Below are 57434 nucleotides of genomic sequence, written 5' to 3' on the forward strand. Positions count from 1 at the left end.
CGTTGTAGACCAATCCAACGGACCCGGTCGGGCCTCTCAGTTCCGATGATTGCCTTCCATGCGTGATCCGGCCATCGACCCCGACGGAGCGACATCGTCTCGCATAACGACGATGCTCATGCAGCCCTTCGTGTTTATTGGCCGTCGGAGGGCCGAGCTGAGCTCGCACGTCTACTTGAGCTGCGCATGTAGCGAGACATGGTCGAGTTCGCCTTCCCACCAGGACACAAATACCGCGGCAACACCGTTCCCGATGATGTTGGTAAGCGCGCGCACCTCGCTCATGAACTTGTCGATCGAGAATACGATCGCAATGCCCGGAACAAGCTCAGGACTGACCACCGTCAACGTTGCCGCCAAGGTGACGAAGCCGGCACCGGTAACACCGCTTGCGCCCTTCGAGGTGAGCATCGCCACAACCAGTATCGTGAGCTGCTGGCCGAAGTTGAGATCGACCCCGAGCGCCTGTGCGATGAACAAGGTCGCCAACGTCATGTAAATGTTGGTCCCATCCAAATTGAAAGAGTATCCGGTCGACACCACTAGCCCCACGACCGGCTTGGAACAGCCCAGCCGTTCGAGCTTTTCCATCAGCTGCGGCAGCGCGCTTTCGGACGACGACGTTCCGAGCACGATCAGCAACTCATCCTTGATATAAACGATGAACTTTAAGATAGAAAAGCCGACCAAGCGCGCGATCAGGCCAAGCACAATGCTCACGAAGAGCCCGGCTGTCACATAGAACAGCGCAACCAATCCGATGAGTTTACCCAGCGCGGAGGGTCCGAATTCGCCGATAGTGTAGGCCATCGCGCCGAACGCCCCGATCGGCGCGGCCTTCATCACGATCCTGATGACACCAAACACCGCGTGTGCGGCATCGTCGACCAGACCGCGCATCCGCTCACCCGGCTCACCAAGCGCCATCAGCGAGAACCCGAATAGGATGGCAAACAGCAGCACCTGTAGCACGTCGCCTCGCGCAAGGGCGCCAACCACGCTATCAGGAATGATATTGAGAAAGAAATCGACCGCCTTCTGCCCTTCCGCCGTCTTGACGTAGTTGGCTACCGCCGCGGCATCAGCCCTGGGAGCGAGCCCATGACCGGCGTGAACGAGATTGCCCATCACGAGACCCAGGACGAGCGCGAAGGTTGATACGATCTCGAAGTAAAGCAGCGCCTTGACGCCGACTCGACCGACCTTCCGTGCATCCTGAACATGCGAAATTCCGGAGACAACAGTGCAGAAGATGATCGGCGCGATCACCATCTTGATCAGCTTGATGAACCCATCACCAAGCGCTTTGACCCAGCTACTCGTCCCCACAGCGGGCCATAGCCAGCCAACGAGAATGCCAATCAGGATCGCTATGAGTACCTGGACGTAAAGCACTTTGTACCAGGGCCCAGATTTCCGGAACAGGGCGGCGGCTTTGGCAGAGCGACGCTGACGCTGATTGTACATCATGCTCGACCCGGCGCCGTGCTCGCAAAGAGGCTCATTGAAGATACAGCTTCGCTCAGTGTTCCTTCACCGGCGGGCGCAGGGGAATGTGACGGCTCCGAACAGCACAGTCCAGAGCCACGGACTGGCGCCTCTCCCGAATCGGCTTGCCGTCCAAGCGGAACGAAGTTCTGAACCGCTTCCGACAGCAGCGATAGAAAGTTGAGAAAGCTTCCTTGAGAGCTGGAAAGCATCAGCATCACCACCCATTTCTCTTTTTAGTTGTTCGAAGATGCCATCCGGCATCTTCTAGGACGTCAATCTTAGCAGCCGCCGACTATCTTCACTTCAGCAGGCACTCTCGCCGCTATCGCGTCGGAGCGCGACCAACCTTGAGGAAACATTCGCCATAAAGAACTTATGGTGGTGCGGCCTCGCCTGCGTTCACCGGCTCGCGGCTCCTGTCCTCACTTCATGTGAATGCCCGGACATTCCCAAGAGGCTTCGATTTCGACCGCAAAACCACGAGGCCGAAAAGACATGCCAAGCAGCATTGCTCACGCTGCCTCCCTTGGCGATCTCGGTTCCGGTTTTTCGAGAGCCGTGTCTTGCGGGGCTGAACAGCACTCCTCGTAAGAGAGCTTTTCACTCCTGTAGCTCGCCAAAGCCTGGAGAGAGCACTGCACGACGTCCCGTTTCGCTAGATCCGGGACAGGCGCTGCATCCAGCCACCTCAGCGCCACCTCGACCAATTCGATCGCGCGGTCCCTCTTACCGGTCTCGTAATAGTACTGAGCGACCGCCCCGTACGACAGGAACTTCGCGCCGTCGCTGCCTCGGGGCGGATTCGCCGCCAGGATGTGTTCGGAGAGCTCCTTGCCCATGGCAAAGCGCTCCGCATGCGGAAAATCGGAGTAGTCTTTCGCGGGGTCGAACAGTTGGCGGATCGCGACGCTCATCCAAACCACGGACTTCTTCTCGATCGCGTCGCGAACTAATTGGCGCAACACCGGCAGGCCAGCCCCCAGGTCGCGTATCTTGTGAAGCAACAATTCCACGTGAAGCCCACGGAAGGTGACCTCGTCCGGCATCGCCGCGAGGGCCTCCTCGATAGCTGAAAGGGCTGTCGGCCAATCCTTTCTCTTCATGGCGGGCTCAAGTCTGGCAAAGATCGGCTCCACCAGAGCTCTCTTCTGCGATAGTTCACGCTTTCTGCGTCGGCCCGTGCTTGTCCTTTCCGCATCCAGCGCTTTGGCTTCGTCGCTCATTGCCCAGGATCCGTTCAGAACTTTGGGCAAGGCATGATCGAGCTGCGTCGGATGACCAATAAAGGCGATGTGGCCGTCACGGTCAACGACGAATGACGTGGGAATCCCGACAGAAAAGCTTGGATCCAGCCAAAGCTTGTTCATTTCGCCGGCGTAGTCGAATGCGATCGCGTAGTTCAGATTTGACAAGCTTTTTGTCAACCAGGCGTCCAAGCTGGCTCGCGCTTCATTTTCCGTCGAAGCTTGTTCGTGAGCCGCGATGCCCACCACCTCAACTCCGTTGTTCCTGTATTTGTCTTGCAGGACCACCAGATTTGGCATCGAGGCGATACATGGTCCGCACCACGTCGCCCAAAATTCGAGGATATATACTTTCCCACGCTCGAACTTTCTAACGGGCTGGCCGCGTAGCCAGTTCTCCACCTTGATCGAGGGGGCCCGCGAACCGACGCTCAGCAGGTTCGCCGCACCGACTTGACTTGCGCTCTCAGTCAGACTGGTCATTGCTCAAATTCGCTTTACCTGGCTCTGCGGAGAAAATAGCAAGTTGCATGCCAGCCAGCGCTCATTGAAATTACGCATTTTTCTATCACTCCTGTCGAGCTTGCGACGCATGTCGCATATCCGACCAGCTGCTTGGAGCTTCTCAGGCAATCAGTCGGTCGGAGGTTCTTGACGCGCCTGTTGACCGACGAGGCGGGAAGTCAGGCAGCGCAAGGTCGAGTTCACCACTCCACGTCCTGATCGGCTTCCAGGATGACCATTTCGGCGCTCGGGATACGACGTGAACTGACCTGCTTTGGCCCGTCGACTTGCGCTTGAGTGCGATCTGAAATTTCCAATGTAACTTTTTGAGCCAAGGGGGATTGAGGAATAGTGTCCTTCCTTTGCCGGCTATTGCTCGAGAATTCACCCCGTCCCGTACTGGACGAGGAAAGCCCACCCAAAATGCAGAACTTGAGCACCTGCACATTCCGATCGATGGCCGCGTAAACAAAAGCATCCATAGGCGGCCCGATCCAGGAAACGCTCAAGAGCCGCCTGGGCGACGACGCTCTCGCGCATCCTCGGGCGGTCAGCAAAATGCTGTCTGAAACTTGAACCGCTATCTTTCTGGTCCGCGGAGCTTCGCTTGGGCTCAGCTGCGCGTCCACCTCAGCTTCATTCCGACTTGAGCTCGCGTTTTTTGCGGCGCTCGGCGCCAATCTGCATACTCCAGCTTGCTTCTCTCTGCGAAAGCATGATGGAGCTGCTGGCGTCGATCGCGCCGCGATTTCTCAACCACTTTGCATTCGACACGCTTCCAACGATCACGGCAACACACTGCAGCCCGTCGATAAAGGGGGGGCCTTCGAACAGCCTCGGTACCAATGCGGTGGAAAAAGCCTGCACATAGGAGAACTATAGTGGACAGGCTAAAGCGCATGACTGAACTCGTCGCTGAAAAAACATCGATAGATAACGAGGTTAAAACGCTGAAGGAGTAGATCACTCACGAGACTGCGGCACTCAAGAACCCCGCGCGACGCGCAAGAAGAAAGGGAGCGAGCTCCAACTGGTGAGCCAATGAGTAAGGTCACCCTTGAAGGATCGGACAAAAGAGAACTGCCATAAGCGACCTTCTCTGGTGTCCCGAATGCCGTCACTCTCGCATTAGCGAAGAACACTCCTGGCCCTTCGTTCAGCGCTGCGAAAGATGCGGAACCGAGTTGGAGGACGATGCGCCGCCTCTCGAAATCGATTTCAGAGAAGTCGATTTCGGCTACAATGTCGAAGAAGAAGAGGACGACGGAGAAGCCGAGCGGGACGAAGCTGAGGGCGACGAAGCCGGCGCGCAGTAAGAGGAGGAGCCGCGCGAATGCGGCTCTCTTTTTGGTCTTACTTGAGTTACGCCACGGATTTAACGTCTAAGAATATGCAGCATTCCCAGGCGATCACCGGTCATGCTCATTCGTACCGGCGCTGCCCTGTTTCGGTGGCCTCGTTCGAAGCCAAGCAACGTCGGGCCCATTCGATTTGTGCGTCGGTAGCGCCGTGATTACGAGCGTACATCTCGGCCACGGTGCCGAATATTTGCGCGACGTAGTATCTGACCTCGCTGCATGATACCGCGATGCGGGTCTGTAGTGACGCGAAGCGAAGGCTTCGGAGCCCAGGGGCATCAGCAGCAACGCAACAATAGCCCCCGCGCGTACAATCATTCCCCCGCCCCCTGTCTGCTTCCCACGGAGAGCAGGTCTGAGTCGCGCACACGACGCAAATTAAGAATCGCGCACTGGTCAAAGCGCCGGGAAACTGTTGCGCCAATGCTTCGGTGTTGCAGATAATGGCTGCAGATGCAGGTGTTTTGAAGCGGCCTGGACGCGGCTTCGCATCAATGTCGACGCGGGGACGCGCGATCGTTGCATTGAAAGGTAGCTATCACCGCCGAAGAACTCTCCTTCTCCGCGCGGCCTTCGGGATACGCCGACCAAACCTTCTCGCGTTAGCGGCTTGCAGGCGACGCCTAAGCGTCTGCAGTTGCCCGAATAGTGCGATGAGCTCCTCGACCCGTTCACGCAGAATAGCCGAATACTTGTAAACCTGACCTCGATTACTCATTACTGCCTCGAACAATGACCAACAATATGCACGCCGCAACGGGAAGAGTATGCAATCGGAGGTAGGACCACACAAGCCCCAAAAGACGGTAGCGTGAACTTGGAAGGCCCCAGACACCGGTTGTCGCTGCGCGTTGCTTTCGCTTTGTGTTTCGGGTCAGCTCCGTTCGAAGGTTCAGTCGATTGACAAGGCTGCGGCGGCGATGCTGCAATACAAGAACGGGCACACGCGCCGGCACCGGTGTGGCGGTTACTTCCCTACTGATGGGTCTGGTGCTCGCTCAAGAGGCGTGCGAGGCTTGCCCAGCCCCATGGTCCCGGAGGGAGCCTCGCCACCAGCTGTGGTGCTCCCAACCCGCTCAAAGGTCGTGACGAATGCCGCGAACGCCGCGACTATCACGGCAATTGCGAACAACAGGATCACAGGGTCGGGATTCGCTCAGTACTCATGAGCAACTCCACTCAGGCGGCCCGGCAGCTGAGCAGCGCCCCAAATAAGCCGCGCACTGCGGCGTATCAGCTTTCGGTCGAGAGCTTCGGGCCCAGCGCTCTCTAAATTATCACGTGCGCTTACAAACCGCGCAGTTTATTGTAGATTCAAAATATTTGTTGGTCAAACCGGGGCGTTGCTTCAGATGGTCGGGGCAAATGCTTCCTCCGCACCGGATTGACGACAACGCGACTGCAGCGTGCCGTGAAGTCATCGCTGTTACCCCGGCGCGGAACATTCGGCGTATTTAGCGCGTAGGGCTTGCGCTCGCGCTTTGGTTGCGATCTGATGCCCGCTTTCTAGATATGGCATTTTGCGCCGGAGGATTTCATGTCAGTAGCGGCCGACGCGGCAGAAGCAATCATGCGGGTGATTCGTCGAGAGCTCGCAGACGTTCAAAACCACATCGAGATAGGGAGACTGAGGAAGCGCAAGCGCGCTCGATGACGCCATTCGCAAGTTGAAGCGGATAGCGAATGAGTTGGGATGAGGGTATGGATCGAAATCAACGTCGCCTAGCGAAGAAGCAAGCGCCAAAAGCCGTCGCGCGGGATCGACCCATCCGCGCTCAACGAGTTTATTGTCGCGGAGTTGGCGCGACAGATTCATGGCCATCTCGGTCGCGCCAAGCAGAGCTTCAGCGTCGATGAAACGCTGGAGTATTTGTTCTCGAAGACCGATTTGACGGTGAAGGGTATGGCCGACATTCCTATCGCTTGCGGTCGCGGATGCTCCCACTGCTGCAACATTTGGGTGAGCGCCACAGCACCTCAAGTCCTTTTTCTTGCAAAGCGTCTATCGTCGCAGGCCGGCGCTCGCGTGCGGGAGGCGCATGAAATCACCAAGTCGTTCTCGCACGAGCAACGACCCTACAATCCTCACCCGTGTCCTCTCCTCGAAGCTGATGAGTGCTCCGTCTACCAGGGCCGACCCCTGTTTTGCAGGCTGCCTTCGTCTGCCGACGCAGAGATTTGTCGGCGCTCGTACACCAACGTCACCGACGAGAACATTCCCACCCCGATGATGTACATCGTCGGGCGCGATGCTTACTCAACTGCACTTTCTGTCGCGTCAAAGGGAGCAGGCCTTTCGCACATCTGCTGCGAGCTCAACAGCGCACTGCACTTCGCGTTAAACGCTAGACGCAGAGAGAGCTTGGCTATCCGGGGAGGACATCTTTGCGGCAGCACTCATTCAAGAGGACGCCGTCCCCTTCGAAGAATCGCCCGGCCACACCATGCTTTATAAGATGGTCTTCAAATAGCGGATGACGAAGAGAAACGCGCCTTGCACATGCGGCTCTGGAACAAATTTACGCATGGTGGGCGCCAGGGGGCAGACGAGCGAAATGAAGTCCTCCGCCGCCGGCGCGAGGCAGAGATGCGGGATAGGCAGGCTCAACAAGGGCTCGGCAAAGCGGGATGCAGGCCGCGAGGAACGTAGCCTCGTGTTCCGGAAGTTCGTTGGCGAAATGGACAGCCCATACCAGCTTGCAGATCGCGTCGAGATGGTCCGGCGATTCGCAGCGAGCAATGTCGGCATACGGCTTCACCGCCGCCGCGGTCTGCAGCGTCGCGCCGGGCGCGATCTCCTCCGCAACAGTCACTGCGGCACCGCCCGGCGAAAGGCGAGTTCCGCAACGGCTGCCGCAGTCGCTGGCGGCAAATGGAAGTCCGCCCTCAGGCGACGCGCCTGCAACGCTTGTAGGGCCTGCGCGGGGCTGCTATTTGTGTCGATGCTGAAGTTGAATTTGCGATTGGGGGCTGCCTTTGCCGAGGCGGCCTTCGCATTTCAGGAGGCGGCATGCGGCGCCTCCATTCCAGCTTCAGCGAAGCTACGCGTGTCGAACGGACCGAGGGCCCATCGCTCACCCCGATCTGGAACATTCCGTCGTCGCGCTGGACGATCAGCGCTCGGTTTTGCGAGCACTGCGTAAGGTATTGATGGGATTGGGGCGAATTGGCGCTGGTTTTGCAGCTAACACTTTGAATGTCCTTGAGAACATCGAGCTTCCAAGCTGAGTACTGGCTTATGGCTGTCCATAAGGACTGCTACGCGCCAATTGGACTAATCCAACAAGGCGGCCCTCGCCGGAGGGAGACTCGGCCTCGATGAAATCGGGATAGCGGTTGGCCGCGATGATCTGGACGTCGAGCTTAGGGTAGAGCTTGCGAAATGCCGGCAGCATCGGCGCCATGTAGATCATCGCAAACGACAGCGAACTCGTAACGCGCAGCATGCGCTTGGGCGACAGCGTGCGGTCCCTGACGCCATCCTTCAGGAGCGGACTGCAACGCTGCAACAGATCCTGCCCTGCCTCGGTCAGCCATTGCCGGCGCATGTTGCGCTCAATCAGCCGCACCGCGAGCCGCTCCTCCAGTCCGCTCAGGTGTCGGCTCGCGGCCGCGTTCGACATCCGCCGAATGTCCGCAGCCCTTGGACAGGCTGCCGAGCTCGGCGGTCTTGGCGAATATCTCTAGCTGGAGCAGCCGATCCAGTTTTGGCACATATCGGAAAAGAGACCTACGAATTTGGTTGCCGCTTTCCGCAAGGCAAATTATTCGACGCCGAACTCAGACGTGACTCGAGCCAATGGCCCGCCAATAACTGCCGCCCGTTATTTTGATGGGCGCACCAGACTCGAACCTGGGACCCGCTGATTGAGAAACCACATCCGCCCTACAATCAATCAGTTTTCGCCTCCGTGCGTTTTAATTTTGGCGTTGAACGCGCACACATCTGCCAGGTTGTGGCCCACAACTCCGCAAACAGCCGAAGAGCGATTCTTAATATGGATACATCCAATAAGTCGTCTTCGAATCGTCGGGCATCGAGCGCAGGGTCGGGGTCCGCTGCGGGGGTTTAAGATGCGTCGAAGACGAGATGATCCGGCCTATGTCATCGAGAACCGCGCGGCTGGTTGAGTACGTACTGTGATTTAGAGCAAACATTTCGCTTCCCACAGCAGAAACATCGACCGTTTCGATACCGGGCACGAGAGTTGGCCCGCTCTTGGTTACGAACCCCATTCGCGACGTGGATTGCGCTTTCTCCATGGAGGCGAGCAACGCGAGATCCGTCGAGGACGCGTATAGCGTCACCGCGCCCGCCGCTGCCTTGATTTGGCTCGCGCGCTGAAGATAAATGTCGCGATCCACGTCCGGGGCCGCAAAAATCAATTCAGTAATCCCGAGCGCCGTCTGGCTCAGCGCGGCTTGCTGCAAGGCGCCCAAAACCACCTCGCTGCCCAGACTATGCGCAATCACGATAATCCGTGAGACTTTGCCCGCCGATTTAATGAGCTGGAGGAGATCGAACAAGCCATCCGGAGCGTACAAAGCACTCTCCCGATCGTAGTCATAATCCTTCACTCCGCCCTTGGACGGCCAGGAGTACATCATGACACGGCCTTTGTAGTTCGCGTCGAAAGCAATTTGAGCCGCCTTGAAGGCTGCGTCGGAAAAGGCAACGTTGTAGCCGTGCACAAAGAGCATCAGGCTGTCGGCCGGATTTGCGATAGCGGAAGCAAACTCCTCACGGGAAAGACGATCGAGCTTCTGGATTCGGAAATGCTTTCCGTCGTCCTCTGCCTCCTTGCGTATCCCGAACCAGCTTGTCTTCGGCGTTTCGACTTCTCCCATCTTGTGAACGATGGGAATGCTAACCGTCACGCAGCCAAATGTGTTGGTGGCCGCACGACTATAGGAGATCTGGGTCAATTCCAGAGCGGACCCACCGGTCACCCCGCGATTGGTGGCGAAGTAGACGGGTACCAACCCCTTAATCACAGATCTATTGACCACCACCGCGGCTCCGGTGCTGCGTTTGTCGGGAGGCGCCTCCTCGCTCGCCTCACCGGTTGTCCGTCGCCACGGCCGATAGGCATGATAGTGCCGGACATGGTGGTAGTACCCGGGGCCATAGCGATAGCTGTATTTCTTGAACGCGCTCTCATGTTTCTTGGGCGCCTTCTGTATATGCCGGTTGGCCTGCTGCGAGGCCGGACCCTGGTGGGCGCAACCGGTCGCGAGCGCGCAAAACAAGACAATGAGCACTGTTCGAAGCTGCTGGAAGGCCTGGCCGAGCCGATGCAACCGGTTCGAACCTCGAATTGGCAAGACGAGCATGACCATCGATCAGCTACCTACTTTGCAAGGGTTTGGGAAACGTTGACCGTAGCGCCCAGCCATCCGCGATACCTGTCGACAGCAGGTCCGCTGGTAAGCTTGTAGGTGAAGCGAACCTCCGCCCCGCCGCCGTTGATCGCGCAACCGATATTGCTGGCACCATTGGCGGTCTCAACGTGCCACGTGCACCCTGTGATGCGGTAGCCGGGCTCAGCAGGGAAAGTCTCGGCATAGTCCGCCGAATGCTCCGCAAATACGACCGGGTGATCGTCCTTGGTTTTGTCCACCGTATACGCCCGCTCGATCAGCTTCGGGTCGACGAGCTGCGACACCGGGACGTTCACGATGAGGCGGCGGTCTTCGGGCAGAAGCGTATGGATCGCTCCGGAGAGGATTTCGGGGATCTTCACGCCGGCATTGGCCTGGGTCTGCACATGCGCGGAATTTAGTTTGGTCCAGTTCTCAAATGAGATCGTTGTCTCGACCCACTTGGTCCAGCAAACAGACGGCTGCGGAATAGCGGCGATCATGCTGTACAGGGGGCTTGCAGTAATCACAGTGGCGGGAATGATGAAGTTGACGCCAAAAACATCCGCCTCGTTCCACTTGACGATGCCGCCAACTGCGATCCCCAGCAGGGCGCCGAACTCGTTGAATGCGGGGCCGCCGCTGTTGCCGACGTTCATGACCGTGTTCGTTTGCCAGCGACCGTTCGGGTTAGTCTGGTTGCTTATCAGACCGCTCGATATGCTCAGATCCAGATCGAGCGGATAACCGAGCAGATAAAGTTGAGTCCCCATCGGGGCTTGCTGGTTGTCATCGATCACGGGCATTGGACACCGAGAGGCGCCTCCGCTGTTTCCGGCGGGCTGCGACAGCTCGAGAAGAGCCAAGTCTCTGGCATCGTCGCGATGAACCGCAGTGACCTTGATGGGGTTCGCATTGCGCGACCCGAGACGGGCATTGACTTCGAAGCTCTTATAGTTCTCCTCGCGTCCGATCACATGGCTGTTGGTCAGCACGAGGTTGTCGCCGATGAGCAGCCCGGAGCCGCCGCCGACTTCCTGCTTGTCGTTGTACATCACGCCAACGAACTGGACGTGAACCGTCCTGACGTTGTAACGCGCAGCAATTTGCACTGCCGCGCGATCCGCCTGCGCGGGAGCACTCATGGATACCAAAAGACCGAGTGTCAGGACGGATAGAATGTCCTGACAGCGGCGATATCGAGAGTGCTGAGCTGTCCGTTTCCGTTCCATGCTGGATTACAATAGTTCATTATGGAATTGGGGTCGTACTTGGTGACTTTATAATCGCCGACCGAGCCAGAAGCTTTCTCGTTGCGGCACTGCTCCGGCGCATCGTCGCGGTTCTGTTCATGCGTGAAACCAAGAGCATGTCCGAACTCGTGGACTGCAACCGCACGAATGCAGAACTCGCGTCTATGTCGACAACCTTTGCTCCAATGATCGAAACTGAAATTGAGAGTCATGCCCGATGGCTTGCCGTCGAGATACTTGCCGATGACGTCGGTATGGGCGCCTTCATCAGCGACCCGCACGTGCACACCTGGCGCGCCGCCCGTACAGGACGGCCAAGTCTTCGCAAACCACACGCCACCTTGCGCCGCAGTCTCCCACGTTTCCGCAACCGCTTTTCGAACAATATCGGCATACTTTTGATCCTTCGCCTGCAGGTTTTCCCAGCAGACCGGTATCTCTTTGATGTCCCATTTCGAGCCGCGGATGACCGTGCCGTACAGTTCCATTTCGGAGACTCCCGAAGGAAGCGCAGGTTGAGCGTTCGCCCCCCAGCAGAACAAGAGGACGAGCAACAGAACGAGTCTGGGCAGCCACAGGCGAAACATTTTCCTACTGCGTCGGTGTTGGGGTCGGCGGGAACACAGGCACTGGCGCCACAATGAAACCATTTGTCCGAGGCCCAGCGCCCGTACGGCGCCCGGTGGACCCGGCTCCTCCCGGAAATTCCTGCGACTTTTCTCCTCCCGGCGAGGGTGCCGTGTAAATTGGATTGTCCTTTGATCCAAGCGGCGGCGTTTTGTCCGCATAGCCGGCGGACCCGGATTTGGCTCCGTTAGCAAGGACGGCATTCGGACCGTTGATGTAGATTCCGAGATTACTGAACTGCTGAGCGGAGGCCGACGCCTGGACTGCAGCAGGCGTCCAGCGCGACGAAGTGAGAGAGTATTTTGCCTCGACGCCGCCAGTAACCTGGACTGAAAACGTGTAAGTCATTTGCGCCGGCTCCGCGCTCTCCGAAGGCATGGCCGGCGTGAGATTGTTGGCGGCTATGAGGATCGCGTTGTCCCGTAACCAAGCTGCGAGCGGCTTGGATGCATCGACAAAGATGCGCTTGTAGGCGGCGCGGTCCGGATACTTATGCTCGGCGAGGGCCTCGAGGTCGATCAGGTCCGCAGGCGCTCCTCGATAGCAGCCACGCTCATACCTTGCTGGATCCGCCGGCGCCGGCGCCGTATCGGACGCTAGCTGGGCGTTCTGCTTCATCAGAAATGACCAGATCAGGTCATAGGTATCCTGGGCTGAAGCAGTGGGGCCCATATGGGTCACCTCATTACTGCTCACGCTCAGAATCCTTTTGTAGTCGAATGCTGTACCGGATCCGAGCCCGCCGGTATCGGTCACCTTCAACTCCAGAAAGAATGTGCCGTACAGGAAGGGGTCGATGTCGAAATGAGCGTACCTATCGAACGCCTCTTCAGGCCGCCTCTTGTAGATCTTCAGGTATTCCTGTCGCCTCTCGCGTTCGAGCTGGTAGAAAGTCACGACCTCACACCTGATCGACTTGAGAAAGTACGGCAGCTCACCCGCCGTGATCACACCTGTCTGCGGGTCATGAATATGATACAGACTGGTGCACCCGCCCACGGCAAGGCAGACGCCAATGCCAGCCGCGGCTCGGCTGAATATCCCCATATGAACGCCCCCGTCCGCGTGCCTGAGCACCCGCGGATCTCCCGTGCACATTGAAAAACAGTCCGCATGGGTTCGTCAATAGCATGGTGACAACAATGCAGCTTTTCGTTGTCCCTACTCGGTTTTGCGCAGATTTTCACTGCGGCCGTACGCTTCTGCGAAAGCGAGTCACTTGTGGCGGCTCGGCACCGGCCGACAAGTGTGAGCAACTGGTCGGGCCGATTGCAAAATGGTCGGAGCACGCCTATCGATGGAATATATTGCTGGTGGTGATTGGGACGAAAATTTTGCCTGGGCGCGTGGACAGCCGAGCCGAAACGTCAGTTTTTGATGCCTGGAAGAAGGAGGCGCGGGAGCTTGCCGCGCGGCAGGAGCTAGTCACGAAGGCCAGTAGGGATGATCTCAGAAAAGCTCTGATCGAGCTCGATACGCTGTTTCGGAATGCTCCGGGAAGCGTGCACAAGGCCTACCGAAATCTTACAGAAAAGCGAATCGAGGACGCACGAGAGAGCTTCACCGGCGCAATAGGAGATGGCCATCTCTCGTGGTCGCTGTCCGATGAGACGCCTGAACTCGCGGCCGTAAGAATGGGCGGCCTCATACGAGAACTCGATCGTGCGCTTGCTGATCGGCGGTCTCATTGGCCAATCGCGCCGAGTGAGTGGCACGTCGAGCAGCTTAGATGTTGGTTCATTCCGCGGCAGGGCGTGAGCGCACTGCGTCCGGCTCGAAGGCTGCAGGCCTACTCGAAACGAGGCCTGCTCTTTCATCGGATCTTGCCCTCAGTGATACAGGGCTATCCTGTCCAGGTCGTGGATACTCGCACATTGCATAGTACCGCACCGGATGTGAGCGAATGGAAGATGGGCGCTTGCCTGTTCAAGCCACTAGAGCTCGAGCCAGAGTTCTGTTCAACAGAGGGCGATAAGCGCTTCATCATCTCGGGCATTGAGGCGCCGTTAGCTGAGGACACGATTTCTCAGCAGATCAGTCAGGCTCTGAAGGAGAACTGCATCGCGGTTGTGTGGCCCGGGTTAACCGTCTCGCCGGAATTGCGCGAGAAGATCCTCAAGCTCGTTCGAGATCGCGACATTACGGACGAGCTGGAAGCTCCCGAAATTCTGATTCCAGGGACCTGGCACGAGACAACCGACCGTGGGATCGTCAACCGAGCCCGCATCTACAACGGCTATGGAGAGGAGCGCCTGATCTACGACAAGATCGCCCCGTACGCGGACGATGGTTGGGGAACGGAAAACATCGCTGCGGGTGACCGCGTATGTGTCCTGGCAACCGAAGGCGCTTTGATTGGGGTCGCCATTTGCCTGGATTTCTGTGACGTCTGCCAGACACCCTTCAGCGAACTCAATGTGGACGTGATGCTTGTCCCCTCGATGGGAAACGACCGCACGATGCACGGCCACCAGATCACTGCGGCTCAGGTTGAGGTGCGGTTCGGCACCCGTAGCTTCGTGGTGCAGCATCCGACCCAAAGACGGGCGAAGCGACGGCGAGCGAGGCACGGCGTGTCATTTCGGACCTCCTCAAAGAGGGCTCCGAAAGAAGCTTGGAGCGCCTCTATGCAACACTCGGGGCGTGGGTTTGGAACGCCCTTGAAAGCCGTCGGCGCGACCCTGAGCTGCGGGAATGGTTCGATATCTTGCGTCGGATGAGCGCAACGCTCGGACCAAGGAATGCTGCCTATGCGGAGCGCTTCAGAGCGCTCTACGACCTTCTGCAGATGTCGATCAATGCCTCGAAGCTCGCGCGTCCGGACGAGGTCATGCATCGTCAGCACGTCGTCGCAATACTTGCATTACTCCGCGACACACCGTCGGGCCAGATGGAAAAGGCAGCGATCGCAAAGAGGTTGTCTCTGAGAGATGCAAATCTCAGCCGCATCCTCCACCTCATGACGAATGCGCGTTTCGTGGAGCGAACAACACAGGGCAAATTCGCTCATTTCGCGCTGACGCGTGACGGCTTGCTTGCGTTAGAAAAGCGCGAAGCGAAGGAGCGTGGCGGGTCAACCCATCTCGTTCGAGACAAATTTCCGGTAGCCGCCCACCCGCTCCACCTAGCAGCAGATGCAGACACGGTTGTTCGCACCTTTATTGATTTGGCAATGCAGGGCTCATCGCACGCCACAGCTGGGACGCTGAACGCGAGCGCTGTCGGCGTCCGGCGAGCGATGGAGGACTATCTGCTCCATTTCCATGGGCCGGCACCCGCCGCGCCCGGATATATGAAGGCGAGGACGAAAAGCTCCTATCAAGCTCTTACCGTCGCTGTCGTACAGGCAAAAAAGGCCGAAGCGCACGGCTCCTACACGATAGAACCGATGACTAGTGCCAAAGCCGTCTCATTCCCCGTGGGGATCCTGCATCTGCAGGGAGAGGACACCGAACATGTCGAATGAAGATCTTAGTGCTTCGAAGCCGGATGAGGTGCAAAGCGATCCCGACGCTGTCATGTTGTATGGAAGCGCCCTGGTCGACCGGCTTACATATATCTCGGCGACATTCAGCTCGCTGGTCATGAGTATGGGCAGAGCTGCGCGTGACAATCGCGATGTCCTAGTCCCGCTCGTTGAGGTGAAGTTCGAGGGGCCGACCGGCCAGGACGACACTGTATCCAACACCTTTTTTTCGGGGCCTAGTGCCGCTCGAAGATATAGCTTTCGTTCTCGAGGATATGTCGAGCGATCTCACGACTGTTTGCCATCACTTAAGCGCGGTGGGTGCCGGCCCGGTGAAACCTGACCTCAAGCGACTGAGCGAGACGAAGAGGCTTTTAAGCGAAGCCAAGGATAACCTCGAAAAGTGTCTGGCCGATTTGGAAAGAATCGGCTGACGCTCGCGAAAGCGAGGGCTCGAGGTGGTCGGCTGCCAGCCAGGCACCAGGCAAAACCACCTACTTCTTCGAATGGCAACGAGAGTGGTGGCACGTCGGCGACCTAAACTTTATACAAGAGGACGCCGCTTTCCTGATCATACCTGAGGAGTCTCATGGTGCGGCTCGGATCTTCTTTTGATGACGCCGAGAGGGAATATATCGGACCCAACTACAAGTGCCCGTTCATCGATCCGTATTGGGATCCTCAAAACTTGAAAACTACACTCAAGGCGCCATAGCAAACTATAAGGAGAACACTTCTTCAACGTCCAAGAGCCTGTAAATCCCCGTTCGCCCTTGGGGAACCAAGTCGATCGTGTTGTTCAACTTGGCGCGAAGCCTTGGCACGAAGACGTCCAGTCGAACGTGCTTATCACCTTTCTCTCTACGCAGCACCTCGATGTTGAAGACTTCGCTATCGATAGCATGACCCTGCACCGCACAGAGATGGCGCAGGAAAATGTGTTCGGTTATCGAAAGCCGCTTGGAGATCCCCAAACGATCGGTAATCTGACGATCACCAATCGTGAACATCCAATTCCCGATCCGAAACCTCCGGCCGGAATGCGATTGCTTGGAACGCCTCTCGGTATGCGTTCTTCGCCAGACCGACATTGCCCGGGGTGCGATTGCCATGAAGCCGTAGGATTTTTCGACGTAATCATCTGCTCCATACTCGATGAGAGGTGGCGCCTCCTCGTCAATCGGCAGATTAGAACATACGATGATGCCAGCATTCGTATTGTTGATTACAGCTTTCACGAAAGCTTTGCCCGTTTCCTTGTCGGTCGGCTTTCCCCAGTATTCCGAGATATCAAGGTCAAGGAAATACAAGTCGATATCATCTTTCTCGAGATATTGGCGAGCGCTTGCTACGTCGTTGACCCACTCTATCTTGCAATCAAGCTGCCCAATTTTCGTCAGGGGATTTTTTAACGCCGTTCCAATGCGATCTGCATCAGCCTTATCGTCATCGACGATTAGGATGCGGGGGGCGCGCATCACATCGGCCGGACCGGAAGGACTCTTGTCTGCGAGATCGGTAGGCTTTTTGGTCGAAGCCATCACTCGGTCAGCCGCCCCTGCATCAGCATCGACAACAGAAAGCACGGCATGATCGCGATCTCCGGCTTGTGCCCAGCGTGAAGCAAAACCGTGGACAGCGTGATTACCGTCAAGAAGGCGATCAATATCTTCCAAGATGGCTCGTCCGCAGTCATAGCGACCTCCACAATTGGGGCACATAGCCCACATACCCTACATAACGCACACTTTCTTACCTGAGATTGGTAAACGAAACACTAAGCTGCCGGCGCATCGAGGACATGACCAAGCGGCAAGCGTGCGGCTATCGAAGTCGGTTGAGGACGTCGTTGTATGCGACACCGAGCGAGAAGCGCATCAAGGTCGGCAGGACGCTCGGAGTCGAAGCGAAATTGCGCGTGCCACTCGAGTTTTGTCCGATGAACACCGCAATGGGGTTGTCGGTGAACTGATCCCTCGTGAAAGACGATGAGCGAACCGCGCCCGAGAAAACTGCTCATGGCGATACCCTAGATATAGGTGAAGTCGCCCGTGCCCTACTAGCGCCGCCGACTTGCTCCAGCGGTTTAGAAAGTCGGAAGCCATTAGGGCGGAACATTCGTGCGCAAGGCCAGCGCGGCCCCACTCCTGTTCTGGACCCATCATCGAGAAGACGCCTCGCAAGTCCGACCGTAGCCCCGGCGCCCGGATATTTATCCAGCCGCCCTCCCGAGCATACGAAGAGCATGACGACGCCGCTCCCTCGTATAGCGTTTCCAACTGTTGAAATTCACGACTTGGTGCTTGAAGCGGTGGTAAAGAATTCGCACTCGTGACTGCGGCAAAGTGCATTCCCAGTCGGCACTTCGCGCGGCCGATCCCGATGCACGTCGATGATGATGACATGGCCGTTGGGGCGGCGGCAACGGCCTCACATTTCATAGGAAGGCTGCCATTCAACTCATTTCGAGAGAGCTTGAATCGTACATAGCGTCATATTGTACGCTTTCGATCGCAGTTGCGCCTCCGTTGTGCCATTGCGAAGACAGTTATCGCGGATGTGTCGGCTTATGGACAATACCGCCAATGGCATGAGTGATGCTTGTTGGAACAAGCGAAAGGTTAGATCGACGCCGTCGATGCATGTGCACTCGGCAGCCACCGGATCCTGCTGGACTGGGGGCGCTAGGGTGAGTGAGCCGTCGGCGCTGTCTTCATCTATCGCGGCCGCGGCTGGCGACCGTGAAGTGTCACGATGATGAGCGACGAACGAGGATGATGCATGAGCGAACCGACATGAGGGATGCAACGCGAGGGTGCCCCCTCAAGATCTCTTTGTTCCCAATGGCGGAGCGCGGATGTGGATAATATACAATCGATGACTGCACAGGAGCTGCGCTCTGCAATTAGTGGCGGCAGGGTCTTGGAGGTAACCACGACAACGGGCTGTGTCGTCGGATGTTCTTATTGCCCGCAGGACAAGTTCGCCGAACGGCAAAGAGCTATATCCGACGTGAAGCATCTTTCTTTGCAAGATTTCAAGCGATGCCTGGCGCGCGTACCAGCAACTGTGGACATCAGCTTTTCCGGGTATTCGGAGCCTTGGCTCAATCCGGCTTGCACCGAAATGGTTGAGCATGCCTACGCGTGTGGCCATGGAATCCGGATTTTCACAACTCTCGTAGGAATGAATGGGCGGGATCTAAGACGCTTGCGTGCGTTGCAGTTCCGCGGTTTCCTGGTGCACGTTTTTGACGACGGCACGCATATGGACAGTGGTCTCGTCAGACGCAACTATGTCGATTTGATGCGCCAACTTGTTGATGCCGGCATTTCGTCACTGCTCTTCATAGTCATGGGCGAGGTGCATCCTGAGCTACTCGACATAATACCTGACGAAGCGCTCGTTCGCTCGCGTCCCCCGCGCAGCAGGCCTGGGAGCGGCGAGCTTAGGATGGTTGAAGCACGACAGCCAATCCTTGGAGCGTTGAGATGTCCAGACGAACGGCAATATCGGAATGTTCTTCTGCCAAACGGCGACGTTACCTTCTGCTGCATGGATTTTGAGCGACGCCACGTTCTGGGCAACCTTCTCCGCGACAGACACAAGGATCTCTTCGAAGGGGCGGCTTTTTGCAAGATTACCAGTCGCATGAACGGCGCGGACGGTTTTCTACTTTGTCGATCGTGTGAATTCGCCGAGCCACTGAGGTCGGAATGCTCATCCTTGAGAGCAGTTGACCCTGACTGATCGAAACGAATCGGGAGCCCAGGCGAGGACGGCCTTGCCGCTCATCATCACATCAGCCGCGGGGACGACCCCGCCATGAACGGAGGGTTGCCATGGCCTGGAGCATTTTGTTGGTCGCGGGCCTCCTGGAAGTCGCCTGGGCAATCGGACTCAAATACACTCAGGGCTTTACCAAGCTTGTTCCGTCCGTGCTCACGCTCGCGGCCATGGCTGGCAGCGTGATCTTGCTCGGCCTTGCTCTGAAGACGCTGCCCATTGGAACTGCCTATGCGGTCTGGACCGGCATCGGTGCGGTCGGCACCGCGGCGCTCGGCATCATCCTGTTCGGGGAGCCGGCCGCCGCGTTTCGCTTTGCCAGCATCGGACTGATCGTGGCCGGCATTGTCGGGCTGAAGCTCGTGTCCTGACGAAAACATCGAAGCATTGACCAACAGCAGGTCAGCGCCGCAACGATCGCAGAGACTGGCCGCCGTGTTTGTCGACCTGGGCGCGTTCCAGCGCACCGCCGAGGGGCGCGGCGCCGAGAAGGGAGCAGTGATGATGGCCGAAGAAAGTCGCCGTGAACCGGATGCCGATGCAGGCCCTCTGGGCCGAGACCTGTTGACCGCGAGCCTCAGTGTCGCAACGCGAACGCCCATGGTGAGCACGATACGCCCGTCGACAATCGGCGTGCCCACGGCCATGGCGTCTGGCACGATGTAACACCCGGAGCGGCACGAACAATTCGCCTCCGAACTCGCGAATACGAATAGAACAGTAATGGATCCCAGCTATGCCGCTGATGCTCCGGGCGCCGGCCACGAAAGATCGCTTGCCCGAGTCATACGATGTCTGCCCTACGGAGCTGCAGGGGAGAAGATGCATCACAGAACGTTATGATCGGCAGAGCGTCTTCATTTGCTCCGAACTGCTTCCAACCATCCCGCCCAAGAGTACGAGACCATCCTACTCGTTGAGCATGGTTGGGCGGCAGTGGTGAGCTTGACTCACTCCCGATCGAGCCAGCTCGCCCGCGACTGTCACCTCACGCGGAGCAACCGCGTATTCTGGTGTAGGGGTAGCCATCAAGGATGTGCGTTCGCGTCGTCAGAACAGCTGGCTGGTCGACCACCCAACCGAATGCACGCTCGATATAACCAAGGTACGGCAAAGCTGCCCGCCCATAAGCCCAGCCCGGCACGATCGGCCGCGCGTTGCGCAGCATAGTATCGTCCCCTGGAGTATTGCTTCCAATCGAGCACGAGACCGTTGCGCACCAACCATTCTCCAACATCGGTGCCACCAGCTGAACAGGTCGCTATCGTCCGTCCACACTCATCCTCCAGGACTGGCACGCAACTGACTTCGCGATCTTCAACGAAGCTTTCAAGATCGCGCGCGGCCCTGAGGCCACATTGATATGGATTGCCCTTGATATCTCGGCACATTTGGGTCTCATCCGGCGCGTCAATACCCCAGAGTCGAACGCGTGTTCTGTTGATTTCAAGGGTGTCGGTGCTGATGACCTTTGCCGGCCCCGTCAGCCCGCCGGCCAGGACGATGCTGAACAGTGCGAGCATGGTCAACACCACGATCAAGCCCGGCATGGCGATTTTCTTTGTCCGACCGCAACCATTCCCGACGAGCGCAGCAGAGCGCTGCCAAGTGGCCAAAGGCGCTCGATCGCAGCAGTGCTAATGTTCCGTAGGTAAGCTCGCTCGACAGATGATTCCTCCTGAATCAGCAGCGCACCCCTCCCCTCACCTCCAACCTCGCCCGCGATGCTGTGCGACCCGGCTGCTGCGCTGAGCGAATCGGCCCCGTGCTCCACGTCATTGCGGCAGTCCGCCTCGGCTGCATCGCGCACCGGCAGGACGAACTCCGTCGTGCGCGTCCGCTGATTAGCGACGAAGCAGGCGCAGACGGCCGGCCGCAAGTCGGCGTGATAAGATTTCCCGGTGGCCTTGTCCGAAATGAGCATAAGCTCGGCCGCCTTTCTGGCACCGATAGCAGCAAGCACGCGCCGTCCGCGGTCGCTGCTCACGGCAACTGTAAGGGAAAGCGTATGCATCGCTTGAGCAAAACGGGCGCTCCGACGGCCATCGTTGTTATCAACGGCAACATGCCTTCTACAGGCGGTTGGCGACAACTCCGCCCGCAGTCACGCCGCCCAACTTGTTTCGCGAGCGCCAGCACAGCCATCTCAACCTCTAGCTGGACCGGGGCCACAAGTGCGTAGGAAACCCCGAACCATGCGATGTTATAGAGATTGGCGGTGCCGAAGCCCGCGCCGTAGAGGGCCCAAAACGTGACGCAGACAACGATACCACACTGATACGCCGTCGAGAGGGCAAGCGCCTTGCTGTACTGCAGATCGCGATGCGCGGTGTTGGACGGGATGAGCCGACTGGCGAGCGCCTGCATTGCAAACAACGGCACCAGAAGCGTCGTGGCGTTCATACCAAATTGCGGCAGGTGGGCCGGAACAAAGAGTATGTTTTCCAGCAACAGGCCGAGCGCAAGACCAAACGCAGCCGCCGCCGCGCCGAACAACAGAAACAGCATCGAGCCGGGGACGAAGCGCACCTCGGAGACGCCAACCGCAAAGTGCGGCAGGATCTCGAAGAACATGAACACAAGCGTCGCGGCGATGGCTTGCAGGGCAAATGACAGAGCGCCCCGCTCGCGCATAGTCTCGACCAGAAGCTTGGCGGCGACGCAGCACGTCGCAAGGCCTATCGCGTAGCTCAACACAAGCTTGGCGCCTGTTACTATTCCCGGTTCGATATGCATGGTCCAGGTCCCTCTTGCCTTTTTACTCAGGCCTTGTGTGGTAGACCGCTCGAAACCGCATTTCAGTTTCCGCACCTGGGTCGACCGCTAACGTCCTGCTTCCGCCATGTCGGACCGGGTGTGCACTCAGCCTCCGCTCGGTCTGCGAGATTTCGATAGCAACAGCTATGCCATCCCCGCCACCGCCCTTAAGCCTCTGATTGCGCGTCGAAACGTTCCGCCCCCGCAAGGCTCGCCGTGTGAGCTAGCTGACATACTCTGGATGAAATTGAACACACATGGGTGCCTCGCCTTTGCTCAACCTGTGCCGTTTCGAACAATCATTCTACCTCCCCTCTTGAATCGGAAATCCTGCGGCCGCCGGCGCGAAGACACCCTTTGCACGCGAACTAGCCGAGCGCGGCCGACCGCGCGGGGACCCAAGGGCATTCTCCAGCTGATCGGCGATGCGCTCCTGGTCCAGCAGCGTGTGGCGGGCCGCGCAGCCATTGCGGAGAAGCCCGACGCACTCTGGGGCAAGCCGGCGCTGGAGCGGCTCTATTCGCGCCTGAAAGACGAAGACGAATTGAAGGAGCGGCTTGAGATGCTCCAGCGCAAACTGCGGGCCATCTCCGGAACGGCCAACGCGCCGACGGGCATCATCGAGACACGGCGCTCGCTGCGTTTGGAGGGTTATAGTCGTGCTGATCGCGATGGAAGTTGCGATCGGATGCGGTCAGACTATTGCAGCAGCTAAGTGAAGTGCGGCTGGAAGTGCAAAGTTGTGTGGTGCATGCGCCCAGTCCGCCTGACGAACGCGGAACCGGCGGTCGCGCGAAGACTCAGAACGCGCTATTTTCGTGATGCGCTCGTGCTTTTCTAGTCTACAAGGCGCGGAATGGCATGTTGTCGGGTCGGTGGCTACGGCCGAGCGAAGGCCTGCTTCCAACATTCCGTCAGTAGGTGATAGGCAGCGAGTGGTGGCGGCGGCGGGCGGATCACCGCCACCTTCCAGGGAGGACGAAACTGGCCAGAACCGCCGGGTAGATGGAATGATTGGGACACCGGTTGAACGTGCCCGGGTTAACCCCGATTCCACGCGTGATCTCGCTGGATCGCGAGAACGACGCAGCCGCCGTGGCAGGGTCCTCACCCGAAGTGTTAACCGAACTTGAATAGGACACCGTAACCGCCGCGTGGGTAACTCCACTCGATATCACCACTTTCTTCGCAGATCACCCTGCAGGTGCCGCACTCGATACACCCGTCGACTGTCACCTCAACATGACCTTTATCGCTGAGCTCGTAGCACCGTGCAGGGCAGGCCTTCAACATCGACAAGAGCCGCGAGGATGGCGTGGTGTGCGGACGCACCTTGATATGGGCACGGCCGGAATCGACAAGATAACGGTTGTAGAATAGTTTATCCTCGACACGTTGGGATGGCTCGCTCGGCATTGTTTCTGGCTCCGTCGTTCGTCGTTGTCTTAGGTTTGGATCACCGCCAGGCCCGGGCAATGCGCAGGGCATCGCTAAACAGCCCACTCCAAGACCGCGCCTTGATGAACGAGCTCAGCATCAGCTTCTCTTTCTCGAGCTTTGGTGTGCCGTCGACGCGCACGTAATCCTGCATCGCCTTGGAGAAGAGCTGCGGATATGTGAGAAAGAAGTTCTGCGAGTGGGTATGCATGAGTGCCGGCATATCCTTGTACTTCTTCAGGTCCTTGATCACGAAAGAATCAGTTAGCATTTTCTTGTAAAGCGAAAGATTTTTGGCCGTCATCGGATCTTTTCGCGATCTGATAAGGCAGATCGCTTCCGCCGCAATACGGCCCGACGTCATCGCCAAATTAGACCCCTCGCGATGGATGGCGTTGTTAAGCTGGGCGGCATCTCCGACGACCACCCAGCCCTCCCCGCAAAGCTGCGGGATCGCCCTGTATCCTCCTTCGGGTATCAAGTGCGCAGAATATTCCTTGACCTCCGAACCCTCGATGAGCGGCGCGACGGATGGGTGACGCTTGAAACCCTCGAGCAGGCCGTAAGGCGTCTCACCGGTACGCTGGAAGTCGGCAACAAGACAGCCAATACCGAGCGAGATGCATTCCTTATTGGAATAGATGAAGCCCATACCCGTCATGCCGCGGGAGATGGTTCCGGCCGCTTCGATGACGAGCCCCTCGTCGCCTTTGAGATTGAAGCGAGCGTCGATTGTCTCGCGCGACAAAAAATGCATCTCCTTAACCGCGAGTGCGACCTTGTCCGGTTTCGGCCGCCCTCTTAAGCCCGCACCCGTCCCGAGCACTCCGTTCACCCCCTCGGCCAACACGACAACATCTGCATGGATTGCACCCCCATCGCGGTCTGTGCGCACTCCGACGACCCTGCCATGGGAATCCTGGAGGAGCTCGGTCACCGTGGTCTCGCACAGCACCGTAGCGCCGGCCTCGCGGACCTTCTGGGAGAACCATTTATCGAACTGGGCACGGATGATGGTGTAGCGGTTCGGCTTCTCCTCGTTGAAATCATCGGATCGATAGTGAATCCCGGTGTGCGAACGCTCGTCCACGATCCAGAAGCGTTGCTCGACTAGATGCCGCTCAAGCGGCGCATCTTCTCGGAAATTCGGGATCAGCTTCTCCAGCATATCCGCATAAAGGATGGCCCCTTGCACGTTCTTCGACCCGGAATACTCGCCGCGTTCCAGCTGCAGCACTTTTAGACCCCGCTCGGCCATTGTAAGCGCCGCCGCGTTCCCGCCCATGCCAGCACCGACGACGATGGCGTCGAATCTTTCCTGAATCATAACAAGCTCCCCTAGCCAGCGATGCGGTCGTGCGAGTGCGGCGATAGCTGCGCGCGGAATGCAGAGGTCAATGCCGGCAACAGTCGAATGGCGTCGGTGACGATGCCGATATGGGCAAAGTCGAAGATCGGAGCGTTCTTGTCAGTGTTGATGGCAACGATGAGGTCGCCGCCCTCCACGCCGACGCGATGCTGGATAGCGCCGGAAATGCCGGCCGCGATATAGAGCTTTGGCCGGATGGTTTTCCCGGTCTGGCCGATTTGTCGGTCCGAGCTGGCCCAGCCCTTCTGGACCAGCGGCCGCGAGCAGCCATATTCGGCGCCAAGCACGTCCGCGAGCTGGTGTACCAGTTGGAAATTTTCAGGCGATCCCAGACCGAGCCCTCCAGCGACGACCACGTCGGCATAGGCAAGGTTGGACTTTGCAGAATCGCGGTCTGGCAGGAAGGACAGGACCTTTGTGACGATATCTTCTTCTACAAGCCCGAGCGGATGCGAGATGACGCGCGAGACGGCGCCTGTCACGCGCTCGGGCATCGGCATCACGCGCGGACGGACGGTTGCCATCTGTGGACGATAGTTGAGTGTGTAGATCGTGCACAACAGTGAGCCGCCAAACGTCGGGCGGGTCGCCGCAAGCGAGCCGTCGGCATCGACATCGAGCTCGGTGCAGTCCGCAGTTAGGCCGGTGAGCAATGTGGTGGCCACTGAGCCGGCGAGATCGCGGCCGAGTGTTGTTGCCCCTAGGAGTAGGATTTCCGGCTTATAAGTGTTGACCAGCTCTGACAGGGCCTTGGTATAGGACTGGTTGCGATAATCGGCCAAGAGATTGTCCGCGACGATATAGGCGAGGTCGGCGCCGTAGCAGAAGGATTCGGCGACCGCCTGCTGCGTTGTCTCCCCGACCGGGCCGATGACAACCGCGGCGAGGTCAACATTGAGCTTGTCGGCGAGCCGGCGGCCGGCCCCCATCAGCTCCCATGAGACGGGGTGCACAACCCCGCGTTCCTGCTCGATGAAAACCCAGACGTGCTTATACGGCTTAAATCGCTCGGGCAGTTCCCTCTTGGTCGCCGCGCGACCACCACCCGCGGCCGGAGCTGCACTTTTCGGTGCGGTGCTCATCATCTGTACTCCCATTCGCATTCAGTAGCGGCTCGCCAGCGGCGCATGCTCCGCCTCCAGGTTGGAATTTGCGCTTGAAGATTTCTTCAGTTAAGCGTCGGGCCGGATGCCGGCCGGCATCGCGTCAGCACGGCCTGGCAGCAGCGTGGGGCCGATACAGCCGTTGCTGGACCTTGACGACGAGCCCGGAAGCACGCGCTTCCGGTTCGTTCCGGATGCGGCATTCTGGGACGACGGTTTGGTTCCCGGCACTGCTAAGGCACCGATCGGGCCGGTCAGGCGTGCCGATCGATTGGTCCTCCTCATCTTAGAGATGCAACCGAGGTGCAACAGATCAAGGACCTGCGAGGGGCTCGGCTGGTACGATTGTCGGCCGCGTCGTTGCCGGTGGAAGCGCGATCTCATTGCTCCGAGTGCGCTTGTTTCTTGCCGATCATAGCGACAGGCCCGCAACTCCGGGCGAGGACATGAGGGGCGGCGCTCAAGGCGCCCGGTCAACAGCGCCGCACGGCCGGCGCTGTTGAGCAACGGCTCTCCCCGCGAAACCTCGGCCAGGGATCGGCCAACGGGGGCGCACGAATCAAACGCACCTTTCAGCTCAGCCAGGCATGCGACCATCGCTTTGGCGCCGCGACGCATTATGGTGCCGGCAGGCAGCGCGCGCGAACCTGCGCGGCGTCAAAAATAAAATCGATGCGAACCAAGACGTGCATGCGCTGCTCCAAACTAGCTGAGCATATGTCAGCAATTGTCGTACCAATTGCGCAGGCGATGAAAATTGGCCGCTATTTCAAAATCTTACTGAAGAAGTAAGTCGGATTGGCGGCCTCTCACGAGGTCGAAACATTCGAGAGCGTACTGACCCGTGTCCGGAATGCGACAGAAGACACTCATCTGAACCTTGCTGAGTTTTCCGCGCAACATGTGCGGTCCCGCTGCCGGCGCATGATTGCAGGAGATAGGCACACCTGCGTACCAGCTCGAAAGGATGGAAATATCGGCGGTGAGTCGTGATTGGCCCCTAAGGAGCCGTGGTGATGAGCCGCGGATCCGCGAGGCCGCAACTGCAGCTTTCCGCTTGAATTCGAAGCCATGGCTTGCTGTGAGGCTCTCGGGACGTTCACGGTCCAGAGCACGACATGTAAGCTCAATTCACTCTAACAAATCGAGCTGGACCAATGCGGGATGCTTGTTCGCTTGTGGTGCGGTCGCATCCTTTAGCACCTTGAATACGCGCTGTTCGATCGGCGAGGACGTGACGAAGTCGGCATAGGCGCGCTCAAGCGTGGCCCTGCAACGCGCGGCGATCTCAGGATCAGATGCACCGGTCAACTCCTCGCCTGCGAGATATTGGCCCATGCGACGCAGGATATGAAGCCGCGCCACATCGACGACTTTCGCATCGTACTCGACGCCGAGCAGTGCAAAAAAATCCTCTGCCGCCGAGGCCTTGTTCAATCGCGCAAGGATCCCATCTGTCGTCATTCTCACCCTCCATCTCGATCCGCGCCCAGAAACGACCAGGCTGGAATGTTTCAACCCGATCGCGCGACGCGCGTGGCTGATTCGCTGTTGACGAGCGAGCTCTCGTGAATGTCGCGCCAGATCGCCAACACCGTTTCCTGCGCAACCAAACCTTGATGCTCGATGGCATGCTTGCGGACGGGCGTGGGGATGGTTTCGCTTTGCTCGGCGCCGAAAGAAAGCTGCACGACAGCAGCAAGGTGATCGCGGCAAACCCTGAATGCTTTCCGATCACAACCCGGGAGGAGCGGCGAGCAGCCCCGGGTCTAGCCCTTCGTAGCTGCGCCGGGTCCTTTAACAGCCCGTGGTCGTGGATGCCGGGTGCATTGGTAAAGACATGCTCCTCGGCAATCGCCTCGTTGAGCGGGATGGTACGGGGCGCAGCGGCTGCAACGACGACCGCAGCTTTTTCCAGTTCGGATAGCAGTACGCCGGTGTCACCGCAACAGAGCTGTCTGGGTGCGACGGCAACTTCCTTCAGCGGCGCATTGTCGGCTCCGCCAGATATCAACCCGCGATCATCAGACGCCGCCTCGGCCTTAGGTCGGGTGCGCACAATCGCTTGCCCCGGCCTGTTTTCACCCCCCATGCGACAGGTGGCCGAAAGCTCGTAGGATATACCCGCAATTGCGCCAACGAGGGGTATCAATAATGAACTCAGCCTTTCAAGCTTGGGATGGTTTGGACGGCGTCATCAAGGCGGCGCAGATGATCCCGCCGACGTCCGGCCATCCGGCTCTCCCCGCTCTCTTCGCCGAAGCAAAGATCAAAATCATTGCATTCCGTGCAGACCGGCGTGGTACACATCACCAGGCCGTCATCTTCGCATAGCATGCGATAGAAGAAGCGCTTCCAGCGCATGTTCTTCGTATTGCGAGCCGCCAGCGGCCCGAAATGGCGCATGAGGACACGGGACAATTCATCCCGCTTCCGCAGGCCGAGATCTTCCCACAAGTGATTAGGCTCCATGGCGCGCCGCGCGATCATCGTCGCGAGCCAGCCGCCAACCTCGCCAAGAGTGGAACGTTGCGCAAGCAGGAGGTCGCGTACCATAACTGTCTCGTCAGGCGCCGGTAAGGCGGACTGATCGCGCCAGGTATACCTCCTGACCGGGGTGGATGGGAAGTATTGCACCAACAGCGCATTGAGCTCCTGGTTGGTCAAGCCAGCCCGCTCGGGAAGTTGGCCGCCATCCATGGCTGATGTGGCCAGAATGCAAGCGAGCACATGGTGATCGAAGTCATCATTGTTGCTGATGTCGACTTCTGCCGGATGGCGCCCGGTCAGAAGCTGGTAGAGCTCACTCGCGTCGCGCTGCTCGGCGGAGTGAGCTACCGATACGCGAGATGAGATCGTGTCGGCCGTTTTTCCTTGTGTGCCGATCATAACTTTCGCACAGCTTCTGAGTGGACGATGTCGGCCTTCCCGGATCGAGAAGGCCGACAACATGAACTATGCCGAAATAGCGGCAAGCTCGGCAGCGGTCTTGCCGACCTGGCTCTCGTCGACGGGCTTGATGATGCCGTGCTCCATGAGCATATCTTCGAGCTCGTCCATGCTGATTGGCGTCGGGATAGCGCCTTGTCCGGCATTATTGTGGATCTTGGTCGCGAGATTGCGATAGTGATCCGCCTGCTTGGAGTCCGGCGCGTATTCCAGCACCGTCATTCGGCGCAGCTCCGCGTGCTGCACGACATTGTCGCGCGGCACGAAGTAGATCAGCCGGCTGCCGAGCTTCTTGGCAAGAGCATCGGCAAGCTCCAGCTCCTTGTCGGTCTGCCGCTCGTTGCAGATCAGGCCGCCGAGACGCACGCCGCCGGAATTCGCATACTTCAGAATACCCTTGGAGATGTTGTTGGCGGCATACATCGCCATCATCTCGCCGGACATCACGATGTAGATTTCCTGTGCCTTATTCTCACGGATAGGCATCGCGAAGCCGCCGCAGACGACGTCGCCGAGCACGTCGTAAGAGACGTAGTCGATGTCCTCATAAGCGCCATTCTCTTCCAGAAAGTTGATGGACGTGATCACGCCCCGTCCGGCGCAGCCGACCCCCGGCTCCGGACCACCGGACTCGACGCATCGAATGTCCCTGTAGCCGAGCTTGATGACGTCCTCGATTTCGAGGTCCTCGACACTGCCGGCATTCGCCGCCAGGCTCAGAATGGTGTCTTGCGCTTTGGCGTGCAGGATGAGGCGAGTCGAGTCCGCTTTGGGATCGCAGCCGACGATCAGAATCCTTTGGCCCAGCTCAGCCAGGGCCGCCAGCGTATTCTGCGACGTCGTCGATTTGCCGATGCCACCCTTGCCATAAAACGCGATTTGTCTCAGCGAAGACATGTTGCTCTCCATCAACCGATTGCTAATTTTTCGCGCCGAATGCGCGAGCCTGTTTCTCTCGTAGAAACGTTGGGCACACGAGTTTCGGGAAGGAGGCCATCGCTCGCCATCAGCGTCGGCGTGCCCTCAGCCCTCGCTCGTTGTTGCTCCATCCAGTTAGCAACTGGCGTGCCATTTCCTTCGCACCTGCATTAAGCCTCTGATCACCTTCGACTAACAGCGTGGCCTCGGACGCCAGCGTGCTGTGGCGGACCGGACAGCTGCAAGGGCTCTGACAGAAACCCGACAAAGCCTCGGCGCTCGGATTCCACTGCGAGCGCCGGCCAATGAGCACAAACGGGAACTCCCGCGCCTTACGCCCGAGACAATTGAGGAGACGACATGTTGCAGATCGAGCTCGAGGACATCGCCAACATCAAAGGCGAATGTTCCACGAGGGCATGGCGGGCACTTGCCGCCAGATCGGGTGGCATATTGCTTGCTCAGTCGCTGAAGGCTGTTCCGTGAGACCCGATGTTGTGAGGACAATATGCTTGGAATTGGAAGTAAGTTGCCGCCGTTCGACATCATAGGCGTGAAGCCCGGCTTTCACCTGCAGGAGGAGGACGGGCAAAGCGCTTTCGAGACGCTGACTGAGAGAAGTTTCCCCGGCAAATGGAAAGTCATCTTCTTTTACCCGAAGGATTTCACATTCGTCTGCCCGACCGAAATCGCCGAGTTTGCCCGCCTGACGAAGGATTTCGCCGATCGCGACGCAATCGTGCTTGGTGGGTCGACCGATAACGAGTTTTGCAAGCTCGCCTGGCGGCGTGACCATAAGGACCTGCACCGTCTATCCATCTGGCAGTTTGCCGACACCAAGGGCGCACTGGTCGATGGCCTTGGAGTGCGCTCGCGTGATGGCATCGCACATCGCTATACCTTCATCGTCGATCCTGAGAACACGATCCAGCATGTCTACGCGACTAGCCCCAATGTCGGCCGCAGCCCCACCGATACGTTACGTGTTCTGGATGCGATACAGACTGATGAGCTCTGCCCTTGCAACCGCGAAATCGGCGGCGACACGCTTAAAATTGCCTGAGGCAACATATCGATCGTGCAGTTGGACGAGCGTTCCGGCCGCGGGACGTCAGACGCAATCGTTCTTCGATGATTTCAGGTGAGACGATGCTGCCGCAAACACTGCTAGCGAGTGCGACCCGCAATTCAGTTCTCGTTACCGGTCATGAACTCTGACGCCGCCACCGCGATATTCGCGCGGCGGTCGCGGCGGCGATATCCACGGTCTCGATCACGACGATGAACATCGTTCACGGCCGCTTTGCTCACCTCACATCATCCGAACACAAGCGGATGCCGGCGCGGCTGCCCATGAACATACAAACGCTTGTACGCGCTTCTGCGCCTGCCGGACGCACATCTCCCCGCCGGAGTTCCTTATACTTCGTCGTGGGCCGGACCGCGGTCTCTTTTGTCTGCGGCTTACCGGCATGCAACTTCAAGGGGTCGATCCAGCGCCCACGGGTCGGAAAGAGGGTACCAATCTCTCCTCTTGGGGCATTCTAGGTTTCAGTCGCCGCGCCTTGAGCAGGGTGGACGCAGCGGCAGATGGCTTAGCGCGAACGAGGTGTGCCAGCCGTCGATCGACGCGCTCGCACACCGTATTTTCCGGGCCCGGCAAATCTATATTCAGCGCCTAAGCAGCACGTTGCGACGAGCGATTCGCTTCAGTCGCTGATTGAACACGACAATCGGTCGGGTTTAGGTCAAGTAACCGGATCGACGGAGAAACCGGTCAGCTCGTTCGCCGCACGACCTAACCGTCGGCGCCGAGCCTGAGACGACCAACTGGCCGGCAATCGCACGCCGCCTGACGATCTCGATCATCGCGCCGGTCGATTTCCGAAGCTGAATCCCATCTCAGCGCTGGTGGCCCAAGCCAATCCCCAAGGTAGACGCTTTCTGCCTTAGGGAGCCTTCGGATCGCTTCATAAGCTTTGAAACCCTAGCTACAGGGGTGCGGGCCCTTGAGTGCGCCTTGAGCAGCTTGACCTCGTCCTTACTATATTCTTTGCGCTTGGTGCTTTTCGCCACGTCATGTTCTCCGATTTCGCTTTGCACATCTATCTGCAGCGCCTCGTTTTTGAAAAACGCCGCAGCTGCTTCCCATTACCATATCAATGACCATCGGCAACTATTCAAGCGGGCTTTTATCTTCCAGATAAGAACATGAACTACACGCGAATTTGTTCTCTGTCCTTCTGTATCTTTGTCCGCGTGACAAACCCGATTCCCGACGCACGCCAGGCGGTTCAACATGGAAGCAAGCTATCAAGACAGGGATGATCGATTCGGTCCTTCAAAGAACAACTCGAAAGCGCTTCTTCCTAACATCAACTTCGTCTCAAGAAGACGTTTCGCAGAGCAATATTCAGGCGTGGAGTAGCGCTGGATCGGCCAGGACGATCGTTGTGCTCCCGCGCATGATGAACCGGCTTTCACGAGTGTACGGCGTTACCGCGCGAAGAATGAACGTCCTCTCATACCTGCTGGGGTTCTGCGGAACTAGGTCGAGTAGTCACAAATGCGAATCCTGCGACGGCTGAGGTTTTCTTCGTCAGCAGATCGAGCACGGCTTGCTCTTCCTCATTTGACCGCCGCAGTATTCTTGATCGAAGGGGCCACGTAGAGATAGCCAGGAAACTCCATCCTCAGCGAACAAGATGCGAAACCATCGCCTGACCCGTGTCATGGACCCGATGAATGAGCGAGCGACCTGATCGTGATATTTCGCCAGGCCGGGCACGAAGGCATGGCAAACAACCCGCGGGCCTAGCGCCCTGTGAGCCTGGCACCGGCAGGCGATTGCTTGATCATGACATGGCAGAGCGCTTGGCCAGCACAATGCCGCTGGCGCGCCGCCGATCATTCGTGATCTGTGCACATTGATCTCCGCAGTCGAGTAAATGCAGCTCGAACTGGCCAAACCGGCGGAACGGAGTGTGCGTCATGTCGGAGGCGTCGCAACAAATCCAGGCAAGATGTGGAAATTTCTGCCGGAGCGTCAGGCAGGGCTCAGAGCCTGTGTCAATAGCGGCGAGCGTCTGCTCGATCATGGTCAATTCGCCTTGGCGCACCATCCACAAATCCTCATCGCCAGAATAAACGTTCAGGATCGGCATTCAGAACCGTTGTCGCCAAGCCAAGCCGCTGATGGGTCGAATGCCACTCCCAGACGCCCTTACCGTGATCTTTGCGGAACAGCTGCCATGCCGCCCCCGTCCTGTCGTGGCGCAGCAGCGCGATCTCGACGAGGCCGCCCTCCGCATTGATATTGCCTGAGCAACACGGGCTCTCGACTAGATAGCCGCCAGGAACCGCAGTCACCTCTGGCGAGACATATCGGTAACGCTCGCGCTTCGTGAGTGCGCGCACGATTCGCCATCGGTCGAGCTCGTTGGGATGGGCAGGCAAGCCGGCATGATGTCTTCTGATGATTGCCGCGTTCATTGCGCAATCTCCTAAAGTGCAGAGATTTCTGCCTCGATGCAGCCAACCACCAACTGCTTGCCGAAATCGACCATATAAATGAATAGGTTCGCTTCCGTATGGCGACCGATCTGGACGATCTCACCAACGTGCCCGACGCTGACCAGACACTCTTCCGGCGACGCGTCGGGAAAGGAACCGTCGTTGAGCAGATCTATCGCCGCCTTGACACGTTGGCCTGACCGGTATCTTGGCAGTCTTGGTTCGATCATCGGGATGCCGCTCCTGGCAAGGAAGGCTCCTCGCCTTCGCGGCTTCGCCTGACTAGATCGAGCTCCTTGCCTTTCATGCCGACGCGATAGCCGGAGCCGAGGAATTCGACCCCATAGATATAAAATTGTTGTAGGAACGTGCCGATCGAGACGACATAGCCAAGCTCACCTTTCTTGACCAGAACCTCACCAATCTCCTTGCCCACATAAGTGCCGTCGTTGCGGATGGTGCGGTTGGCCCGCACCTTGTCGCCATAGTCAAACAAGGGGGCGTCCGTCAGCTCGACGATCTCACTATCGCGGGCGATGTTGCTCATGCTGTCGTCCCCGTTCCACAGTTCGATACAACGTCTCGCACAGCCCGGCCGCCGCCCGTCAATGCGGAGCATCAACCGCCCGAGTTTCTGAACCGCTAGTGTCGTCATGACACCGATCGTGGCCCTCAAGCAGGCTCCTGGTGACGCGGCAGCGCCGCGTCGAGCACGCATGTATTGTCAACGGGGCAAACCGCCACGCATTGTGGCTCGTCAAAGCAGCCGGCGCACTCGGTGCATTTCTCAGGATCAATCAGGAAACCGCCGGCTCGCTCGGAAATAGCGAGGTTCGGGCATTGCGTTTCGCACGCCGAACAGCCCGTGCATTGCGACGCGATGATCTTGAACGGCATTACTTGAACCCATCCTCAGGCGGCGGAAGTCAGCGCGTTGGAGCGGGCCGCTGCATCGACCCTTTCAACGTGATGGATCTTCCCCTCATTGACTTTATCGAGATAGAGTTTGAACCAGGCGGTGACCGAGCCATCGATGAACTCGCAGGCGTACCGATCGACCGGCTCTATGCCGGCCTTGATCAATTCGGCCTTCGGGCAGCCGCCGATCTTTGACACGAATATGGCGTGGCAATCCTTGATGGCGCCGATGGCCATTTCGAGCTTGCTGTCCTCGCCATGACCACCTTGGCAATAGGAATGGATTGCTCGATGCCCAACGTATTTTGCGCCTGAAGTCGAGAGCTCGTAGACCTGGAACTCCTTGGCATGACCGAAGTGCTGGTTGATCAATCCCGAGCCCTTGGTTGCAACCGCCACCAGCACCTTGATTTCGCTGGACGCGCTGGCGAGCCGCGCAAGCGCCTCCTGCTTGGCCACAAGGTTCGCGGTGCGCGCCTTCTCAACCTTAGCCTGATACTCCTTCCGGGCCTGCTCGTCGTATTTGATGTCCATCGCCATTATTTTTTTCATGGTGAACTCCGCGCCGCGGTCCTCCCCGAGCAGTCCGACGGCGTCGGCCCGGCACTGGCGACAGTGACGCATCATGTTCATCTCGCTTTCGCAGCTATCCTGCAATGCTGTCACTTCCTGTGCAGTCGGGCCGCGTTGCCCCCTGAGGCCGAAGACGGTCCCATGCTCCGGCGACGATATCAGCGGCATCACGTTATGCAGGAAGGCGCCGCGCGACTTCACGGCCTTGTTAACCTCGACCAGATGCTGATCGTTAATCCCGGGGATCATCACCGAGTTGACCTTGCACAGGACGCCGCGCGCGGTAAGCATCTCCAGCCCTTGGAGCTGTCGATTGCTGAGTATTCTTGCGGCTTCAATGCCGGTGCAGCGCTTGTGGCCGTAAAAGATCCACGAATGGATCTTTGCACCAATTTCGGGGTCGATCATGTTGATCGTGATCGTCACGTGGTCGACCTTGAGTCTCGCGATTGTGTCGACATGATCGGGTAGCGCAAGGCCGTTCGTCGAGAGGCACAGCTTGAGATCTGGCGCGAGCCTATTGACGAGCTCGAATGTCCTGAATGTCTTGTCCGGGTTCGCGAGCGGATCGCCAGGACCGGCAACGCCGACCACGCTCAGCTGAGGGATCGCGGAAGCGACCGCCAGCACCTTCTTGGCGGCCTGCACCGGCGTCAACTTTTCACTGACAATGCCAGGACGCGATTCGTTAGCGCAATCGTACTTACGATTGCAGTAATTGCATTGGATATTGCAGGCGGGTGCGACGGCGACATGCATGCGGGCATAATGGTGGTGCGCCTCCTCGCTGTAACACGGATGGTTCTTCACCTTTTCCCAGATCTCAATTGGCAGATTGGCGATGCCAGCCTGAGATCCGCAGCTTGCCTTACCGCTGCCACCGATCGTACCGCAGCCCTTGTGCGTCGCCATGACTTGCATGGTCTCGCTGATCTCGCCGCCGCACGATACCTGGTGTTGCGCTGAAGTACTCATTGTTCCAATTCTCTTCGCAAGCCGAACCCTTTCGGCAAGCATCCCCAGAGTCTTTCCGGAAAGCCAAGAGCAACTGGCGTGCCATTCCTGCAGGATGAATTTAACATTTCGCTTTCAAGCACTTAGCTAAGCCCTGGTCGATTGTTAGCTTTATCAATTCATGTTGGAAAGCTGACAGGGGTTGCGATCACAACAGCGCTGACACCATTGTTTTGAGGCCCGGCAGGCTGCTTCAGCTATGGCTTCGGCAAACGGCAGGCGGGTGGCGTCGATTGAAAGTTGATCTTCCGTCAGAACGTGACGCCTAGGCAAAGCACAATCCGCAAAAGACGTCCGGGGCGCTTTGAAGGACAGGTTGATAAGGCGAGCCTAGAAGCAGAGAAAGCAGTCCTGTGACTGACCTATGCCATGGAAGATCACGCGGACCCCTGCGTGATGCTCCGGAAGGGCATTGTCAACCAGGTGAAGAGAAACGCCCGCTCGCCAGGGTCAGGGATCATCACGAAGGTTGATACTTCTGAGCCTGCGATCTGGGCCGGCGCGCGACTTAACCATTCAAAGCTGAACCTTATGGAGTCCAGCCATTGGCCTGACGCTGTTAAGACGCGCGGAATGCAACGAGCGGCCTGGCGGTCGCCGAAAAGGGGAGGTCGCGAAGGCCTCCCCACCAACGCCATCCCGCTGACCGGATGCCTCGATGCTGCGCCCCGGCCAAGATACTGCCTTTGGCAGCGCGCGGCAGCACGATCTTGGTTCCGAACAAGGCTGCATGGGCTGTCGCGTTGACCGGTAAGCGCTCACCGCGCCCGCCAAGACTTCCCTGGACATCCCAGTTTGACGACGTCCATAGACACGGAGTTTCATTTTTCGGTTGCTTCGCCGCCGCGCTTCTTGGCGTTTATGGTGATTGGTAGGGTGGTGTCGCTCGCCATCGCCGGTAGGTCGAGCACCCAGCCGTTTGCGATTTTAATCCAACCACCCCACAGCGTCTCGTGCTCCCAGCCGACGATCGGCTCCTCAAGATCTTTCTTGGGTACATAAATCGAAAGGCCTGTCTCAGGCGAACGACGAATCATGACCTTCATAGGGGCTCTGCAGGTTGCGAACTCTCGCCCGCACGCTCCTGACACGCACGCAACAAGGCTCTCTGTTCGGAAGTAATGTGCGCCAGAACTTGCAGCACACGATCGATCTCATCCAGCGCCGTCTCTCGCGAGAGCGAGAAGCGAACCGCACCCCGCAAAAACGCCGGCGCTACTCTCATCGCGCGCAGGACATGGGACGGCTCCATCGAGCCGCACGCGCAGGCTGAACCGAGTGAGGTGGCAATTCCGTCACGATTCAGGTGGTGGACGATGGCCTCCGCTTCGAGACGCTCGAAGGCAATGTTAGAGGTATTTGGCAGGCGGTTTTTGATATCACCAAGCACGATGCAACCGCCGAGCGCGAGAATGCCGCGCTCCAGCCGGTCGCGAAGGGCGCAAATCTGGATCTGATCTTGTATGAGGTGTGCCGCCGCGAGTTCCGCCGCCTTGCCGAGCCCAACAATGCCTGGGACGTTTTCGGTGCCAGCGCGGCGACGCCGCTCTTGCACGCCGCCGAAGATCAGCGGCCGGAACTTAATGTCCTTGCGGACATACAGCGCGCCGATGCCCTTCGGACCATGGAGCTTGTGGCCGGAGAGCGACAGCATATCGATGTCCGTTGTCTTCAGGTCAATGGGAATCCGCCCGACGGCCTGGACTGCATCGGTGTGAAAGAGCGCGCCGACTGAGCGCGCCATCTTGGCGAGGGACTTCACCGGAAAGATCGTACCGGTCTCATTATTGGCCCACATGATCGAGGCGACTGACGTACGCTCCGACAAGGCATTGCCATAACTCTCGATGTCCAATCGACCGCTTGCATCGACCGGAATGACATGGATCTTGATTCCTCGTCGGCCCAGCTCCTCGGCAAGAGAGAGCACGGCCGAATGCTCAACGGTGGTTGTGACGATCTCGTCGCGTCCTTCCTGCACGGCGAGCGCGGACAGGATCGCAGTGTTGTCAGATTCCGTCGCGCCGGAGGTGAAAACGATTTCGTGATCGAATGCCGCGCCAATGAGAGCCTGCACATTTCGGCGCGCCTGCGTCAATGCGGGTGCAACCTCAATGCCGAATGCATGCCCGGACGACGCATTGCCGAATTGCCCAGAGAAGAACGGCAGCATCGCGGCGACCACCAAAGGATGTGCAGGGGTCGTGGCGTTATTGTCCAGGTAAATCGGCCGCACGGAGAGTTCGCTCTGCATTTAAGCCCTCACTTTGGCAGCTCCGGGGAACGGGATCAGGCGGGCAAACTTTCCGAGCCGCTCGATCAGGCGCGCCTGAATAGCCGCGAGCGTCGTGCCCGCAAGCTTGCATACCCTGCAAGCGCCGGTTAGCCCGACCATGATCTTGTTTCCGTCTATTGCGACGAGCTCACAATGTCCCCGATCGCGCCTGAGGCTTGGCCGACTCTCATCGAGCACGGCGCGGACAATCCGCTCGCGATCGGAAGGCTCGATAGTCCAAGACTGCTTCGTCCGTTCAGCCTTCAGGCCCATGTTCGATGCTCATTCCATTGCCAAGCGTACCAAGGCGACTCAGCTGAACGATTTGCCGCATGAACAGCTCGATTTGGCATTTGGGTTATCGAAGCGGAATCCTGATCCTTCGAGCGACACCACGAAATCGATCGTGGTGCCGTTGAGATGCGCCCGGCTCGCGTTGTCGACAAAGACTTTAATCCCGCCTTGCTCGAACACGGTCTCATCGGAGCTTGGCTCATGAGCAAGACCCATTTTATATGTGAATCCCTGGCAGCCGCCGCCTTCGATCATGATCCGCAAACCGGTTGCCGGCTGCGCTGTCGAGGAGATTGCGGCCTTCAGTGCGTTGATGGCGCTATTCGTTAGGTTGATCATCTCAGGCTCGTTCTCAGTTCTCTCGCAAAGCACAAATGGCAAATCCCATGCCAGTCGAGATGCAGATGAAACCAGCTTCTATTGCAGAGGCCCACCATTCGATTTGCGACCTGTCGGGTTCGCGACAGGCGGCTTTCCGGCAGCAGGAAGTCATGCGTGCGAGGCCTCGTGATGGTGGCAGCAGGTATCCCCCCAAATCGCGCCAAGCCGCCGTTTTCGCTCTACGTCGCTGCAGACATCGCGGACGGCAAACAACTTGCAGGAAGGTAGGGGCACGTCGCATTGGGCGACCCGTGCACACCACAAATTGATGAGGAGACTTCCATGACCTCAATCGACAACACCGCTCTTGGCCCGCTGGACAAGGAGGGGCGATTGCTGAATGCGGTGCTTAAGAGTGAAACAACGAAGTCCGGGCGATTTGGGTTTCGAGGCGACATCGCGCTGAAGTTCCAAGCCCAGCTCGCCGACGAAAAACGACCGCCGGATTATTCCATCGAACAAGTTCTTGCAATTGCACAAGAAGGCGAACCAGCCATCCCAGTCCTTGCCGGATATCTGCATTCCTTCGCTTATCTACCCGAGGCCGCGAAGGTGCTGGATGGCAGGCTGAGCCCCAACGGCAGCTATTTCATCTTCTGCAACAACATTGATCTGCTCGCGAAGTACCGCACAAAAATAGGCGAAATCACCTTCCGCATTCTGCCTTGCAACGAATCAACCGTATGGAAGGAGATGATGGACCTCGCCGGCATCGACAAGAACGACCTCAAGAAGCTCGGTACCGCCGCAAGGCTCGACTACTTGCTCGATGCAGCCAAGGAAATCAATGGATCATACACGGAGATCTCATACGAGGACGGCCTAGCCAAAATGGAGCCGGTGAAGAACAGAAGCGAAAACCGCCCAGTCTGAGGCATCGCTTCAGATCCCTTTCTCGCCAGCTCGACAGTCCGCCGCAAAGAGATTCACTGCAAACGCTTCGCCTGCGGCGGGCTCTTTCAAACCTTGTCGATGCACTTCCGGCTCAGCTTTTCGGGCAGATGACATGCCCACTCTGCTGGTGGTGTGTTGGCCAAGAGCACTGTCGTCATCACGCTGAGGCCGGCTCACCGCGACGGTCCGACTGAGCGGGTCAATCGTGATCAGGACATTCTAAGTCTGACCGGTTCATGGTCGCGGTCACACTTCAAAGGCCGATCGACGGTGTGTGGATTGGCTTTGGCGTTGCGCTCCAGGCCTTTGCCGGCCTGAGCGGCGCTGAGATGTCGCGCGAGGAGCGATCACTATGCTGATGTTCACGGAAGGGCCGCCGGTGATCCGGACATTCCGGGGGTGCGCGATGTCCGTGCTGCGGAAGCCGGCGGCATCCGCGACTGCAGCGACCACGGGTGGATGCAGAACTCGCGCCGACCCGGATGCGCGGTAGCGTACGTGCGAAATCGCCTGACAGAATCCGCCGCAGGGAGTGTGGAGGACGGAGTGGTCGCCAAAGGGGTGGAGGTGCTGGCAACTGTGTAAGAGTGCCCGAGTACCCGTCGCGGTAATCAGCAGCACCCGCGAGGTCGAGCAGGCGGGTGGATTTCCCGTCAGCCTCGGCTTCGGCCACGCAGGCTTAGACCTATCGTCTCGGCGTGCGCCTGATTTCAGGCCCAGCAACGGCCCTTGCGATCTGCACGGCGTGCAACGCCGCGGCCTTTGAGCAGTTGATCCGCCGCAACGAACATCGAGGTCGGATGCTAGGTTTTCCTTGTGGCCTGCGTGTCGCAATCGCCCTGAATGATTCTGCTGGTGGCGAGCGATTCGAAGGCGCTAATTGGGCCCGATGGTGCGTCTTCTGATTAACATTTCTCTTCATGTCTCCTCCTGCGGCCGGACGTTGGGAGCTCCAGGAGACTTCTCTCGCGGAACCGAACAAGACCCGCCGCAAGAAACCTTCTCGTCCCTGTAGTTGGCCAAGGCTTGGAGCAGCCGCGGCATATAATACTTCTTCGCACGCTCCGCCGCCAATTCCGGCATAGCTTTCGGATCGTCTAGCCACGTCATCGCCCGCTCGATCAGCTCGATCGCATGTTGCTTGTCACCACTCTCGTGGTAGTACTGAGCGACCACCATATAGGAAGAGCAGTTGAGGCCGCCGAAGGCCTGCCCAGGATTGAGGATATGTTCCGAAACATCCCTGCCGATCGCAAAGCGTTCCGCACCCGGAAGCTGCGTATTGTCGTTCTCCGCATTAAAGAGTTGCCTCATCGCGCCAACCAGGCCACTCAACGCCTCTGACTGTTTCTCAATCGCATCTCGAACCAGTTGGCGTAAGACCTGGAAACCAGTCGCCGTGTCGCGCATTTTGTGAAGCAACAGATGCGCATAAATCTCCCGGAAGTGGAGATTGTCCGGCGTCGCGGCAATGCCCTCTTCGACGGCTAATAGCGCTGTCGGCCAGTCCTTTGCTTCCATCGCCGCTCCAATTCTCCGGTGCATTGAGCGTTCGCGCGCTAGGCGCTGGCCTTCCGCGATCCGTTTCGCATCAGCGGATTTAGCTTGATAGCTGCTGCGCCAAGTGCCGTTTATTATTTTCAGCAAGACGTCGTCGAGTGTGATCGGATGACCGATAAAGGCAATGTGGCCGTCGCGGTCGACGACGAACGATGTCGGAATCCCAACAGATGAGCTGGCATCCATCCAAAGCATGTTCATTTCGCCCGTACTGTCGAACCCGATTCGATAGTTCAAATTTGAGAACTTCTCAGTCAACCATACGTCCAACTTGGTGCGAGCCTCATCCGCCGTTGGTGCTCGTTCGCTAGCTGCGACTCCGACGACCTCAAGCCCCTCGTCTTTGTATTTTGCTTGCAGCTCAATGAGATGGGGCATCGCCTCCTCACATGGACCGCACCAACTTGCCCAAAATTCGACGATGTACACTTTCCCTCGCTGGAAGTTCGTAATGGGGTCGCCACGCAACCAGTTCTCGACTTTGAGCGAAGGAGCCGGGGTCGCCATGCACAGCACCATCATTTCTTCTCCAAGTCAGTTGTTGCGAGAGCTTGTCTCAAAACTAAGTTAGCAACCACCGTGCCAGGCGCTCCGCGCGCACTAAGCACATGAAAAAGCTTTGAAAAACATCCACACGCCCAATAGGTCCACTGTAGACTGACATGCTTTGGGTGAGCGTCAGATTTCGGGCACGCATCGCGCCCTTCCGGTCGCCAAAACGCGAATGCGCATCCGCGAGCCGCGACGTAGGCTTCGCCGTAACCCTCGGCGGCGGGCTCGGGGCGCTGAGCGAGTTAAGGATCACCCCTTACTGCCGCGCGATCTAGCTGGGGCGCCCAAGGCCGCTCACATCTCCTGCCGAGTGTCTCTTGATCTGGCGCAAAGGCGGAGACTGCGCGCGCAGCCCTGAACAAGGCTATGCTAGCCAGCCGACAGGCTACTCACGAGCATTTCTGCCGCATTGATGGGCGGTGACCTGTCCATTGATTGGCACGTGCATTGATCAGTTCGACCCAGCGCTCCCGTGTTATGCGGGTTGCCTTGGACGTGCGGTTCCGGACAATCTCAAATAGGGTGGCCGCGTACTGGCTGCTCCAACCTGGCTGGGGGCATGGTGGAGCAGAGCTAGCCGCGCGTAATCAATACAGTGAGAACGACGTGAAACCATGCAGAATGTCGCAACCAAAGTCACCTAGCCCATCAACTCCTTGCGCCGTGCTTACTGTGGTCCGCGAGCACGAGACGGCGCGGTCGTGTCATTTGATCATTTGACCGGTCCCCCCGAAGGACAGCCAAGAGTCCATGTTCGGGCACGGTCAGCTCAGGAAAGCTGGGTTGGCGCCAACAGAGCAGGTTGGATGTCGCACGTTGGTGAATAGCAAATGAATCTCCGGCTGGGCTTCTATATTTGAACATCGCACCGTAGATGTAGTCGGCTCGATACCGGATCTCCCGACTTGCCTTCGTCTCTGGCAAAGCAGCCCTATTGATACCGGAGAATGTCGCTTCAAGCCCGTGGCGCGTGCGTCTGACAGTTTGTCGGACACACCCGCGCGCAGGCGCTGCAGCCGATGCAAGCGCCTTCGTCATTCAGCACCATGACCTTTTTTTCGAGCTCATCGTCCTCCTCATCGAGATCGATGATTTGGCCAGCCTCGCTTAGCCCCTTCAGCGTCATGACCTCGCGGCCGCAAACCTTATAGCAGCGGCCGCAGCCGATGCACTTCTTGAGATCGATAGAAACCAGGTAATCCGGTTCCCAACTGCGGCCGTCGCGGGTCCTAAATGACATGGCTCGAGATCCGCTATGCTTTGTCTAGCGCTTGGAGATTTTGGCGCTTGCTTTCGAGCTCGCTGAAGGCAACGTGGGCCTTCTGCGCCACACTCAGGATCGAGCACCAGTTGACCGGCAGCTCCTCGGAGAGGTCGTGGAGGTCCATCTTGGCTTGGGTCGCCTTCGCCGAGAGCTTCTTTATTTCCGCTTTCAGCGCTTCAACATCGTTCATGCTTGCCTCAATAATTCGCCACTTCCGGGAACTTACGGATCATCTCAACGCCACTGTTGACGAATTTGTCGCCTTGATCAGCGAGATCAGAGAAATGGTTGAAACCAAAGCGATGCACGTCGCGCAGCTGCTTGCTCACGACAACGAGCCGACCGCCGATCAACACGATCCGACCGAACCCTTCGTTGTGCATCTTCAGCATTGGCGAGATCATCACTCCGGTCGCCTTCTCGATCGAGAGCGCAACCGCGTTAAAGAACAGCTCCAGCCGCCATGTCGTCTTGGGGTCGGGATTGCCGACAATAGGCAGCGCACGGCGCTTGTGCTTGTCGAGGACGTAGGGTTCGAGCAAATCGAGATCCTTCTTGCCCTCCCAGGCACCGTGGGAGTCCTGGGCGCGCCAGATCTTGACGAGCTCTTTCAGAAATGGCCGCTCCGCCGCCGCGGCGGCTGGAGTGACTTCGGATGTATCTCCCATCCTCGTTCCTTCAGGTTTCGAAATCCACTGTACGTTCCGGGTCTTTGGCGAGCAGCTTCCGCAGCCAGGGCGGCGGCGAGCCCTTCAGCACGGTTTCGAGTTTGACGCAAAGTTCGTCGATGGGCTCTGGTTGCAGCACCTTCATCGGATGGATCTTGCTCGCGACGACTCGTGCAGCACCCGAGCCGCCGATCGCCGCAACATAGAGGATTGCGCAGTTCCTGATCGCCTCGATCTTGGGCGCTAGCTTATCCTCATTGCCGTCTTCCGTGAGGTCACCACCGAACTGGATCGCCTCAATAAACCGATGCCCCTCCGGGCCGACCTCGTAGATCGCGATGTTCTTGGCCCAGCCGAAGTGCGCATCGACATGCTTCAAGTCCTGAGTGGCAAATGCAACTTTCATCCGTGTTGTTTTCTCTCCCTGCTCAATGCAACCCAGGCGAATCGACCTGCAGGCCAGAGTTGGTGAATCGCCAGCTGTCAGGCGTCGGCCGATGGTTGATCTCTCGGTCGGTGATGATGAGATTGGCGATATCAAAGATCAGGTCGCGCGTGCCGCGATAACCAACGATTGTGAGGTGCGCAGCCCCAAGGCGATCGAACATGGGAAAGCCTACCCGGAAGAATGGAACATTGAGTCGCGAAGCGGCCTGGCGACCATGTGAATGGGACATCAAGAGGTCGCAGTCACGCGACCTGGCAAGCTCTTCAAGATCCTCCAGATCGCCGATCAGGACGTCCGCGGTCCTGACCCGCTGCAGCACCGGTGAGTTCGTCGTCGTCACCGCAGCAGTGACCTGCGCCCCCATCTCGTGGAGCGAGCTGGAGAGATCAAATAACAGGTCCGGCTCGGCGCCGATCGCGAGCTTGCGGCCGCCGATGTGGAAATGAGCATCCAGCATGGCGTCTGCCAGCTGTCCACGCTGCCGGCGATACTTCGAGGGTACTGACCGGCCGGTGATCTGGCTCAAGAACGCCATAAATTCGTCGTTTGGGATAAGGCCACAGAGCCGCTCGAATAGACGGAACGGCGCGCCTGTCCGCACCTGCATGGTCTCGGCCGCACGGCGCATTTGCGCGCCGATCGCGATCGTCCAGGCCACCTGCCCCATGGTCGCAATTTCGTCCACTCCAATCCCCCCGATCGTAGTCGGCGTGAATTCGTCGGGGATGTGGCCGTCCAGCGAACCTGCAAGGTCCGGCAGGAAGGAGGGCTTGAGACCGAAATCCTCAAAGATCGTGCGAAGCTCGTCGAGGTCGCCGGGCGTGAGGTGGCAACCAGGTAGCACGTTAACGCGGGACGCATCGCGCGGTCTCGCTGGATCGAACGGAGTCACAAGCACCTCGATCATCCGCGCCACCGTCTTGCCCCAGCCATCCTGAAAGGCATCCTTGAAATCCGGAGTCGAGACGTAGACAAGGGGGAGCTTTTCGAGCTGCGGGTGCTTCTGTCGGATCAGCCGGATGAAGGCTTCGACGTCATCGCCGTTGGTTTCGGTGACCCCAGTCGAATTGATGCCAACGATCTCGGGCGCGACGCGATTGTAGATGTTGAGGATTGCCTGTTCGAGATTCTCGTGGCCGCCGAGCACGGTCGCAACCTCGCTCATAGCAGTTGTCTGCATCGGCACGGCTTCATTGAAATGGCGCACGAACAGCGTCAGCCCAAAAGAGGCGCAACCTTGCGGGCCGTGCAAAAGCGGCATCGCGCCGCGCAACCCCATGAAGGCAAATGAGCCGCCGATCGGCTGGCTCATCTTGAGCGGATTGACCGAACAGGCTTTCTTCGAGGTAGTGACGATCGCCATGTCCCCTACTCCGCCGCCTGCAGTGCCGCCGGCTGGAGATCGGAAGGAATGTCCTTACAAGCAATGCAACGCCCGCTGGAACTGGTGAACGGCTTGATGGGCTCGCCGAGCTTCGGGCCATGCGGCGCAATCGCGCTCTCACCCTCACTGGCCTCAGCTTGATTGGAAAAACTTATCGTCCTGACGCTGTTCCTGCTCGGGTCCCGAACTGGATCCGCGGCTTGCGCATGCATCTGCGCAGCCGTCCTTGCCTGAAGATTCCGGTCGAACTCATCCCATGGCGCGGCTTGGCGGAGCTGATCCCATATCGGATTGTAGAGCGCCTTCTCGATCTCCTCCATGAGCTTGAGAATCCCGACATAGCCCATATAGGCGTGGCAGCGCTCCTGGTTGATATCGAGCCACGGCATCGCCGCCTTTAGCGCGACGAATTGCGACTTGCCGCCCGAGAGCATGATATCGGCTTTTGCGTCCTTGAGCATTTTGTAGATCTCGCGAGGCGACATGTCCTCGATCATATGGGCGTCCTGGCCCATTAATTCCTTGATACGTTCCTTGTCCTTCTTGGTCGATTTCTTCACGGACGTGCCGACGATCTCGAGCCCGGCCTCCTGCAAGGCGGCCACCATCGACCAGGATTTCACACCGCCGGTGATGAGAACAACCCTCTTGCCGGCAAAGCGCGGCTTGAAACGTTCAATCGCAGCCCAGGCCTTGGTCTCTTCGCGTGCGATCAGGGCTTGCGTGCGTTCCATCAGCTCAGCCGGCGCACCACTCTCGATCAGCATGCGCGCGATCTGGCGGAGTGAATCGCTGGTATCCTCAATACCGTAGAAGGAGCCTTCAAAAAACGGGATGCCGTAGCGCTGCCTCATCTTGCGTGCGACGTTGATCATTGCCCTTGAGCAAACCATCATCGCGGCTTTGGCTCGGTGCGAATAAGCGACCTCGCGATACTTGCCGTCCCCCGCGATGCACGACAGGATCCGAATTCCGAGCTCATCGAGCAGGGGCTTGACCTGCCAGAGCTCGCCGGACAGATTGTATTCGCCGATGATGTTGACATCATACGGCGTCGTGTAATCGGGCTCTCCGGTACCGATGACATGCTCCAGCAGTGCTTCGCCAGCAAGCTTGTTACCAAGATTCTTCGACCCGACAAATCCCGGTGAATTGATGGGAATGACCGGTTTGCCGAATTTGGCGGAGGCCGCCTTGCAGACCATATCGATGTCGTCACCGATCATTGCGGGCACGCATGTCTGGTAGACGAAGATGGCCTGCGGGTCGTATTTCTCTGTGATCTCCTTGACTGCCCTGTACAGCCGCTTCTCGCCGCCGAAGACGATATCGGTCTCGCTCATGTCTGTGGTGAAGCTTCTGCGCCACAGATCGGAGCCGGACGAGACCGAACCACGATTGTCCCAGGAATTGCCCTCACAGGCGATTGGACCATGCACAAGATGGGCGACATCGGTGAAGGGCTGCAGCGCGACTTTGGCGCCATCGAAAGCACATCCGCCGGCGGCGCCGCCCGGCTTGAGCTGCTTGGTGCAACCATTCTTACGCTCGACCTTCGACTTGCTCGCGTTCTTGGCGCAGCCCGGTTCGTTAAAGACGTCCTGTATGGTCGTGGGAAGCGAAGTCATGGTATCTCTCTCGGGGATGTCAACACACCGCAGACCACAAGGATGGCCGGCGGACAACCTGTGATCCCCGCCGCAGCGCCGCTGTTTCTGCTGACGATGAGGCGGGGAGCTCGCCTTAGCGTATGATGTCGAAGCTGTAGTCTGTCTTGCCAACCGAGCTGGTCTTTCGATCGATCTCATCAAAGATCTTGTCGAGAATCTTGACCAGCACATTCATGCTCCCCTGATAGCCCCACACTGGATAACGATGGTGATGATGGCGATCGAAGATGGGAAAGCCGATGCGGATTAGCGGCGTTCCGGTGTCACGCTCGAGATACTTGCCGTAGGTGTTACCGATCAGGAAATCGACCGGCTCTGTGAACAGGAGCGATCGCATGTGCCAGAGATCCTTGCCTGGGAAGGCGCGGCAGTTCTTACCGAAGGGCGAGCTCGCGAACAGCGCCTGCATCTTCAGCTCCCACGCCTTACTCGCGTTCGTCGACAGCACGTGGATCGGCTCAGCGCCGAGCTCCAGCAAGAATGCGGCCAGGCCATAGCAGAGGTCTGGATCGCCGTAGATCGCGAACTTCTTGCCGTGAACATGCGCGCTGGAGTCAGCCATTGCGTCTACCAGACGCCCACGCTCCTGCTCCAGTGCATTTGGAATTGCCTTGTTGGTGATACGCGACAGTGTCATCAGGAAATCGTCCGTGGCGCTGATGCCCAGCGGGTGATTGAAAGCGACGACCTCCTGATCGTGCCCTTTGATGAAGGACAACGTCTTCTCCGTGCAATATTGCTGCATGGAAATGGTTGCCTTGGCGTGGACAGCGTTCGCGGCATCCTTTAGTGTAGTGCCTCCATCATACATGCGGAACTCGCCGTCCGTGGGGGTATCGAACACGTCACTGTTATCCGCGAGGATGGTGTAGCCGATCCCCATCAGCTCGAAGATGCGCTTTATCTCACGGATGTTTCCGACAGTGTAGCCGTCGAAGCCACCGATGAAGTTGATCGTGTTGTTCGCTTTACGCTCGAGTTTTGGGCCCGTGCCGGCTTTGCCATCCCAGAAATGCTCGAGGATGCCCTTGAGCGTATTGTCGTAGCCAGTAACGTGGCTGCCGACGAACGCAGGAGTGTGAGCGAATGGTACGTCGTAGTCCGCTGGGACTGCACCTTTTTCCTTTGATGTTTTGATGAAGGCATTGAGGTCGTCGCCGATGACTTCTGCCATGCAGGTCGTGGCGACCGCGATCATCTTCGGCTTGTACATGCTATAGCTGTTGGCAAGCCCGTCCGTAAGATTGTTAAGCCCCCCGAACACGGCCGCGTCTTCCGTCATGGACGAGGAGACGCACGAGGTCGGCTCCTTGAAGTGCCGTGACAGATGGCTGCGATAATACGCGACGCAGCCCTGTGAGCCGTGGACGAACGGCAGTGTGCGCTCGAACCCGAGGGCGGCGAACACCGCACCCAGCGGCTGGCAAGCCTTCGCCGGATTAACGGTTAGCGCCTCGCGGGCGAAGTTCTTCTCGCGGTACTCGGACGTCTTGGACCATTCTTTGATGCGATCGACTTCGGCGGGATCATGCGGATTCTCAAATAGCGCCTTCTTCTTGGCCAGCATCTGCTGGTATTCGTCTCCCCGGAAAAGCTCGGCGTGGTCGAGTATGTGTTCGGCGTTCTGTGTCATCATAGCACTCTTTGGGTTCTTGCGTTCGTTCTCCTGCCCTTCCCCTCCTCTGCGGAAGGAAACGGCCCGGGGTCGGCCTCCTATTCCGCGGCCATGAGGCTCGGCTGCGGAGCGTCCTTCCAAGGTGCCGTGGTCTTCCCCCAGATCGGGGAGTTAATCGCCATGTCCATGTCGCGGGCGAAGATCGCGAAGCCGTCATAGCCGTGGTAAGGACCCGAGTAGTCCCAGGAATGCATTTGGCGGAACGGCACACCCATTTTTTGGAAGACGTATTTTTCCTTGATACCGGAGCCGACCAGGTCTGGCCGGATCTTTTCGACGAAGCGCTCGAATTCGTAGCCGGTGACATCGTCGTAGATCAGCGTGCCATCTTTGACGTAGTGCTGGGCGGTGCGTTGGTAGTCATCGTTATGCCCGAACTCATAGCCCGTGCCGACAACATCCATGCCGAGGTCCTCATAGGCGCCGATGACGTGGCGAGGACGTAAGCCGCCGACGAACAGCATTACCGTCTTGCCTTCAAGCCTCGGCCGGTATTTCGCGGTCACAGCATCGACAAGCGGTTGATATTTCGCGATGACGCGTTCGGCGCCTTGCTTGATCTTGTCATCGAAGAAGCTTGCAATTTTTCGCAGCGACTCCGCTATTTTGGAGGGACCGAAGAAGTTGTACTCGCACCAGGGAATCCCGAATTTTTCCTCCATGTGCCGTGAGATGTAGTTCATCGAGCGATAGCAATGCAGTATGTTGAGCTTTGCCTTCGGCGTCGCCTCCAATTCAGCGAGAGATCCATCCCCGGACCACTGGGCGATGACGCGTAGGCCCATTTCTTCCAGCAGGATTCGTGACGACCATGCGTCGCCGCCGATGTTGTAGTCGCCGATGATCGCAACATCATATGGCGTCGGCTCAAATTTAGGGCTGGTCTCTGGGGCGCTCTTGTCAAAGATCCAATCCCGAACGGCGTCGTTCGCGATGTGATGGCCGAGCGACTGCGACACGCCACGGAAGCCCTCGCACCGCACAGGCACGATGGTTTTGCCGCCATATTCCTTCGATTTTTCTCGGGAGACCGCCTCGATATCGTCACCGATCAAGCCAATCGGACATTCGGACTGAATGGTGATGCCCCTGTTGAGAGGAAATAGCTCCTGGAGCTCATCGATGAGTTTCGTGATCTTTTTATCGCCGCCGAACACGATGTCCTTCTCCTGAAAATCGGAGGTGAACTGCAGTGTCACGAACGTGTCGATGCCGGTCGTCCCGACGTAGTAGTTGCGCCGCGAGCCCCACGAGTACTGACCGCAGCCGACCGGACCGTGGCTGATGTGGATCATGTCCTTGATGGGTCCCCAGACCACGCCCTTGGAGCCCGCATAGGCGCAGCCGCGGATGGTCATCACGCCGGGAATGGACTTGATATTCGACTTGACGCCACAATCCGACTTCCCCGCCTCGTGAACACTGAGATGCTTGGCGCGCCTTTTGGCGGTCTTCTCGGGGTAGACCGTCAACACCTCATCGATTAGCTGCTTGTTGCGCGCCTTGATCTCTGCAACGCTTTGGGTAGGTGCTCGGCTCATACAGGTTTCCTTTTCGATTGTGGTCTCAACAACAAGCGACGCCTTTGCGGTAGACCGACGGATTATCCGATCCGGCGTTCAGGTAAGCGTGCAATCTGCGTGGGCGGTCCTACCGATCGCAACTTCGCGACGTTCATGCCGCAGCGGTAGCTCATCTCGGCTGAGCGGTTAGGAGCGCCATGTGTGACGCTGTCTATCGACGACCATGACGCTTCTCGGTGAAGTCATGCCTGCTCTCCAGCGGTTGGTCATATCGGCTTCTTTATTCACTCGCGTGCGATCACGGGGCATGTCCCTGTGCACGGGATGCAAAGGACTAACAGCCGCCTCCTGCGCAGGGGTCTGCAACGACTGTGCCAGCGCCGGTCGAATAGAAAAAGCAACGTTTATAGAGCTAGATAGCTGCCGGATGCGGATTGTTATAAACCTGACCCTGTCTGCCACCGACAAGCGTAGCCGCAACGCCCTGTCTGAAACAAAACAATCGGTTACGCTCTCCACCAGCGGCGTGGCTGGAGTCTGGCCGCGCCGACGTCACTCCGATGCGCAGCCTGCTTCGTACGCGCCGATCCACCGATCGCAAACACCATCCGTTCGAAGCGGTTTCAGCGGGGTTAGATGTGCCCATCGTGCTCGCGATCCAACCCCGAGCAAGAATCGCATCGAGCGCTCCACCACCTGCTGCAGATGTCTCCACAAGAACTCAGTTGCCCAGCAGCAGTCCTCTTCCATTTCCGTGTGGTATCTCGCTCCGGCGTTCTTTTATTTGATACTGCGGAGAGGCGCGCTCGGAGGGGCGAACAGCTGACGCCGTGGAGAGCACGTAAGCTGATCAATTCCCAAGCAGCGCGGTAGCTTAAACTCCGCAAACGGTCACCTTGGGCTTGCCCGGATTCGAATTTGCCGGCTACGACGCAGGGCGCTTCCGCATCAAACAATCTGCAGGTTTTTGCGTTCGGCGTACTTCGACGAAGGGGAAGATCGGATTCTGACGCGTCAGACAGTTTGAGCGGATTCACGGAAAGGCCGGCAGCTTCGCAAGTATCGGCAGTCGAGATAGGGCAGGTCAAATGCGGACCACTGGTCGATTTATCCTTTCTCGTTCCAGGACAGGATCGATTCCTTACGCTTACCTCCGTTGCTTGGTATATCAATCGCCATTGAAACCAGTTTTGCTAACGCGCTCCGCCAGCATTTTTGCAGAACAGGATGCCGATGGTCCACTTGAACGGTATTTTTCTTGCCTAGGTAATTTATGGTAAAAAGGGCCAAGACCTCGGAGCGAAGTGCTCAGGTGCGGATTTCACGCATTGCAACGTTTGTAAATTGGTGCATCACCACTGTTACGGGATAATAGCGCTTGGGTTCGTGGGACTTGCGCTCAAGGACATACCCATCACGGCGCTGTCGAATGCAAATCCTGAAATTATTCAGGTTGCCATTCTGAGGGTTTATATTTCGTGCTGGGCTTACGGGACCAGCATCGACCCGAAAATCCAGGGTGGAAGCTATGCGGACGACCCACAGGGAGGACGTGTCCGGAACGGATCAATTGCTGCTCTCGCCTTTCTCGCGGTTGTTTCAGTCATTTTGCGTCCTGAATGAGATGGAGGAGAAGTTCACGTTAGAACCGGCCATCGGGCGTGAGCGATCCCGAAAGCCCAGGGGTCGGCGGCGGCGTTCTTCAAGCTGATCAGCTTCGGCTTCCGTGACGGACCCTGTTCGTCGATGCCGCGCTTCGCGAGGAGTATGAACGGCTCCACTTCGAAAATCGACGCCGCCAAAGATCGGTTACTTGCCGCATTGAAGCTCGAGGAAGGGACGAAGAAAGTATCGCCCAATCGCTCACCTTGAACATCACCGAGCACCGGCAGTTCGGGATCGGACTCATCGCTGCCATCGTCGCGCTTTCCGCTTTGATCAGCATGTCCGCTGGGCTGGTTGGACTGATCCCACTTGGTACCTTCTCCCAACCATCACCGCCTTCTAGGTTCGGCATCACTACGCCTGGGGCCATCCTGAACGTCGTCATTCGCTTGACCGCGCTCAGCTAAATTGATTCTCCGTGTCAGTGCCGATTGTCCTCGAAATCAGCATTGGACGCCATGTCACGGCATTCGGTACTTGGGCTGGCGAAGACTCCAGCCGGGATCCCGCTCCAACGATGTCTGCCCTCTGGATGGAAGATGCCCGTCGAGCAAGCGGAGATCATCTCCTCCGAATCGATCGCTCTGCCTCGCGCACCTTTCGCTTCTGTAGGGACGAGTTGGCTGCTGCACTAAGCCGCCGCGCCGGTTCACGACCTAGCGTTCGACCCGTTAATCTTCCCTTTTGAGCTTCTCGCGCTCCTGCTGAAGCGCTTCGGTCTCTCGGGCGACTTCGCGTCCTTCCCAGTTGGTCCTGGAAATGACTGGCGGGTCTCGGCGAGAACAGCGGGGTCGAAGGATTCAGTCAGCCGAATCTCGATTGCAGATCGGGCACTGCAGGGTGAGTTCATGAGCGCTTTTGCCGCCGTCGGGTTAGATGTCATGAACCCTCCGTTTCGGCAGCTCTTAGGCCCGAATAAACGTGATCCGGCCCCCTTCGCCACGCTTCCGATGTGGCTTTACCTTTATTTCGACGTCCTGATCGAACGCCGCCAGCATGCGCAGCAGCTTTCCACGGAAACCAACTTGAACTGCCCTCGAAGCAGCTTGGAGATGTTGGGCTGCTTCACGCCGACGAGCTTCGCGGCTTCGATCTTGAGTGATCTCCCGCTCCGCCATCAACCGCTTCAGTTGTACAATGAGGGCTGCCTTGAGTTGGTACTCGTCGGCGTTCGGGAGGCGGTTGGCCGGCAACTTCTTCTTCGTGCTCATGATCGAGCTGCGTTTACTCCGTGTTGATAGGTTCCGTGTCGCGCAGGCGCTGCCATGCGAGGCAAGATCGTCCCATATGCGGATCGGCGGCCAAAAGAGCTGCTGATCGGACCGCGTGAAGGTCAATTTGAACGCTCTACCGCGCTCGAGTGTCTTCGGAGTTTTGGCTTAACCTGTTGCGCGTGTGCTCGTCTTGGGGAACCGCATATATAGGCCGGGGAGCACATATACGTGTGCTTAAGAGTATGGAGCCTGCGGAATTCAGCGTAAGACACGCGTCACTTCCATAGAAGAGATTCTGGCCAGTCTGTGAACTCCAACTCGAAGCTACGTAGGCCGGTGGGTTTTGTCGTGAATTTAAGAGTCTTCCCTGAAAGGTCGGCCAATGAACCAGATGCGAATGTGAAAACTGTCGTGCCGGAAGTTGCGACCCCAATGCCTTGCTCGCCTTCCATGCTAGAGAAGTCGGTCGCCTCGGAGAGTTGCCCAAGTGCAACTCCCTCCAGCGCGTGGTGAAATTCCATGGAGGCCAAGTATGTCCCTTTGTCAGCAGCCCACTCGCTGACCGACACTGCTGTGATCCCCGCGTCGGTCAAGAGACCACCTGCGATCCGGCAGCCATATTGAACAGTGAGAATAATCCGCTCATTCCGAACTCCGGCCGGCTCTCGATCGGCGGCAGTGATCGTGCACGCGTACCGCCTTGTTTCCGCAACCGCCCCCATGCCTAGCCCGATCCACTCGAGAGCGGAACATAGTACAAAAGCGAGAGCGGGTCTTATCATTCGACTGCACCTGATCTGAAATATCGTTCCCTGCTCTGTACAATCTGACGCTACGGGCGATTCAAGCTCCTTCGATCGCTCTGCCGGATCAACGTTACTCAGGTGACTGCGGTGTCGCAGAAGCGAGGCGAGCGGTATCCCCCGGCAGTGCCCTTGGATGGGGCCGGAACGATTTCATTATCGGTGCGCAGCGGGCAGAACGTCGGTGAACCAAGGCTATGGGCCGAGCTTTTCAGGTCGGCGGCGGCCATGAGGGGCGCGACGGCCCGCGGCGCCGGAGCGCTACATTCCTGACCCAGGCGCAGGCGCTCTGTGACCGGACGCTATTTAACGCGGAATGCTCCCGCGGCACAGGTCCCGAAATTTTGCTTCACAATCTCAATGTAAAAGGAAATGTGGCCGAGACGAGCCGTTCAAAGGCAGACTGCCGCTCAAGCAGACGCTCTTCGAGCATCTTACGCTGGAGATCATCTAGCTCGCTTTGAAGCCTTCTGCGACAACGCCAAATGTCATTCCGTACAGATCTGATCTCATTCAAGCGCTCGTCAATCGAAGCCATCACGGATACCGTATCCAACTTAAACCAGCCATGGACGAGTGCTCAATCACGTCCTTCCTCGCTAACACGCCGATAGATCTCAGGACTTGGGCCATCCGCGGACATGATGTCACGATCTCCTCCCAACGTGTCCTCTTGTATCGGCGTCTTTCAACGCAAGAGCACGAAGTAGCGGTTGCTCCTGCAGAAGTTCAGCTTATTTCGCCCTCAGCCCGCAGGATTTCAAAAGCTAGCAGCAGCCCGTGAGTGGGCCGACTAGGTAATCCAACCAATACCCGCGGGATCAGGGGTCAGGCCGGTCCCTGTCGAATTGGAGTAGCGATTAATCGGACGGTCGCACCGTCAAACTCTGGGCAGCCGCGCCTTTCAGACTTGAGCACGGCAATTGCCATGCCAGCGAACCTCAGGTGGAATTGAAACAAGCCATGTTCGGCCCTGAGGCTCGTCCTTACAAACGAGCCGGGCTTCGTGGTGACGGCGCGCCAGAGCGGCCTGGATATAAGTCGGAGAGGCTTCAGTCGGCTGGGCTCGGCGAAATCGTGAACAATGCGCACCTCCGGGCGCCTCTCAGTGTCTCGCCCAGCTGCGTAGGTCTTGTTACCGCCGTTCCCGCGTGCGGCCGGCAAGCTAACAAGCGAACCTCACCACAAAAGTATCTACGATCACGCCGGGCCTGGCGCTTGTGGCATCTGTGACACTGAATGTAGTGATCACACCAAGACATCAGACTTTGTTTGTTCGTCCGGACCCGTTCTACAACTAAATCAGCAACTTGCATCTCGGACGCAACTGGCATCGCAGTTGCTAATTGTCCAATGACACCGTGAGCGCTGAGCGCGGCCAGCGGAGTAAGACGGATACATCAACTTTGCGGGAGCGTATTGGCCACCCAATCGCCCGATGGAGCACCGATGCGGCCACCGGACAGCTTACTGCTTGCGGTACACTTGTTGTTGTCAGATCGACCATCACGCCGAACGTTGAGGCGCTAGGCTGATCAACCAACAGAAAGGCCGCGATCTAAGCTCAAAGCGAACTCGCGAATCACGTAAGCCCCTCAAGCCCGTGCGTGAACGCCGGCGGCCAGCTGCAAAAGTCGCACATTTTGATGCAGCCTCGCTTCAGATGATCCGCTGCATGCTGCGCCGGACCGTCGAGGAACGCGTGGCATCGCTTTCGACGGTTTCCTTGTTTAACAATCAGAACTAATGAGGCGTATGAACATGTCAATCCCGGAGCTTCGCCTTGTCGCTGAAGCATCTATTTTAGCTATTGGGCTGCTGATGTCGTCAGGAGCTAACGCCGACGATGATGTGATGAGAAACGCCAAGCAGATCTTCCATCCAATACCCTCGGCCATTCCTGCAGTAAAAGACAATCCAGTGACGCATGGAAAGGTCGAGCTTGGCAAGATGCTGTTCTTCGATCCGCGGCTATCGGCGAGCGGAATCATTAGCTGCAATACGTGCCACAATCTCGGCACCGGCGGAGTCGATGCCGGTCCGACCTCCGTTGGTCACGGCTGGAAGGTCGGCCTGCGCCGGGCCCCAACTGTCTACAACGCAGTGTTCAATGCGGCGCAATTTTGGGACGGACGCGCCGCGGACCTCAAGGCGCAAGCCACCGGCCCTGTGCAGGCGAGTGCCGAAATGAATGCGTCTCCAGATCATGTGCTCGGTATCTTGAACTCAATGCCCAGCTACGTCGTCTTGTTCAAGAACGCTTTTCCGAACGAAGCGAGACCGGTCACCTTTGAAAATTTTGCGAAGGCGATCGAGGCTTTTGAAGCGACTCTCATTACACCTGCGGCTCCATTCGATCAGTATCTGGAGGGCAATACACGTGCTCTCGATGATCAGCAGAAGTCAGGGTTGGCACTGTTTATGGCGAAGGGATGCTCCTCTTGCCACAATGGAATCAATCTCGGTGGACAGGCCTACTTCCCGTTCGGGGTGATGAAAAAGCCGGACGCAAGCGTGCTTCCGGACGCCGATAAGGGCCGATTCGCGGTTACCAGGGCGGCTGGCGACGAATATGTCTTCCGCGCGGCGCCATTGCGGAACGTCGCGTTGCGAGCCCCTTACTTCCATTCGGGCCAGGTTTGGAGCCTGAAGCAAGCTGTTGCCCTAATGAGTGACATCCAGCTCGGCGCCAAGCTTAGCGATGGGGAGGAAAACGACATCGTCGCATTTCTGAATTCGCTGACCGGTCGGCTGCCTAGGATCGAATATCCGGTACTACCAACGCGTACCAACACGACACCAAAGCCTTCAATAGACAGATAGCCTTAGCAGCACCGGCGTCATTCCCTGATGAAGAGCAACAGAGGCGACGCAAGAAACCGGCCTCCCCGCAATGACGTCTAAATGAATGATGCTGTGCTGTCACTCATCACCACGCATACATAAAAATGCCCGGCCTCGAGGGGAGGCCGGGCAGAAGTCACGCAGGAGCAACGCTGCTTTCCGCATCGCACCAGCTTTCGTCGGTAGGGAGGACTACCGGCGACCGATTTACGGCGAGGGCACTCGCCGTCAAAACAAGAAGCGGATATCGCTCCGCGCAACTTAGCGAGCCGCTTGCTTTCCGCTTCTGTCGGAAAGTTCAAGACTTGCCACCACTTGCCAGCTGTCCGGTTGGCAAGGGGAGCCTTGATGGAGCTGGGATCCATCACGCAGGCGGTTTGGCCGCCGTGTCCTGAAACTCAAGCGTCAGTTTGCCGTCACGCGGGAGCATTTGGCAACGCGCCCAACGCCAGCAAATCTTCCCGAAGCCCGCGCCAACGCGCCAATTACGTATGAAATTCCGGAAGGGCGGTAAAATAGATTGTTGTGATGGGACGCATCCACGCGATGGATAAATGAAGCGATAGGACCGTGGTTCGCGTCGAGCGTAAGTGACTTGGAATATGTCACCGGTAAGGCCGGCATGCTGTCGTCCGTCGGATTCGAGCTTGTCGCCGGCTGTGTGGGATCACCTCCGCCG

54 protein-coding genes and 1 pseudogene are annotated in these 57434 nt (G+C 58.1%); 12 read left to right on the forward strand and 43 right to left on the reverse strand.

What is annotated here, in order from left to right; translation table 11 throughout:
- Positions 1-171: 171 nt before the first annotated feature.
- The 4 genes from dctA to AC0L2J_RS13055 form a co-directional block, all read right to left on the reverse strand.
- On the reverse strand, positions 172-1467 hold the full coding sequence (dctA, locus tag AC0L2J_RS13040; protein ID WP_473390661.1) for a C4-dicarboxylate transporter DctA: 1296 nt from the start codon (positions 1465-1467) through the stop codon (positions 172-174).
- A gap of 536 nt (positions 1468-2003) precedes the next feature.
- Entirely contained in the window at positions 2004-3218 is a 1215-nt protein-coding gene (locus AC0L2J_RS13045; RefSeq protein ID WP_473390334.1) for a TlpA disulfide reductase family protein, read from the reverse strand.
- A 221-nt stretch (positions 3219-3439) separates the two neighbouring features.
- A complete protein-coding gene (locus AC0L2J_RS13050) occupies positions 3440-3721 on the reverse strand; it encodes a hypothetical protein (protein WP_473390337.1) in 282 nt (93 codons plus the stop codon).
- Between the two features lie 154 nt (positions 3722-3875).
- Complete coding sequence (locus AC0L2J_RS13055; protein ID WP_473390339.1) at positions 3876-4106, reverse strand: hypothetical protein; 231 nt, start codon at positions 4104-4106, stop codon at positions 3876-3878.
- A gap of 317 nt (positions 4107-4423) precedes the next feature.
- Between AC0L2J_RS13055 and AC0L2J_RS13060 the strand changes: the two genes are divergently transcribed.
- Complete coding sequence (locus AC0L2J_RS13060) at positions 4424-4555, forward strand: hypothetical protein (RefSeq protein WP_473390342.1); 132 nt, start codon at positions 4424-4426, stop codon at positions 4553-4555.
- A 1582-nt stretch (positions 4556-6137) separates the two neighbouring features.
- Here the strand turns inward: AC0L2J_RS13060 and AC0L2J_RS13065 are convergent.
- Positions 6138-6419: a hypothetical protein gene (locus tag AC0L2J_RS13065; protein WP_473390695.1), complete on the reverse strand. Its 282-nt coding sequence runs from the start codon at positions 6417-6419 to the stop codon at positions 6138-6140.
- An 81-nt stretch (positions 6420-6500) separates the two neighbouring features.
- Between AC0L2J_RS13065 and AC0L2J_RS13070 the strand changes: the two genes are divergently transcribed.
- Complete coding sequence (locus AC0L2J_RS13070; protein ID WP_473390666.1) at positions 6501-7052, forward strand: YkgJ family cysteine cluster protein; 552 nt, start codon at positions 6501-6503, stop codon at positions 7050-7052.
- 64 nt (positions 7053-7116) lie between these two features.
- Here the strand turns inward: AC0L2J_RS13070 and AC0L2J_RS13075 are convergent, their stop codons facing one another.
- The 6 genes from AC0L2J_RS13075 to AC0L2J_RS13100 all read right to left on the reverse strand — a co-directional run bounded on the left by AC0L2J_RS13075 (position 7117) and on the right by AC0L2J_RS13100 (position 12885).
- Entirely contained in the window at positions 7117-7410 is a 294-nt protein-coding gene (locus tag AC0L2J_RS13075) for a hypothetical protein (protein WP_473390345.1), read from the reverse strand.
- A 423-nt stretch (positions 7411-7833) separates the two neighbouring features.
- A complete protein-coding gene (locus tag AC0L2J_RS13080; RefSeq protein WP_473390347.1) occupies positions 7834-8220 on the reverse strand; it encodes a LysR family transcriptional regulator in 387 nt (128 codons plus the stop codon).
- A gap of 370 nt (positions 8221-8590) precedes the next feature.
- On the reverse strand, positions 8591-9937 hold the full coding sequence (locus tag AC0L2J_RS13085) for an alpha/beta hydrolase (protein WP_473390350.1): 1347 nt from the start codon (positions 9935-9937) through the stop codon (positions 8591-8593).
- Positions 9938-9948: 11 nt separating this feature from the next.
- On the reverse strand, positions 9949-11103 hold the full coding sequence (locus AC0L2J_RS13090; RefSeq protein WP_473390354.1) for a S1 family peptidase: 1155 nt from the start codon (positions 11101-11103) through the stop codon (positions 9949-9951).
- Between the two features lie 20 nt (positions 11104-11123).
- Positions 11124-11699: a M12 family metallopeptidase gene (locus AC0L2J_RS13095; protein ID WP_473390357.1), complete on the reverse strand. Its 576-nt coding sequence runs from the start codon at positions 11697-11699 to the stop codon at positions 11124-11126.
- 103 nt (positions 11700-11802) lie between these two features.
- Complete coding sequence (locus AC0L2J_RS13100; RefSeq protein WP_473390360.1) at positions 11803-12885, reverse strand: hypothetical protein; 1083 nt, start codon at positions 12883-12885, stop codon at positions 11803-11805.
- A 95-nt stretch (positions 12886-12980) separates the two neighbouring features.
- On the opposite strand from AC0L2J_RS13100, the gene AC0L2J_RS13105 reads away from it, so the two are divergent.
- Both AC0L2J_RS13105 and AC0L2J_RS13110 read left to right on the forward strand, forming a co-directional pair.
- Positions 12981-14558 (forward strand): carbon-nitrogen hydrolase family protein, encoded by a 1578-nt coding sequence (locus AC0L2J_RS13105; RefSeq protein ID WP_473390364.1) that lies wholly within the window; start codon positions 12981-12983, stop codon positions 14556-14558.
- Complete coding sequence (locus tag AC0L2J_RS13110) at positions 14555-15304, forward strand: hypothetical protein (RefSeq protein ID WP_473390367.1); 750 nt, start codon at positions 14555-14557, stop codon at positions 15302-15304. Before AC0L2J_RS13105 ends, AC0L2J_RS13110 begins: the two co-directional genes overlap by 4 nt.
- Before the next feature lie 719 nt (positions 15305-16023).
- Here the strand turns inward: AC0L2J_RS13110 and AC0L2J_RS13115 are convergent.
- The gene (locus tag AC0L2J_RS13115) at positions 16024-16980 is read right to left on the reverse strand and encodes a response regulator (protein WP_473390370.1); all 957 of its coding nucleotides are present in this window, start codon (positions 16978-16980) and stop codon (positions 16024-16026) included.
- Positions 16981-18163: 1183 nt separating this feature from the next.
- Between AC0L2J_RS13115 and AC0L2J_RS13120 the strand changes: the two genes are divergently transcribed.
- Positions 18164-19054: a radical SAM/SPASM domain-containing protein gene (locus AC0L2J_RS13120; protein ID WP_473390375.1), complete on the forward strand. Its 891-nt coding sequence runs from the start codon at positions 18164-18166 to the stop codon at positions 19052-19054.
- A 92-nt stretch (positions 19055-19146) separates the two neighbouring features.
- Complete coding sequence (gene sugE / locus AC0L2J_RS13125; RefSeq protein ID WP_204513354.1) at positions 19147-19461, forward strand: quaternary ammonium compound efflux SMR transporter SugE; 315 nt, start codon at positions 19147-19149, stop codon at positions 19459-19461.
- 657 nt (positions 19462-20118) lie between these two features.
- Here sugE and AC0L2J_RS13130 read toward each other — a convergent pair.
- Genes AC0L2J_RS13130 through AC0L2J_RS13140 form a run of 3 tightly spaced genes read right to left on the reverse strand, consistent with a single transcriptional unit; the run spans position 20119 to position 21826 of the window.
- Positions 20119-20640 (reverse strand): thermonuclease family protein, encoded by a 522-nt coding sequence (locus AC0L2J_RS13130; RefSeq protein WP_473390378.1) that lies wholly within the window; start codon positions 20638-20640, stop codon positions 20119-20121.
- On the reverse strand, positions 20628-21053 hold the full coding sequence (locus AC0L2J_RS13135; protein WP_473390382.1) for an SAM-dependent methyltransferase: 426 nt from the start codon (positions 21051-21053) through the stop codon (positions 20628-20630). Before AC0L2J_RS13135 ends, AC0L2J_RS13130 begins: the two co-directional genes overlap by 13 nt.
- Before the next feature lie 20 nt (positions 21054-21073).
- A complete protein-coding gene (locus AC0L2J_RS13140; protein WP_473390386.1) occupies positions 21074-21826 on the reverse strand; it encodes an energy-coupling factor ABC transporter permease in 753 nt (250 codons plus the stop codon).
- 374 nt (positions 21827-22200) lie between these two features.
- Here AC0L2J_RS13140 and AC0L2J_RS13145 point away from each other — a divergent pair.
- Positions 22201-22566, forward strand: a pseudogene (locus AC0L2J_RS13145) (RMD1 family protein); the annotation flags it as partial.
- A gap of 400 nt (positions 22567-22966) precedes the next feature.
- Here AC0L2J_RS13145 and AC0L2J_RS13150 read toward each other — a convergent pair.
- The 7 genes from AC0L2J_RS13150 to nifH all read right to left on the reverse strand — a co-directional run bounded on the left by AC0L2J_RS13150 (position 22967) and on the right by nifH (position 29602).
- Positions 22967-23263 (reverse strand): ferredoxin family protein, encoded by a 297-nt coding sequence (locus AC0L2J_RS13150; protein ID WP_007600062.1) that lies wholly within the window; start codon positions 23261-23263, stop codon positions 22967-22969.
- A 40-nt stretch (positions 23264-23303) separates the two neighbouring features.
- On the reverse strand, positions 23304-24611 hold the full coding sequence (locus AC0L2J_RS13155) for an FAD-binding protein (RefSeq protein WP_473390390.1): 1308 nt from the start codon (positions 24609-24611) through the stop codon (positions 23304-23306).
- 11 nt (positions 24612-24622) lie between these two features.
- The gene (locus AC0L2J_RS13160) at positions 24623-25738 is read right to left on the reverse strand and encodes an electron transfer flavoprotein subunit alpha/FixB family protein (RefSeq protein WP_473390394.1); all 1116 of its coding nucleotides are present in this window, start codon (positions 25736-25738) and stop codon (positions 24623-24625) included.
- A gap of 1149 nt (positions 25739-26887) precedes the next feature.
- A complete protein-coding gene (nifW, locus tag AC0L2J_RS13165) occupies positions 26888-27220 on the reverse strand; it encodes a nitrogenase stabilizing/protective protein NifW (protein WP_473390398.1) in 333 nt (110 codons plus the stop codon).
- Positions 27221-27270: 50 nt separating this feature from the next.
- Complete coding sequence (locus AC0L2J_RS13170) at positions 27271-27447, reverse strand: hypothetical protein (protein WP_473390401.1); 177 nt, start codon at positions 27445-27447, stop codon at positions 27271-27273.
- Between the two features lie 469 nt (positions 27448-27916).
- Entirely contained in the window at positions 27917-28645 is a 729-nt protein-coding gene (locus AC0L2J_RS13175) for a nitrogen fixation protein NifQ (protein WP_473390670.1), read from the reverse strand.
- A gap of 66 nt (positions 28646-28711) precedes the next feature.
- The gene (gene nifH, locus AC0L2J_RS13180) at positions 28712-29602 is read right to left on the reverse strand and encodes a nitrogenase iron protein (RefSeq protein ID WP_007600043.1); all 891 of its coding nucleotides are present in this window, start codon (positions 29600-29602) and stop codon (positions 28712-28714) included.
- Positions 29603-29983: 381 nt separating this feature from the next.
- On the opposite strand from nifH, the gene AC0L2J_RS13185 reads away from it, so the two are divergent.
- Together AC0L2J_RS13185 and AC0L2J_RS13190 are read left to right on the forward strand one after the other, a co-directional pair.
- Entirely contained in the window at positions 29984-30109 is a 126-nt protein-coding gene (locus tag AC0L2J_RS13185) for a hypothetical protein (RefSeq protein WP_283808813.1), read from the forward strand.
- 22 nt (positions 30110-30131) lie between these two features.
- Complete coding sequence (locus tag AC0L2J_RS13190) at positions 30132-30686, forward strand: peroxiredoxin (RefSeq protein ID WP_007600041.1); 555 nt, start codon at positions 30132-30134, stop codon at positions 30684-30686.
- A gap of 1792 nt (positions 30687-32478) precedes the next feature.
- On the opposite strand, the gene AC0L2J_RS13195 is transcribed toward AC0L2J_RS13190, so the two are convergent.
- From AC0L2J_RS13195 to AC0L2J_RS13240, 10 genes are all read right to left on the reverse strand, one after another.
- Positions 32479-32745: a hypothetical protein gene (locus AC0L2J_RS13195; RefSeq protein ID WP_473390674.1), complete on the reverse strand. Its 267-nt coding sequence runs from the start codon at positions 32743-32745 to the stop codon at positions 32479-32481.
- Between the two features lie 10 nt (positions 32746-32755).
- Positions 32756-33115, reverse strand: a complete 360-nt coding sequence (locus AC0L2J_RS13200; protein ID WP_473390406.1) for a DUF3024 domain-containing protein — start codon at positions 33113-33115, stop codon at positions 32756-32758.
- A gap of 11 nt (positions 33116-33126) precedes the next feature.
- On the reverse strand, positions 33127-33366 hold the full coding sequence (locus tag AC0L2J_RS13205) for a nitrogen fixation protein NifZ (RefSeq protein ID WP_473390409.1): 240 nt from the start codon (positions 33364-33366) through the stop codon (positions 33127-33129).
- Positions 33363-33683, reverse strand: coding sequence for a nitrogen fixation protein NifZ (locus tag AC0L2J_RS13210; RefSeq protein ID WP_007600033.1), 321 nt, complete (start codon positions 33681-33683; stop codon positions 33363-33365). The genes AC0L2J_RS13205 and AC0L2J_RS13210 overlap by 4 nt, the downstream gene beginning before the upstream one ends.
- A gap of 125 nt (positions 33684-33808) precedes the next feature.
- Positions 33809-34033: a 4Fe-4S binding protein gene (locus tag AC0L2J_RS13215; RefSeq protein WP_473390413.1), complete on the reverse strand. Its 225-nt coding sequence runs from the start codon at positions 34031-34033 to the stop codon at positions 33809-33811.
- 15 nt (positions 34034-34048) lie between these two features.
- A complete protein-coding gene (gene nifB, locus AC0L2J_RS13220) occupies positions 34049-35602 on the reverse strand; it encodes a nitrogenase cofactor biosynthesis protein NifB (RefSeq protein ID WP_473390417.1) in 1554 nt (517 codons plus the stop codon).
- An 860-nt stretch (positions 35603-36462) separates the two neighbouring features.
- Positions 36463-36687 (reverse strand): putative nitrogen fixation protein NifT, encoded by a 225-nt coding sequence (nifT, locus tag AC0L2J_RS13225; RefSeq protein ID WP_007600030.1) that lies wholly within the window; start codon positions 36685-36687, stop codon positions 36463-36465.
- A complete protein-coding gene (gene nifS, locus AC0L2J_RS13230; protein ID WP_473390421.1) occupies positions 36684-37895 on the reverse strand; it encodes a cysteine desulfurase NifS in 1212 nt (403 codons plus the stop codon). Before nifS ends, nifT begins: the two co-directional genes overlap by 4 nt.
- Positions 37896-38189 carry a NifU family protein gene (locus AC0L2J_RS13235; RefSeq protein WP_473390425.1) on the reverse strand — a complete coding sequence of 98 codons (294 nt, stop codon included), beginning with the start codon at positions 38187-38189 and terminating at the stop codon, positions 37896-37898. It abuts the gene before it with no gap.
- Positions 38190-38228: 39 nt separating this feature from the next.
- Positions 38229-38549 (reverse strand): iron-sulfur cluster assembly accessory protein, encoded by a 321-nt coding sequence (locus AC0L2J_RS13240; RefSeq protein WP_007600027.1) that lies wholly within the window; start codon positions 38547-38549, stop codon positions 38229-38231.
- A 324-nt stretch (positions 38550-38873) separates the two neighbouring features.
- Between AC0L2J_RS13240 and AC0L2J_RS13245 the strand changes: the two genes are divergently transcribed.
- A complete protein-coding gene (locus tag AC0L2J_RS13245) occupies positions 38874-39464 on the forward strand; it encodes a hypothetical protein (protein ID WP_473390429.1) in 591 nt (196 codons plus the stop codon).
- Positions 39465-40403: 939 nt separating this feature from the next.
- Here the strand turns inward: AC0L2J_RS13245 and AC0L2J_RS13250 are convergent.
- The 11 genes from AC0L2J_RS13250 to AC0L2J_RS13300 all read right to left on the reverse strand — a co-directional run bounded on the left by AC0L2J_RS13250 (position 40404) and on the right by AC0L2J_RS13300 (position 53105).
- Positions 40404-41564: a TlpA disulfide reductase family protein gene (locus AC0L2J_RS13250; protein ID WP_473390678.1), complete on the reverse strand. Its 1161-nt coding sequence runs from the start codon at positions 41562-41564 to the stop codon at positions 40404-40406.
- Positions 41565-42552: 988 nt separating this feature from the next.
- Positions 42553-42837 carry a ferredoxin III, nif-specific gene (gene fdxB, locus AC0L2J_RS13255; protein ID WP_007605615.1) on the reverse strand — a complete coding sequence of 95 codons (285 nt, stop codon included), beginning with the start codon at positions 42835-42837 and terminating at the stop codon, positions 42553-42555.
- A 13-nt stretch (positions 42838-42850) separates the two neighbouring features.
- Entirely contained in the window at positions 42851-43051 is a 201-nt protein-coding gene (locus AC0L2J_RS13260) for a CCE_0567 family metalloprotein (RefSeq protein WP_473347460.1), read from the reverse strand.
- Positions 43052-43058: 7 nt separating this feature from the next.
- Entirely contained in the window at positions 43059-43529 is a 471-nt protein-coding gene (locus AC0L2J_RS13265) for a NifX-associated nitrogen fixation protein (protein WP_473347459.1), read from the reverse strand.
- A 10-nt stretch (positions 43530-43539) separates the two neighbouring features.
- Entirely contained in the window at positions 43540-43935 is a 396-nt protein-coding gene (nifX, locus tag AC0L2J_RS13270) for a nitrogen fixation protein NifX (RefSeq protein ID WP_007605606.1), read from the reverse strand.
- A gap of 22 nt (positions 43936-43957) precedes the next feature.
- Positions 43958-45340 (reverse strand): nitrogenase iron-molybdenum cofactor biosynthesis protein NifN, encoded by a 1383-nt coding sequence (nifN, locus tag AC0L2J_RS13275; protein WP_007605605.1) that lies wholly within the window; start codon positions 45338-45340, stop codon positions 43958-43960.
- Between the two features lie 5 nt (positions 45341-45345).
- Complete coding sequence (gene nifE, locus AC0L2J_RS13280) at positions 45346-46989, reverse strand: nitrogenase iron-molybdenum cofactor biosynthesis protein NifE (protein ID WP_473390682.1); 1644 nt, start codon at positions 46987-46989, stop codon at positions 45346-45348.
- Between the two features lie 115 nt (positions 46990-47104).
- Positions 47105-48664, reverse strand: a complete 1560-nt coding sequence (nifK, locus tag AC0L2J_RS13285) for a nitrogenase molybdenum-iron protein subunit beta (protein ID WP_473390438.1) — start codon at positions 48662-48664, stop codon at positions 47105-47107.
- Between the two features lie 80 nt (positions 48665-48744).
- Positions 48745-50247, reverse strand: coding sequence for a nitrogenase molybdenum-iron protein alpha chain (gene nifD / locus AC0L2J_RS13290; protein WP_473390441.1), 1503 nt, complete (start codon positions 50245-50247; stop codon positions 48745-48747).
- Between the two features lie 1619 nt (positions 50248-51866).
- Positions 51867-52220 (reverse strand): hypothetical protein, encoded by a 354-nt coding sequence (locus tag AC0L2J_RS13295; RefSeq protein WP_473390444.1) that lies wholly within the window; start codon positions 52218-52220, stop codon positions 51867-51869.
- Between the two features lie 579 nt (positions 52221-52799).
- Positions 52800-53105, reverse strand: coding sequence for an XRE family transcriptional regulator (locus tag AC0L2J_RS13300; protein WP_341850297.1), 306 nt, complete (start codon positions 53103-53105; stop codon positions 52800-52802).
- A gap of 1938 nt (positions 53106-55043) precedes the next feature.
- Here AC0L2J_RS13300 and AC0L2J_RS13305 point away from each other — a divergent pair.
- Both AC0L2J_RS13305 and AC0L2J_RS13310 read left to right on the forward strand, forming a co-directional pair.
- Positions 55044-55268 (forward strand): iron-sulfur cluster-binding protein, encoded by a 225-nt coding sequence (locus tag AC0L2J_RS13305; RefSeq protein WP_473390448.1) that lies wholly within the window; start codon positions 55044-55046, stop codon positions 55266-55268.
- A 398-nt stretch (positions 55269-55666) separates the two neighbouring features.
- Complete coding sequence (locus tag AC0L2J_RS13310) at positions 55667-56734, forward strand: cytochrome-c peroxidase (protein WP_473390451.1); 1068 nt, start codon at positions 55667-55669, stop codon at positions 56732-56734.
- Positions 56735-57434 lie beyond the last annotated feature (700 nt).

The organism is Bradyrhizobium sp. MV1.5 (genome assembly GCF_055807615.1).

Excerpts from the sequence above, each read along its gene's own strand:
- AC0L2J_RS13250 (WP_473390678.1), bottom strand. The coding sequence starts at position 41,564 with ATGGTGCTGTGCATGGCGACCCCGGCTCCTTCGCTCAAAGTCGAGAAC.
- AC0L2J_RS13200 (WP_473390406.1), bottom strand. The coding sequence starts at position 33,115 with ATGAACGCGGCAATCATCAGAAGACATCATGCCGGCTTGCCTGCCCAT.
- AC0L2J_RS13205 (WP_473390409.1), bottom strand. The coding sequence starts at position 33,366 with ATGATCGAACCAAGACTGCCAAGATACCGGTCAGGCCAACGTGTCAAG.
- AC0L2J_RS13215 (WP_473390413.1), bottom strand. The coding sequence starts at position 34,033 with ATGCCGTTCAAGATCATCGCGTCGCAATGCACGGGCTGTTCGGCGTGC.
- AC0L2J_RS13185 (WP_283808813.1), top strand. The coding sequence starts at position 29,984 with ATGTTGCAGATCGAGCTCGAGGACATCGCCAACATCAAAGGCGAATGT.
- AC0L2J_RS13300 (WP_341850297.1), bottom strand. The coding sequence starts at position 53,105 with ATGAGCACGAAGAAGAAGTTGCCGGCCAACCGCCTCCCGAACGCCGAC.
- nifK (WP_473390438.1), bottom strand. The coding sequence starts at position 48,664 with ATGACACAGAACGCCGAACACATACTCGACCACGCCGAGCTTTTCCGG.
- AC0L2J_RS13175 (WP_473390670.1), bottom strand. The coding sequence starts at position 28,645 with ATGATCGGCACACAAGGAAAAACGGCCGACACGATCTCATCTCGCGTA.
- AC0L2J_RS13240 (WP_007600027.1), bottom strand. The coding sequence starts at position 38,549 with ATGATCAACCTAACGAATAGCGCCATCAACGCACTGAAGGCCGCAATC.
- dctA (WP_473390661.1), bottom strand. The coding sequence starts at position 1,467 with ATGTACAATCAGCGTCAGCGTCGCTCTGCCAAAGCCGCCGCCCTGTTC.
- nifW (WP_473390398.1), bottom strand. The coding sequence starts at position 27,220 with ATGACGACAGATGGGATCCTTGCGCGATTGAACAAGGCCTCGGCGGCA.
- AC0L2J_RS13210 (WP_007600033.1), bottom strand. The coding sequence starts at position 33,683 with ATGAGCAACATCGCCCGCGATAGTGAGATCGTCGAGCTGACGGACGCC.
- nifN (WP_007605605.1), bottom strand. The coding sequence starts at position 45,340 with ATGGCGATCGTCACTACCTCGAAGAAAGCCTGTTCGGTCAATCCGCTC.
- AC0L2J_RS13070 (WP_473390666.1), top strand. The coding sequence starts at position 6,501 with ATGGCCGACATTCCTATCGCTTGCGGTCGCGGATGCTCCCACTGCTGC.
- AC0L2J_RS13260 (WP_473347460.1), bottom strand. The coding sequence starts at position 43,051 with ATGAACGATGTTGAAGCGCTGAAAGCGGAAATAAAGAAGCTCTCGGCG.
- AC0L2J_RS13095 (WP_473390357.1), bottom strand. The coding sequence starts at position 11,699 with ATGGAACTGTACGGCACGGTCATCCGCGGCTCGAAATGGGACATCAAA.
- AC0L2J_RS13265 (WP_473347459.1), bottom strand. The coding sequence starts at position 43,529 with ATGGGAGATACATCCGAAGTCACTCCAGCCGCCGCGGCGGCGGAGCGG.
- sugE (WP_204513354.1), top strand. The coding sequence starts at position 19,147 with ATGGCCTGGAGCATTTTGTTGGTCGCGGGCCTCCTGGAAGTCGCCTGG.
- nifX (WP_007605606.1), bottom strand. The coding sequence starts at position 43,935 with ATGAAAGTTGCATTTGCCACTCAGGACTTGAAGCATGTCGATGCGCAC.
- AC0L2J_RS13160 (WP_473390394.1), bottom strand. The coding sequence starts at position 25,738 with ATGATGAGCACCGCACCGAAAAGTGCAGCTCCGGCCGCGGGTGGTGGT.
- AC0L2J_RS13155 (WP_473390390.1), bottom strand. The coding sequence starts at position 24,611 with ATGATTCAGGAAAGATTCGACGCCATCGTCGTCGGTGCTGGCATGGGC.
- nifS (WP_473390421.1), bottom strand. The coding sequence starts at position 37,895 with ATGCAGAGCGAACTCTCCGTGCGGCCGATTTACCTGGACAATAACGCC.
- AC0L2J_RS13140 (WP_473390386.1), bottom strand. The coding sequence starts at position 21,826 with ATGCATATCGAACCGGGAATAGTAACAGGCGCCAAGCTTGTGTTGAGC.
- nifT (WP_007600030.1), bottom strand. The coding sequence starts at position 36,687 with ATGAAGGTCATGATTCGTCGTTCGCCTGAGACAGGCCTTTCGATTTAT.
- AC0L2J_RS13090 (WP_473390354.1), bottom strand. The coding sequence starts at position 11,103 with ATGAGTGCTCCCGCGCAGGCGGATCGCGCGGCAGTGCAAATTGCTGCG.
- AC0L2J_RS13190 (WP_007600041.1), top strand. The coding sequence starts at position 30,132 with ATGCTTGGAATTGGAAGTAAGTTGCCGCCGTTCGACATCATAGGCGTG.
- fdxB (WP_007605615.1), bottom strand. The coding sequence starts at position 42,837 with ATGTCATTTAGGACCCGCGACGGCCGCAGTTGGGAACCGGATTACCTG.
- nifE (WP_473390682.1), bottom strand. The coding sequence starts at position 46,989 with ATGACTTCGCTTCCCACGACCATACAGGACGTCTTTAACGAACCGGGC.
- AC0L2J_RS13195 (WP_473390674.1), bottom strand. The coding sequence starts at position 32,745 with ATGGTGCGCCAAGGCGAATTGACCATGATCGAGCAGACGCTCGCCGCT.
- AC0L2J_RS13065 (WP_473390695.1), bottom strand. The coding sequence starts at position 6,419 with ATGGCCATGAATCTGTCGCGCCAACTCCGCGACAATAAACTCGTTGAG.
- AC0L2J_RS13085 (WP_473390350.1), bottom strand. The coding sequence starts at position 9,937 with ATGGTCATGCTCGTCTTGCCAATTCGAGGTTCGAACCGGTTGCATCGG.
- AC0L2J_RS13130 (WP_473390378.1), bottom strand. The coding sequence starts at position 20,640 with ATGCCGGGCTTGATCGTGGTGTTGACCATGCTCGCACTGTTCAGCATC.
- AC0L2J_RS13105 (WP_473390364.1), top strand. The coding sequence starts at position 12,981 with ATGCAGCTTTTCGTTGTCCCTACTCGGTTTTGCGCAGATTTTCACTGC.
- nifB (WP_473390417.1), bottom strand. The coding sequence starts at position 35,602 with ATGAGTACTTCAGCGCAACACCAGGTATCGTGCGGCGGCGAGATCAGC.
- nifH (WP_007600043.1), bottom strand. The coding sequence starts at position 29,602 with ATGTCTTCGCTGAGACAAATCGCGTTTTATGGCAAGGGTGGCATCGGC.
- AC0L2J_RS13310 (WP_473390451.1), top strand. The coding sequence starts at position 55,667 with ATGAACATGTCAATCCCGGAGCTTCGCCTTGTCGCTGAAGCATCTATT.
- AC0L2J_RS13045 (WP_473390334.1), bottom strand. The coding sequence starts at position 3,218 with ATGACCAGTCTGACTGAGAGCGCAAGTCAAGTCGGTGCGGCGAACCTG.
- AC0L2J_RS13235 (WP_473390425.1), bottom strand. The coding sequence starts at position 38,189 with ATGGGCCTGAAGGCTGAACGGACGAAGCAGTCTTGGACTATCGAGCCT.
- AC0L2J_RS13080 (WP_473390347.1), bottom strand. The coding sequence starts at position 8,220 with ATGTCGAACGCGGCCGCGAGCCGACACCTGAGCGGACTGGAGGAGCGG.
- AC0L2J_RS13100 (WP_473390360.1), bottom strand. The coding sequence starts at position 12,885 with ATGGGGATATTCAGCCGAGCCGCGGCTGGCATTGGCGTCTGCCTTGCC.
- AC0L2J_RS13150 (WP_007600062.1), bottom strand. The coding sequence starts at position 23,263 with ATGCCGAGCGAGCCATCCCAACGTGTCGAGGATAAACTATTCTACAAC.
- AC0L2J_RS13245 (WP_473390429.1), top strand. The coding sequence starts at position 38,874 with ATGACCTCAATCGACAACACCGCTCTTGGCCCGCTGGACAAGGAGGGG.
- nifD (WP_473390441.1), bottom strand. The coding sequence starts at position 50,247 with ATGAGCCGAGCACCTACCCAAAGCGTTGCAGAGATCAAGGCGCGCAAC.
- AC0L2J_RS13110 (WP_473390367.1), top strand. The coding sequence starts at position 14,555 with ATGAGCGCAACGCTCGGACCAAGGAATGCTGCCTATGCGGAGCGCTTC.
- AC0L2J_RS13050 (WP_473390337.1), bottom strand. The coding sequence starts at position 3,721 with ATGGATGCTTTTGTTTACGCGGCCATCGATCGGAATGTGCAGGTGCTC.